The organism is Actinoplanes siamensis (assembly GCF_016862395.1).
In the GTDB taxonomy this organism is placed as follows: Bacteria; Actinomycetota; Actinomycetes; order Mycobacteriales; family Micromonosporaceae; genus Actinoplanes; species Actinoplanes siamensis.
Window position 1 is genome coordinate 1 of record NZ_BOMW01000053.1, and the last position, 57,242, is coordinate 57,242.

The window sequence follows — 57,242 nt, forward strand, 5'->3', positions numbered from 1 at the left end:
CTGTTCGGTGACGCACCCCGCTCCAGGTGCCCGCCGTTGTCGCGGCGGGGGCGGGGCGCGGGCACGGGGCCGGACCGCGCCCGTGCCACCGCGCGCCGGATAGGCTGGCAGGGAGCAGACCGGAGGGAGACGAGATGCACCCCGCGCCCCAGGTGCCCCCGCCGCCCGGTTACTACGCCGGGCTCCCGCCCCGTCCGGTCTACCGCGAGCCGCACCCGATCGGGGTCGGCCCGGTGCTCAGTGGCCTCGCCGCTGGCGCTCTCTGGCTGCTGCTGTTCGGCAGCCTCGGTCACGACCTCGCGTCGTACGCGTGGTGGACCATCCTCGCCGCGGCCGCCGCCTGGCTGGTCGCGCTGGTCCTGACCCTGGTCGGGGACCGCGGGGTGGCGCTCGGGGTGGCCTGCGCGACCGGGCTGGGCCTGTCGGTCGCGCTGGGCCTCGTGGCGTACCGCTGGGTGGAGACGTTCAACTTCCCGCTGTGGTGAAAGGTCTCGATCCCGCTCCTTCCGGCGTCGCCCCGAACGGCCTTGATCGTTCTCTGGGTGGACTCTTGACGAACGCCTCGCCGCTGGGCACGCTCGGCACCATGGCCCCCACATCGCAGCGTCTCGACGCGGACCGCTGCCGTCGCCGTCTGGAACTGCTGGCGGCTCTGGCCCACGCCAAATCGGTGCGTGAGTCGGCGCCTCCGCAGCGTGCGCGTGACCTGCGCCTGCGTGAGCTGATCGCCACCCGCCGCCGTACCACGAACTGATCTCGTTGCGAGAAAGGGCGTGGCGCGTCGCGCCCGCCGCCCCACCCGCTACCGTCAGGCGCTGAGGATAAGAACCGCGTTGGGGGAATCGTGTCGATTTTCGCTGCCGCTGTCGCCCGGGGCAAGACCGGGTGGACTGCGTCCGAGCTGGACCTCTCGGGCCTGGCCGACATCGACGAGGTGGTGGATGCGCTCCGGGATGCCGAGCCGGACGCCGGGCTGGCGCTGTTGTTCGTCGAGAGCGACGACGAGTACCTCGCGATCCTTCGCCTGGACGAGGGCGAGGATCTGCGGGTCTTCGGGTCGGACTCGGCGTTCGCCGAGGAGTCGCGGATCGGGTCGGTGCTGCTCGGTGAGGTCGAGACGCCGGCCCTCGGAGTCGACGATCTGGCCGCTCGCGACGAGGACGAGGAGGAGCGGCCGGCCGCCGATCCGGACGCCGATCCGGTCGGTGACGCGGAGCTGCTGAACGATCTGGGGGTGCCCGCGCAGCGGCTGCTGGCCCTGTGCGGCATGGAGGGCATGCTGCCGTCCGACATCACCGCCGAGATCTGCCAGAAGATCGGGTGCGGCGACGAGATGGAGGAGCTGCGCGAGGCGTGATCCGTCGCGAGCGGCACGAGGTGTGGATGCGGCGGGCGCTGTCCGTCGCGTCATCCTCGCCCCGGGACGTGCCGGTCGGCGCGGTGGTGCTGGATCCGGACGGGGGCGAGCTGTCCGCCGCGGGCAACGAGCGGGAGCTGACCGGTGATCCGACCGCGCACGCCGAGATCCTGGCGTTGCGCCGGGCGGCCGCGGTCCGCGGCGAGTGGCGGCTGGACGGCTGCACCCTGGTGGTCACCTTGGAACCGTGCACGATGTGCGCGGGCGCCCTGGTGCTGGCCCGGGTGGGCACGCTGGTGTTCGGCGCGTGGGAGCCGAAGACCGGTGCCGTGGGGTCGCTCTGGGACACCGTCCGGGATCCGCGGCTGAACCATCGGGCCGAGGTCTACGGGGGTGTTCTGGAGGCGGAGTGCGCCCGGTTGATGCGCGGCTTCTTCCGCTGACGCGATCCCGGCTCCGAGTGGGCCGCGGCCGGCGCCGGCATCAGCCGGCGCCGGCCGGGCGCGGGCGTCCGCCCGGCGCCGGTGTTGCGCGTCAGGCGTCCGCGATGATCGTGTCGAGGCCGATTTTGACCATGTTGCTGAAGCCCTGCTCGCGCTGCGCCGACTCCATCGCCTCGCCACGCTTGATGTGATCGCTCACGGTCAGGATGGTCAGGGCCTTGGCGCCGTAGCGCGCCGCGACGGTGTAGATCGCGGCGGACTCCATCTCGACCGCCAGCACCCCGTAGAGAGCCAGCGCGTCGTACAGGTCGGGCCGGTCGGTGTAGAACGCGTCCGCGGCCAGGATCGGGCCCACCCGCATCGGGACACCCTGCGCCGCGGCGGTGTCCACGGCGGTGCGGAGCAGGCCGAAGTCGGCCACCGGGGCGTAGTCGATCAGGCCGTCGAAGCGCGCCCGGTTCATGTTCGAGTCGGTCGCCGAGCCGATCGCGGCGACCACGTCACCCAGATTCAGATCCAGCGCCAGGGCGCCGCACGAGCCGATCCGGATGACCGACCTCACCCCGTACTCGTTGATCAGCTCGTGGGTGTAGATGGAGGCCGACGGCATGCCCATGCCGGAGCCCTGCACCGAGACCCGCTGCCCCCGCCAAGTGCCGGTGAATCCGAGCATTCCGCGGACCTGGGTGTAGCAGACCGCGTCCTCCAGGAACGTCTCTGCGATCCACTTGGCCCGCATCGGGTCGCCGGGCAGCAGCACCCGCTCGGCGATCTCTCCCGGCTTGGCGCCGATGTGCACGCTCATGCACTCTCTCCGTCTCGTTCGATTCCTTCCGCAGATACTGCCAGGTCAGCGGTACCGCGGGCGGTTACGGGGCACCCGGCGACAGGCGCCTGGAGGCGTCCGGTAACGTACTTCCCGGTGGTGTGTCCGAGTGGCCTAAGGAGCACGCCTCGAAAGCGTGTGAGGGTTTACGCCCTCCGCGGGTTCAAATCCCGCCGCCACCGCCAGCAGAGCCCGATCCGCGAGGATCGGGCTCTCTTGTTTTCTGCTGTCACTTGCGTCACTCTGTGTGCCCCGATTCCGGATCGCTCGGTCGTACCGGGCGCGCCTGGTACGACCGGGCGTTATGCATGATCAGCGGCGGATGTGTTGCCGGAAGATGTCGTCGCACGTCAACGCGATGAATCACGTTCAGTAGTGAATCATGGACAGCCCAGTGACATGGGGTGTCGCGCAAGTCACGCAACCCAAATACACCGGATCAGACAATGTGGTTCCGACCGGGCGGTGAGAAACATTCACAGAAACACCCCAAGGCAGGTTCGTCGATGCCTGTCGTAGATTTGACACGTGAGAGTTGAGCATCACTGGTGGAATGGCGACGTCCGGCTCCAGCGCCGCGACGTCTACGTCCGCACCGACGGCAGCACCTGGGAGGTCGAGGCCCAGTTGGGCGGACCCGAGGGTAAGTCGAAGGTGCAGCAGTGTCCCGGCCGGGCTTCAGCGATGATCCTGGCCGACGCGTGGCGCGGTCCACGCTGGCGGTGGCGCGAGCTCTGAGGAGCGCCAGGAGCCCGGGCTGCGCCGTTGTTGCTTGACTGTTCCGGCCAGCCTTCGTGAAACGGACCGGACCCCGCCGGGGGTCCGGTCCGTTCTTGTCTATGGGCAGGCCAGCCGTCAGCAGCTCACCCTGCCCGCTTCACCACCGGTGTCAAGCCGGTCTGCGACGGACCTTCAGTCCGATGTGCGCGAAAATTCGCGATCTACGCTGCAAGTCCGTCGAACCCGGTAGAAAGCGATAACCATGCGGGCCTCCATCACCGAGCACCGGCCTGACGTCGCCGTGCTGCATCTCAAGGGCGAGCTCGACGCGGACACCGCCGAGGAGCTGCGCGTCGTGTTCACCGGGCTGCTGGATCGACCGGTACCCCGGATCGTGGTGGACCTGACCGAGCTCAAATTCTGTGACTCGATCGGGCTGAGCACCTTCATCATCAGCAAGGAGGTGATCGCGGCGCGGGGCGGCTGGCTCAGCTTCGCGGCGGCGAACCCGTTCCTCACCAGACTGCTGGTGACGGTCGGGCTGAGCCGGTACTTCGCGATCTTCCCGGAAGTGGACGACGCGATCGCCGCCGGCCAGCTGTAAAGGTCGCGGCCGCCGCCGGTCGCGGTCCGCGGGAATCCCGGCGGTGCGACACGAGCCAGTCGGCGAAGACGACGAGAGCCGGCCCGATCGGGGCCGGCCCTCGCCTGCACTGTTTTCGTGCGGGAGCATACGAGACGCGACGGACGCCTCACGCAGTGGCATCCCTAGTCGCGGGGCGGGCCGCCGTCGTACCCCAGATCTGTTACGGCGCGGCGAGAACGGCGTTGCGGGCCGGCGTGATGGTCGAGGAGCGCGGCCCGGGGCGGGCCGGCGTGATGGTTGAGGAGCGCGGCCCGGGGCGGGCCGGCGTGATGGTCGAGGAGCGCGGCCCGGGGCGGGTCGGCATCTGCCGACACATCAGGGCCTCAACCGAGACGCAGGAAGCGAGAAGGCCGGACCCGCTGGGTCCGGCCTTTCCTGTTTCCGCTGGTGAAGCTGGCGGAGGATACGAGATTCGAACTCGTGAGGGTGTGAACCCAACACGCTTTCCAAGCGTGCGCCCTAGGCCTCTAGGCGAATCCTCCGTGCGCCAGGATACATACGTCCCGGCAGGGTTCCGCACGGGAGGGGTGGCCGGGCGATCCGGGCACGTGCCGGGTAGGCTGTCGGTCAGCCCCTCGTGCGGCGTCATCCTGTGAACCTCCCCAGGGCCGGAAGGCAGCAAGGATAAGCGGGCTCTGGCGGGTGCACGAGGGGTCCTTCATGTCTCCTGAAGCCGGCGCTCGTCCTGCCGATCACCCCGGTGCGAGGCGTGGCCCGACCCGCCTGGCCCGGTTGGGGCATGTCGTTTGTTCTTGTCACACCCCCGACGGAGAATGGCGCGGTCGTTCAGGAGGTGGCAGGAGTGGCTCTCGCCCTCTACCGGAAATACCGACCCCGTACGTTCGCCGAGGTCATCGGTCAGGAGCACGTGACCGAGCCGCTGTCGCAGGCACTGCGCACCGGCCGGCTCAACCACGCCTATCTGTTCTCCGGGCCCCGTGGCTGCGGCAAGACGTCCAGCGCGCGCATCCTGGCCCGCTCGCTCAACTGTGAGCAGGGCCCCACGCCGGAGCCGTGCGGCGTCTGCGCCTCCTGCAAGTCGTTGGCCAACGACGGCGCCGGCTCGATCGACGTGATCGAGATCGACGCGGCCAGCCACGGTGGCGTCGACGATGCCCGTGAGCTGCGGGAGAAGGCGTTCTTCGCGCCGGCCAACAGCCGCTACAAGATCTACGTCATCGACGAGGCGCACATGGTCTCGTCGGCCGGCTTCAACGCGCTGCTCAAGCTCGTCGAGGAGCCGCCGGAGTACGTGAAGTTCATCTTCGCCACCACCGAGCCGGACAAGGTGCTCGGCACCATCCGCTCGCGCACCCACCACTACCCGTTCCGGCTGATCCCGCCCGCGGTGCTCCGGCCCTATCTGCAGCAGCTCACCGAGGCCGAGGGCATCCCGGTCGAGCCGGCGGTGTTCCCGCTGGTGGTCCGGGCCGGCGGGGGCAGCGCCCGGGACACGCTTTCGGTGCTCGACCAGCTGATCGCCGGCGCCGGCCCGCAAGGGGTCAGCTACTCGCGCGCGGTCGCCCTGCTCGGCGTGACCGACGCGGCCCTGATCGACGAGATGTGCGACGCCCTGGCCGACGGCGACGGCGCGGCCGCCTACCAGACCATCGACCGGGTCGCCGAGGCCGGCCACGACCCCCGGCGCTATGCCTCCGACCTGCTCGAGCGCCTCCGCGACCTGATCGTTTTGCAGCAGGTGCCGGACGCGGTCGCCAAGGGTCTGATCGACGGCGCGGCCGACCAGCTCGACGCGATGCGCGAGCAGGCGGCGCGGCTGGGCGCCGCGACGCTGTCCCGTTGCGCGGACATCGTGCACAACGGGCTGGTGGAGATGCGTGGGACGACCGCGCCGCGGCTGCTGCTGGAGCTGATCACCGCGCGGATGCTGCTGCCCGGGGCGGACGATTCGGCCGGGGCGTTGTTGCAGCGCCTGGAACGGTTGGAGCGGCGCGGGCCGATTGATTCCCCGGAGGTACGCGGGGAGGCCGCTGCTCCTTCCGCCGCTGCGCCGGTCACGGTCCCGGGTGGGGTCGTCCCGGCGGTCGCCGAGGGGGCCGGTGCGGGCAAGGCGGCGGCTCGTGCGGCGGCGCTGGCCGCCAGTCGCCGGACCAACGGCGGGCCGGTACGGCCGGTGTCCCCGGCTCCGGCGGAGGCTTCCCCGGAGCCGGTGTTGTCGCCGGCTCCGGCCGCTGTGCCTGTCGTTTCCGCGGCCGCGGATGCCGCTCCCTCCGCTGCCCCCGATGCGGTCGCGGCTCCTGAACCGGTATCGATCCCTGAGCCGATCCCGCCGGTTGTCGGGGGTGCTCCGGCTTCCCCGGGTGCGGCTGTTCCGCCGGCCGTGGCTGCGGAGCCCGCTTCGGGGTCCGTGTCGCCGGCTCCGGTTACGGCTGCCGGCGGGACCGCGCCGGGCGAGTCGGACTGGAACCGGATCGCCGACGGCGCCGGGCACTACGACGACGAGCCGCCGTGGGACGGGGATCCCCCGGAGGACCGCGAGCCGCCCGCCGCGCCGCGTCCCCGCGCGGACGACCGACCGCAGCGGATCCGCGCGGTGTGGCAGGCCTTCGGCCCGAAGCATCCGAAGATCCAGGCGATGCAGGACTCCGGCATCGGGATCCGCTCCATCGACGGCGACACGGTGGTCTTCGCCGCGCCCTCCCCGCGGTATGCGGAGCGGTTCCTCACCTACACCGACGTCATCACCACGGAGTTCGGCCGGGAGGTGGGTGGCCGCTGGCAGATCCGCTGCGAGATCGGCGAGGCCGCCGCCGCTGCCCCCGACGCCGGGCCGCGGGGTTCCGCCACCCGGGAGCAGGCGCCGTCCGCGGGCCGTGACCAGCCGGCCGGTCCTCGCGGGGCGGCCCCCTCGGCTAGGGCCGCGTCGTCCTCGGCCCCGTCGTCCTCGGCCCCGGCCTCCTCGGCCCCGGCCTCCTCGGCCCCGTCGTCCTCGGCCCCGGAGCGGAACACCGGCCGCACCGAGTCCCGCCCGTCCCGCACCCAACGGCCCCCGGCGTCGGACGCCGACGACGACTGGCCGGCGCCGGCCGGTCCGCCCCCGGACGATTCGTTGCCGCCGGAGCCGGACGACGATCCGTATGTTTCGGCGCCGCCGCATCGCCCCGGCCCGCCCACCGGCGGGCGCGGTGGTGGCATTGCCCGCCCGGCGGCTTCCGAGGGCGGTGACACCGGCTGGCCCGAGCCTGTCCGTCCTGGCGCGGCGGCTCCGAGGTCGGCGCCTCCTCCGGCGGACGACGACTGGCCCGAGCCGGTCAAGCCGGGTACCCGGGCGCCTGCTCGCGCCGCCGAGCCGCGACCAATCGCCGTATCTTCCGCTGCCGGGCCGGCGTCGGCGCGGGCTTCCGAGCCGCCCGCCGACCCGGCGCCGGCGACGAACCCGGATGTCCCCGCAGGCGCCGGGACCCGGGGCGGATCGGCATCCGGCAGCGGTCCGGCGCCGTCCGGCTCGGCCGCGGCGAGCGGTTCCCTCGTCTCCGACCCGGCGCCCGCCTCGGGTGTTCCCGGCACCGGGGCCGCCGGCCTGGGCGCTCCTGCCCCGGGGGCCGCCGGCCTGGGCGCCCTCGCCACGAGTGCTCCCGCCGCGGGTGTACCAGCCTCGGGCGCTCCCGGGACGGGGACTCCAGTCAGGGGCGCCCCTTCCCCGTCCGCTGCCGCGGCGGTTCCCGCCGCGGGCGGCCCAGCCCTGGGGGCGAGGCCGGCGGCTCCGGGGGCGCCGGCGCGTTCGGCGGCGATGGAGGCTGCCCGGGCGGCTGCGGCCCGCGGTGGCAACGCGTCGCCGAGCAGCGGACTGGCCGCCGCCCGCGCCGCCGCGGCCAATGCGCGCAACGCGACCGCGAGCCGTGCCGCGAACCAGGCCGCCGCTCAGGCGCCGGGTGGGCGGGCGGATAGTGCCGCGTTCTCCGACGGCACGCCGATCGGTGAGGCGCCTTACGACCCCGACTACGACGGTCCGCCCCCGGCCGGTGGCGGCTTCGATGGCTTCGACCCCGGCGACGAACCGCTGGACGAGGTGATCGACGAGAAGACGGCGCGTCAGAGCAGCGAGGAGCAGGCCTTCCAGCTTCTCCGGGACGCCTTCGGCGCCGAGAGGATCGGCGAGATGTAGCTCCGCAGTCGACGATCGCGGCGCGCCGTTCCGGCGGCGCGCCGCTGCTCGGCCCGCGCTGCCGTGGCATCCACCCCGCGAAGTCGGCCAGACCCACGCGGCTGGTCGCAAGAAACGCCTCGGACGACTTGCGCGACCCCGGGATGCCAGCCGCGTGGTCGCGGCTGGCGGTGAGGGGGTGGCTCGGTGAGCCTTGAGGGACTTGTGGGCGCCGACCGGGTGGTTGCGGCGGGCGGTGAGGGGTGGCCCTCGGCTGGCCGGCGAGGCCGGGGTGTGGACGCCGCCGGCGGGTCGGAGCGGGTGGGGAGCGCGCCGTGACGGTGGGCTGCCCGGAAAGAACGAGCACGGCGGCTACGCTGGCGGCGGTTGAAAAGGCGGCCGCCGGGTCATTGATGGCGGTTGTCCGGTAAGAGAGCGACTAACTCATGAGGAGCAAAGCGATGCGCCCCGGTGGACAGCCGAACATGCAGCAGCTGATGAAGCAGGCGCAGAAGATGCAGCAGCAGGTCGCCCAGGCGCAGGCCGAGCTGGCCGAGGCCGAGCTGACCGGGACCGCCGGCGGCGGGCTGGTGACCGTCACGGTGACCGGGCTGGGCGAGTTCAAGAGCGTCAAGATCGACCCCAAGGCGGTCGACGCGGACGATGTCGAGACGCTCGAGGATCTCGTGCTCGCCGCGATCCACAACGCCGCCGAGGCGCAGCGGGAACTGGCCGAGCAGAAGATGGGACCGGCGACCGGCGGCCTCTCCCTGCCGGGGTTCTGATCCCGTGTACGAAGGTGCCATCCAGGACCTGATCGATGAGCTGGGCCGGCTGCCGGGCGTCGGCCCGAAGTCGGCCCAGCGCATCGCGTTCCACGTCCTGGGCGCGGACCCGGCCGACGTCAACCGGCTGGCCACCGCGCTGCGCAAGGTGAAGGAACTGGTCCGCTTCTGCACCACCTGCTTCAACGTGGCCGAGTCCGATCAGTGCCGCGTCTGCCGCGACCCGCGCCGTACCAACGAGGTGCTCTGTGTGGTCGAGGAGCCCAAGGACGTCGTCGCCATCGAGCGGACCGGCGAGTTCCGGGGGAGGTACCACGTGCTCGGCGGGGCGATCAACCCGCTGGAGGGCGTCGGGCCGGACAACCTGAAGATCCGGGAGCTGCTGATGCGCCTGGGCACCGGGGAGGTCAAGGAGCTGATCCTGGCGACCGACCCGAACACCGAGGGCGAGGCCACCGCGACCTACCTGGCCCTGCTGGTGAAGCCGATGGGGATCGCGGTGACCCGGCTGGCGAGCGGCCTGCCGGTGGGTGGCGATCTGGAGTACGCCGACGAGATCACCCTGGGACGGGCGTTCGAGGGCCGCCGAGCGGTCTAGGAATTTACACGTCGTAACGCGGGCGTAACGCCGGGCAAGCTGATTGGCCCGGATTGGCTGCTTGCGGGCCCCTTACGCGGTACCTTCCGTTTGTTCGGCGTCAAGGTCACGGAGATATCACGAGGGAGACACGGAAGCGTCCGCGTAAGGTCGTCGAGCTTGACCCGGGCACCGCACTAGGTGAATGTTCCTCTCGATGGCGGCCACACCCGCCGTCGGGTGCCTTCGTGACCTCGGCCCGAACTGGGCCGGACGACGCGAGGGTCGGCACTCGAGGCATGCGATAACCGATCGGTTTACCGCTCGCACCGTGGGCCATCGTCTCCGGGCGGCGGAATGCTCCGTTTCCATGCCCGGGGGCCGTGGACTCCCGGCTGCGCGGTGGCCGGGAGAGGACCGGCGTACAGATGTCGCTTGGCCCAGAAGCGTCGGTCACCGACGACAAGTCGGCCCCGGACGCTGACGCGGCTGAGGTGCGGGGGCCCGCCGAGAAGGCGATCGCCGGCCGCTCGCTGAAGCAGATCGCGTGGCGCCGCCTGAAGCGGGACAAGGTGGCGGTCGGTGGAGCGGTCGTCGTCCTGTTCCTGATCGTGGTGGCAATCCTTGCCCCCCTGCTGACCAAGCTCTTCGGTCATCCTATCGATGAATATCACATCGATCAGATCGACCAGACGTTCGGTACCCCGATCAAGCCCTTCGGCGGGATCAGTTCCGACTTCCTCCTCGGCGTCGAGCCGACCTCCGGCCGGGACGTGTTCAGCCGGATCCTCTACGGTGCGCAGACCTCGCTCACCGTCGCCTTCCTCTCGGCGTTCGTCTCCACCATCCTCGGCGTCGTCTTCGGCGCCTCCGCGGGTTATCTCGGCGGCTGGGTCGACTCGGTGATCAGCCGGGTGATGGACTTCCTGCTCGCCTTCCCGCAGCTGCTCTTCTCGATCGCACTGGTCTCGGTGCTGCCGTACTCGTTCCTCGGCATGGACGGCCGTTGGTCGCGCATCGTGGTGCTGGTCGGGGTGATCGGCTTCTTCGGCTGGCCGTACATCGGCCGCATCGTCCGCGGGCAGACGCTGTCGCTGCGCGAGCGGGAGTTCGTCGAGGCGGCCCGCAGCATGGGCGCCCGGTCGCCGCGGATCCTCTTCCGCGAGCTGCTGCCGAACCTGGCGGCGCCGATCCTGGTCTACACCACGCTGATCATCCCGACGAACATCCTGACCGAAGCGGCGCTGAGCTTCCTCGGCGTCGGCATCCCGCCGCCCAACCCCTCGTGGGGCGGGATGCTGTCGGACGCTGTCGGCACCTACCAGATCAACCCCACATACATGATCATTCCAGGCGCAATGATCTTCATTACGGTGCTGGCCTTCAACCTCTTCGGTGACGGCCTGCGTGATGCGCTCGATCCGAAGGCCCGCTGATCCGCCTGGCGGCTGGAACATCGCATGTTTCGCGGACCCGTTCGGTTCCGCTGTTCGAGAGGTAGGAGTACAGGTGTCCAGGAAGACTAGGGCGATAGCGGCGGCCGGCGTCGCACTCGCGCTCGGCCTTACCACCGCCGCGTGCGGCGGTTCCAAGTCCGACAACAAGAGCGGCGGCTCGAACGGTGGCAAGTCCGCCTACAACGCCGCGATCACCGACGTGGTCAACCCGTCCACCGCCAAGGGCGGCACGCTCAACCTGTGGAGCGCCCAGGACGCCGACTTCTGGGACCCGGCCCGCGCCTACTACGCGTTCGTGTGGGACCTGAACCGGCTGTACACCCGCAAGCTGGTCGACTACGCCGCGTCCCCGGGCAAGTCCGGCCTGGAGCTGCAGCCCGACCTGGCGCAGGCGCTCCCGGAGATCAGCGCGGACAAGCTGACCTACACGTTCAAGCTGCGCAGCGGCATCAAGTTCGACGACGGATCCCCGATCACGTCGAAGGACATCAAGTACGGCATCGAGCGGGTCTGGGCGTCCGACGTCATCTCCGGCGGCCCCGTCTACCTGCCCACGCTGCTCGACCCGAAGGGCGAGTACAAGGGCCCGTACAAGGACACCGACCCGAACAAGCTGGGTCTCAAGTCGGTGACCACCCCGGACGACTCGACGATCACCTTCAAGCTGGAGAAGCCGTCGTCCGACTTCCTCTACCTGCTGGCCATGCCGGGCTCCGGCCCGGTGCCGCAGAAGCGGGACACCGGCGCGCAGTACACCACCTCGCCGGCCGCCTCCGGCCCGTACATGTTCAAGCCGGGCAGCATCCAGCCGGGCAAGGGCGCGACGTTCGTCCGTAACCCCAACTGGGACCAGGCGACCGACCCGATCCGCAAGGCGCTGCCGGACCAGATCAACTTCACGGTCACGACGAACGCCGAGGACATGGACAGCCGCCTCGAGGCCGGCACCATCGACCTCGACGCCCAGCAGACCGGCGTGCAGGCCGCCGCTCGTACCAAGATCCTCCAGGACCCGAACCTGAAGGCGAACGCGGACACCCCGACCACCGGCTTCCTCCGGTACGCGGGTCTGGCCACCTCCGTCGCGCCGCTGGACAACATCGAGTGCCGCAAGGCGGTCATCTACGCCGCCGACCCGACCTCGCTGCAGGCCGCGCGTGGTGGCCCGATCGCGGGTGGCGACATCGGCACCAGCATGCTGCCGCCGAACATCGCGGGCTCGGACACCAAGTACGACCCGTTCAACCGCCTCCAGGGCAAGCCGCAGCTGGAAGAGGCCAAGAAGGCCCTCGCCGCCTGTGGCAAGCCGACCGGCTTCGACGTCACCATCGCGGTGCGCAACAACAAGCCGGCCGAGGTCAAGTCCGCCGAGGCCCTGCAGGCCGCGCTCAAGCCGGCCGGCATCAACGCCAAGATCGAGCAGTACGACGGCGCGCAGCAGGCCTCCATCACCGGCTCGCCGGACAACGTGAAGGCCAAGGGCTACGGCATCATGATCGCCGGCTGGGGCGCGGACTACCCGACCGGCGCCGGCTATATGCAGCCGCTGGCGGACAGCCGCTTCATCCCGGAGAACGGCAACTACAACCTGTCGGAGATCAAGAACCCGGCGATCGACGCCCTCTTCGACCAGGCGCAGCTGGAGACCGACCCGGCCAAGGCCGCCGAGATCTACAACCAGATCAACCACAAGATCATGGAGGGCGCGTACTACCTGCCGTTCGTGGTCGACAAGGCGCTCAACTACCGCAACCCGCGGCTCACGAACGCCTACATCCACCAGGCCTTCGGCATGATCGACTTCCAGGCCCTCGGCGTCAGCGACGGCAAGTGACAAAGGTCGTCGGTTCCTGACCGAGACGAGTAATTCGAAGGGTTGGTGAAGGCCGCCCGCGGCGGGCGGGCACCGGTTCTCGCAACCGGTGCCCGCCCGTCCTTCGGCCGAACGTCGTGCTGGCTTACCTCATTCGGCGGCTGATCAACGCCGTCATCACGCTGCTCGTGGTCACGCTCGTGACCTTCGGCATCTTCTTCATGGTTCCGAAGATCACCGGCAGCGATCCGGCGCTGCTCTACATCGGCAAGACCGCCGATGCCGCGTCGATCGAGGGCATCCGGGTCAAGATGGGTCTCAACGACCCGGTGCTGGTTCAGTACGGCAAGTTCCTCCAGGGTCTGGTGGCCGGCCGGGACTACGCCAACGGCCCGGACGTGACGCACTGCCCCGCCCCCTGCCTGGGCTACTCGTTCAAGACCGAGCAGGAGGTGACCCCGCTGCTGCTGAGCGACCTGCCGGTGACGCTGTCCCTGGCGATCGGCGCGGCGGTTCTCTGGCTCATCATGGGTGTCTCCACCGGTGTCATCTCGGCGCTGCGAAGAGGCAGCATCGTGGACCGGGCGGTGATGACCGGCGCGCTGGCCGGCGTGTCGCTGCCGGTCTACTTCACCGGTCTGCTCTCCTCGGCGATCTTCGTCTACTGGCTCGGCTGGTTGCCGCCCAGCAACTACGTGCCGTTCCTGGAGAGTCCGGCGGAGTGGTTCGTCCAGATGCTGTTGCCCTGGATCACGCTGGCCTTCCTCTTCGCGGCCACCTACGCCCGCCTCACCCGGGCCAACATGCTGGAGACGCTGGGCGAGGACTACATTCGTACGGCCCGGGCCAAGGGTCTGGGCGAGCGGACCGTCATCGGCAAGCACGCGCTGCGCTCCGGCCTGACCCCGATCGTCACGATCTTCGGTCTGGACCTGGGCGCGCTGCTCGGCGGCGCGGTCCTCACCGAGAACGTGTTCAACCTGCGCGGCCTGGGCTACCAGGCGCTCCAGGCGATCCGCGGCAACGACCTGCCGGTGATCCTGGGCGTCACCCTGATCGCCGCGTTCTTCATCGTCATCGCCAACCTGATCGTCGACCTGGTGTACGGCGTCATCGACCCGCGCGTGCGGCTGGGCTGAGGGGAGAGGGAATGTCACGCCCATTCCTCGAGGTCAAGGATCTCACCGTCCGTTTCGAGACGGACGACGGCATCGTCCAGGCGGTCACCGAGTCGAACTTCAGCCTGGAGGCCGGCAAGACGCTCGGCATCGTCGGCGAGTCCGGCTCCGGCAAGAGCGTCACCTCGCTGGCCATCCTCGGCCTGCACCGCACCCGCAGCAATGCCAAGGTCAGCGGCGAGATCTGGCTCGACGACCAGGAGCTGGTCACCGCGACCAACGACGACGTGCGGGCGCTGCGCGGCGGCAAGATGGCGATGATCTTCCAGGACCCGCTGAGCGCGATGCACCCGTACTTCACGGTCGGCGCGCAGATCGTCGAGGCGTACCGGGTGCACCACCCCGGGGTCAACAAGAAGGTCGCCCGGGAGCGGGCCATCGACATGCTGGCCCGGGTCGGCATCCCGCAGCCGGCGCGCCGGTTCAACGACTACGCGCACCAGTTCTCCGGTGGTATGCGGCAGCGCGCGATGATCGCGATGGCACTGGTCAACGACCCGAAGCTGCTGATCGCCGACGAGCCGACCACCGCCCTGGACGTGACCGTCCAGGCGCAGATCCTGGACCTGATCCGTGACCTGCAGGAGGAGTTCGGCTCCGCGGTCATCATGATTACCCACGACCTGGGTGTGGTGGCCGAGCTGGCCGACGACGTCGTGGTGATGTACGGCGGCAAGATCATTGAGCGGGGTCCGGCGGTCGACCTCTTCCAGCGGCCGCAGCACCCGTACACCTGGGGTCTGCTCGGCTCGATGCCGCGCCTGGACCGCGACGTGCGGGACCGGCTCACCCCGGTCAAGGGCTCGCCGCCGAGCCTGATCAACCTTCCGTCGGGCTGCGCCTTCCACCCGCGCTGCCCGTACGCGGGGCGCAACGGCGACCGGTCCTTCACCGAGACGCCGGTGCTCGGCGGTGGGGTGCACGCTGTCGCGTGCCACCTGCCCGCCGAGGAGCGCACCCGGTTGTTCCAGGAAGAAGTAGCACCGAACCTCTGAGCGGGGAAGTGAGAGAACCATGAGCGAGAACCTGCTCGAGGTGACCGGGCTGCAGAAGCACTTCCCGATCACGAAGGGGCTGTTCAAGCGGCAGGTCGGCGCGGTCCGCGCGGTGGACGGCATCGACCTGAACGTGCAGGCCGGCGAGACGCTGGGCCTGGTCGGCGAGTCCGGCTGCGGCAAGTCGACGGCCGGCCGGCTCTTCACCCGGATCCTGGAACCGACCGGCGGCAAGATCGTCTTCGAGGGCGAGGACATCAGCCGCAAGTCGGTGACCCAGATGCGGCCGCTGCGCCGCGACGTCCAGATGATCTTCCAGGACCCGTACTCGTCGCTGAACCCGCGGCACACGGTCGGCTCGATCATCTCGGCGCCGCTGCAGATCCAGAACATCCCGACCCCGCAGGGCCTCAAGAAGGCCGTGCAGGAACTGCTGGAACTGGTCGGTCTCAACCCGGAGCACTACAACCGGTACCCGCACGAGTTCTCCGGCGGTCAGCGGCAGCGCATCGGTATCGCCCGGGCGCTGGCTCTGCGGCCGAAACTGATCGTCGCCGACGAGCCGGTCTCGGCGCTCGACGTGTCCATTCAGGCGCAGGTGGTCAACCTGCTGGAGGATCTGCAGAGCGAGTTCGACCTGACGTACGTCTTCATCGCGCACGACCTCTCGGTGGTCCGGCACATCTCCGACCGCGTCGCCGTGATGTACCTCGGCAAGGTCATGGAGATCGCGCACCGCGACGACCTCTACAAGAACCCGCGGCACCCGTACACGGTCGCCCTGATGTCAGCGGTGCCGGTGCCCGACCCGGTCCGGCGCGACCGCGGGCAGCGCAACCGCGTGCTGCTCACCGGCGACGTGCCCAGTCCGATCAACCCGCCGTCCGGCTGCCGCTTCCGCACCCGCTGCTGGAAGGCCCAGGACATCTGCGCGACCGAGGAGCCGCCGCTGGTCACCCGGCTGGACGACCCGGATTCGCACCTGACCGCCTGCCACTTCCCGGTGGTCGACGACGAGGCCGTCGCCGGCCGCACCCCGGCCGAGACTCCCGCCTGACGTTCCAGGAGCAGAAACAGGCCGTCTCCCCGGGGAACCGGGAAGACGGCCTGTTCTCGTCGGATGCACCGTCCCCCGCCGGAGAGCGTGGCCGCGCCGTCCTCCCCGGCCAGTCAGCCTTCGCAGTCGCCGCGCAGGTCCCGCGGGTCGGTCCCGCACAGGTCGTCGCCCGGGCCACCGTCCACGAAGTCGCCGCCGGCACCCCCGTCGATGTCGTCGTTCCCGTCGTCACCGGCCATCAGGTCGGCGCCCGGGCCACCGTCCAGGGGAACTTAGGCGTCGCGATCAACCCTCCGGGCGGTGCAGCAGTCCCACCGCGATGCTGTGCACGGCGTCGAGGTCGGCCGGGTCGGCGAGAGTGACCTTGCCGCCGGTCACCGTGTACCACTCCTCGGCGTCCTTGTACTGCACCCGCAGGGTCACCTCCGTCCCGGCGAGCTCGCTGCGCAGCGTGAGGTCGCCGGTGACGACGCCTACCTCGTCGGTCATCACGCCGCCCGGGCCGGGCACGATGTCGGTGGTCTTGCCCGGCACCACCGCCTCGGCCGGCTTGCCCCGAGCGGGCGCCGCCTCGGCGGGCTTGCCGGGAGCGGGCGCCGCCTCGGCGGGCTTGCCGGGAGCGGGCGCCGCCTGAGCCGGCGCGGCCTTGGCGGGCGCGTCCTCGGCCGGCGCGGGTTCGGGTGTCTGTGCGGCTTCGGCAGCCGCCGCCGGTTCGGTCATCAGCAGGTTCCCAACATGTCCCGCAAGGCGTCCTTCTCCTTCTGGGTGACGGTGAGCTTGTAGTAGCTCTTCACGGTTACCCAGTCCTCAGCGTAGGAGCACCATTCGTCCTTGGCCGGCGGCTTCCAGGTCGACGGGTCCTGGTCGCCCTTGGACCGGTTCGATCCGGCCGACACCGCGACCAGCTGCGGTCGGTCCAGATCGTTGGCAAAAGCCTCACGCTGGTCGGTGGTCCACTTGTTGGCGCCCGAGCGCCAGGCGTTGGCGAGCGGGACCATGTGGTCGATGTCCACCTGGGTCGGTGAGGTAAGCGTTTTGTCGTCGTAGAGGCTCTTCCAGCTGCCGGCGACGACGTTGCAGCCGGACAGCTTCACCTTGCTGCCGTCGCGCTCCAGCACCGAGTCGCGGACGTCGCAGTTCTTGCCGGTGCTCTTCCAGTGTGGGAACTTCTCGCGGCTGTAGCCGGACATCGTCCCGGTCTTGGCGACCACGGTGAGGTCGTTGAGCTGTGCGGCCGCGGAGCCGGTGGACTTACCGGTCGGTGCGGTGGTGACGCCGGGGTCGCCGGGGTCGGTGACCTCGCAGCCGGCGGTCAGGGTGGCGGTGATCAGGAGCGGAATGAACCAGCGGGGGGCGTTACGTGGGGGCACTCGCTCAGCGTAAGGCCGCGCTCCGCGCGCCGCCTCACGGCGACGCGCCGCCGGGTGAAAGCTCCGCGCCCCGGCACCGGGCGGTGGGTGAAAGGGTCCGGGACCGGGCGGCGGGTGAAAGGGTCCGGGACCGGCCGGCGGGTGAAGAGCTCCGCGTGCCGCCACCGAGCGGCGGCACGCGGGCGGGCGAATCAGCGGGCGCGGTTGATCGCGCTGGTGACGGCCTTGATCGAGGCGCTGACGATGTTGGCGTCGATGCCGACCCCCCAGAAGGTGCGGTCCCCGACCTCGACCTCGACATACGCCGCGGCCTGCGCGTCCCCACCGGAGGTGAGCGCGTGCTCCTGATAGTCCAGCACCCGCGCCTTGATCCCCAGCGGCTCGACGGCCTGCGTGAACGCGTCGATCGGGCCGTTGCCGACCCCGATCAGCGGCCGGCGCACGCCGCGGTGGAACACCTCGACGTCGACCTCCACCTTGCCGTCCACGGTGGCCGTGGCGTAGCTCTCCACCTTGAAAGCGGTCGCGATCTGGTGCTCGACCAGGTATTCGCCGGCGAAGATGTCCCACATCCGCTGCGGGGAGACCTCGCCGCCCTCGTCGTCGGTGTGCTGCTGCACCACGCCGGAGAACTCGATCTGCAGCCGGCGCGGCATGTCGAGCTTGTGCTCCTCCTTCATGATGTACGCCACCCCGCCCTTGCCCGACTGCGAGTTGACCCGGATGACCGCCTCGTAGGTGCGGCCCAGGTCCTTCGGGTCGATCGGCAGGTAGGGGACGCCCCAGGTGAAGGAGTCGATGTCCACGCCCGCCGCGTCGGCGTCGGCCTGCAGGGCGGTGAAACCCTTCTTGATCGCGTCCTGGTGCGAGCCGGAGAACGCGGTGTAGACCAGGTCGCCCGCGTACGGGTGGCGCTCGTGCACCGGCAGCTGGTTGCAGTACTCCACGGTGCGCTTGATCTCGTCGATGTTCGAGAAGTCCACCTGCGGGTCGATGCCCTGGGAGAACAGGTTCAGCCCGAGCGTGACCAGGTCGACGTTGCCGGTGCGCTCGCCGTTGCCGAACAGGCAGCCCTCGATCCGGTCCGCGCCGGCCAGCAGGCCGAGCTCGGCGGCGGCCACCGCGGAGCCGCGGTCGTTGTGCGGGTGCAGGCTCAGCACCACGCTGTCCCGGCGGGGCAGGTGGCGGTGCATCCACTCGATGGAGTCGGCGTACACGTTCGGGGTGGCCATCTCGACGGTGGCCGGCAGGTTGATGATCAGCGGCCGGGCCGGGGTCGGGTCGATCACGTCGATCACCGCGGAGCAGATCTCCAGCGCGTACTCCAGCTCGGTGCCGGTGTACGACTCGGGCGAGTACTCGTAGAAGATCTCGGTGTCCGGGGTGTGGATCTCCGCGTACTTCTGGCAGAGCCGCGCGCCTGTCGTCGCGATGTCGGTGATGCCGTCCTTGTCCAGGCCGAACACCACGCGCCGCTGCAGCGTCGAGGTGGAGTTGTAGAAGTGCACGATGGCGCGCTTGGCGCCGCGGATCGACTCGAAGGTCCTGTCGATCAGGTGCTCCCGGCACTGCACCAGCACCTGGATCGTGACGTCGTCCGGGATCAGGTCCTGCTCGATGAGCTGGCGGACGAAGTCGTAGTCGGTCTGGCTGGCGGCCGGGAAGCCGACCTCGATCTCCTTGTAGCCCATCTTCACCAGCAGCATGAACATCCGCCGCTTGCGTTCCGGGGACATCGGGTCGATCAGGGCCTGGTTGCCGTCCCGCAGGTCGACAGCGCACCAGCGCGGCGCGGTCTCGACGACGCGCCCCGGCCATTGCCGGTCGGGCAGGGAGATCGAGAACTGCTTCTGGTACGCCTCGTAGCGCTGGAACGGCATGGCACTGGGACGCTGAGTCGTGAAGGGGTTGGTCTCGGACATGTGACTGCTCCAGTCAGGAAGAAGACGAGCAGGCGGCGCGCGTCACCACCGCGACGGGGTGCCGGCCTGTAACGAGGCCCCGTCGCGGCAGAGAAGGAGGAGGTTCACCTGCCACATGTCGCACACCACGTTACGTGATCCACATCGGGGCGGCTAACCCAACGACCGGATCGTGGGATCTGCCGTTCTCGACCCGCGGCCCCGGAGGGCTCTCAACCCGCGGCCCCGGACGGGGCGGTTTCCGGCTGGGACGCGATCCCCTGCTCGGGCGCGGTCGTGCCCATCGGCTCGCCGCCGACCTCCGGGCCGGGGAACTGCACCGTGGCCGGGGCCGGCACCTGACGGACCAGCTTGAGCACGCCGAAGCCGACCCGGGCCGCGGTGAGCAGCCCGTCCGTGGAGTAGCAGTAGACGCCGATGTCGACAGGCGCGTCCAGGCCCGCCGCGCTGGAGTCGACCGAGTAGCAGGTGCCGCCCTGCGCGCCGTCCAGCGGCTTGACGGCGGAGACCGAGAGCGCCGCGGCGCGGTCGGTGAAGACCGGCAGCCACTGCCGGAACAGCCGCTGCACCCGCGGGTCGTAGCGGCTCGGCACCTTCTCGCCCTTCTCCGCAACGTGCACGCAGCCGGGCGTCACCGGAGCGCCGGTCAGCGAGAGCGAGCACTGGTAGACGCCGTGCTGGTTGTGCACGATCGAGACGTCCGCGGTGCCGCCGAGCGCGCCGTTCGCGATGTCCACCCGCCAACTGCCGTCGTTCGCCACCGTGGCGACCACGTTGCGCGGGTTGCCGTCGCCGCCGGTGAAGGAGTAGAGGGCGGCGTACCGGCGGTCCAGCGCGACAGCGGCGATGCCGGCGAACTCGTTGCGGGCGTCCAGGCTGCCGCCGGTGGCCGCGGGCGCCGAACTGGGCGGGCCGGCGGCCGGCGGGCTGTCGTCGCCGCCGCAGCCGGCCAGGCCGAGGGCCAGCACGGTGGCGATCAGCGCGGGCAGGCCGCGCCCGGGTCCGGAGGGAAGGCGCACCGCGACATTCTCGCCCCATACCGCCCGCCGCGCGCGACACGCCGGTCCGCGCCGCCCCGGCGTGTCGCGCCGGAACGGCCGGATTCTGGGATCGTCTGTCGAGGTCTTGACCTCGCGCGGCTAGGGTGGTGGCGATTGCCCTGAAAGGATTGGTTGGCCGTGGCTCTTGTGGTGCAGAAGTACGGTGGGTCGTCGGTGGCGAACGCCGAGCGCATCAAGCGCGTGGCCGAGCGCATCGTGGCCGCCCGCAAGGCCGGCGACGACGTGGTCGTGGTCGTCTCGGCGATGGGCGACACCACGGACGAGCTGATGGATCTGGCCAACCAGGTCAGCCCGCTGCCGCCGGGTCGTGAACTCGACATGCTGCTGACCTCCGGCGAGCGGATCTCGATGGCGCTGCTCGCCATGGCGATCCACAACCTGGGGTACGAAGCCCGCTCCTATACCGGCTCCCAAGCGGGCGTGCTGACCACCTCGACGCACGGCAAGGCCCGGATCATCGACGTCACCCCCGGCCGCCTGCGGACCGCGCTGGACGAGGGCGCGATCGCCATCGTCGCCGGCTTCCAGGGCGTGTCGCAGGACACCAAGGACATCACCACACTGGGGCGTGGCGGCTCGGACACCACCGCGGTGGCGCTCGCCGCGGCGTTGCACGCCGACGTCTGCGAGATCTACACCGACGTGGACGGGGTGTTCACCGCCGACCCCCGGATCGTCCCGGACGCCCGTCACATCAAGAAGATCACCTACGAGGAGATGCTGGAGCTGGCGGCCGGCGGGGCGAAGGTGCTGATGTTGCGATGCGTGGAGTACGCGCGCCGCTTCAAGGTGCCGATCCACGTACGCTCTTCGTACTCGAACAAAGAAGGCACGCTCGTCACCGGCTCGATGGAGGACCCTGACGTGGAGCAAGCACTGATCACCGGGGTCGCGCACGACCGCAGCGAGGCCAAGATCACGATTGTCGGGGTGCCCGACGAGCCGGGCGCGGCCGGCCGGATCTTCGAGACCGTCGCGTCCGCCGAGATCAACATCGACATGATCGTGCAGAACGTGTCGACCGAGGGCACCGGCCGCACCGACATCTCGTTCACCCTGCCGAAGGCCGACGGCCCGACCGCGATGAACGCGCTCGACAAGATCAAGGACCAGGTCAAGTTCAAGAGCCTGCTCTTCGACGACCACGTCGGCAAGGTCTCGCTGATCGGCGCGGGCATGCGCTCGCACCCCGGTGTCGCGGCCTCCTTCTTCGCCTGCATCGGTGAGGCCGGCGTCAACATCGAGATGATCTCCACGTCGGAGATCCGGGTCTCGGTCGTCTGCCGGGACACCGACCTCGACACCGCCGTCCGTGCCGTGCACGCCCAGTTCGAGCTGGGTGGTTCCGAGGAGGCCGTCGTCTACGGCGGTACCGGCCGGTAAGCCGATCGATGGCGCGGCCCACGCTCGCCGTCGTCGGAGCCACCGGTTCCGTCGGGACCGTCATGCTCGATCTGCTCTCGTCCCGGCGGGACGTCTGGGGCGAGATCCGGCTGATCGCCTCGGCCCGCTCCGCCGGCAAGTCGTTGACCTGCCGCGGCGAGTCCCTGCCGGTGCGGCCGCTGACCGCCGAGGCGTTCGACGGCGTGGACGTGGCGATGTTCGACGTGCCCGACGACGTGGCGGCGCACTGGGCACCGATAGCGGTGTCCCGGGGCGCCGTCGTGGTGGACAACTCCACGGTTTTCCGGATGGAGCCGGACGTCCCGCTGGTGGTGCCCGAGGTCAACCGCGAGGCGATCGCGTACCGGCCGCGCGGCATCGTCTCCAGCGCGAACTGCACGGTCGCCGCCATGATCATGGCGGTCGCCCCGCTGCATTTCGAGTACGGCCTGCGTGAGCTGGTCCTGGCGTCGTACCAGGCGGCCTCCGGGGTCGGTCAGATCGGCGTGGACACCCTGCACGACCAGTTGACCAAGGTGGCCGGCGACCGGCTGCTCGGCTCACGACCAGGCAACGTGCGGCAGGCGGTCGGCGACGACCTGGGCCCGTTCCCGGCGCCGCTGGCGCTCAACGTGGTGCCCTGGGCCGGGCAGCTGGCGCCGCTCGGCTGGTCCTCGGAGGAGCTGAAACTCCGCGACGAGAGCCGGAAGATCCTCGGGCTGGCGGTGCTCAAGGTCTCCTCGACCTGCGTGCGGGTGCCGGTGGTCACCGGACATTCGGTGGCGGTGCACGCGGTGTTCGCGTCCGAGGTGACCGCGGACGGGGCCCGGGAGGCGCTGCGCAACGCCCCGGGCGTGATCCTGGTGGACGACCCGGAGGCCGGGGAATTCCCGATGCCTGTCGACGCGGTCGGCACCGACCCGTCCTGGGTGGGCCGGATCCGCCGGGCCATGGACGACCCGCGGGCGCTGGACTTCTTCGTCACCGGCGACAACATGCGCAAGGGCGCCGCGCTGAACACGGTGCAGTGCGCCGAGTTGCTCGCCGCCGAACTCGGCAGATGACCGCGCCGGCTGTGCCCGGCGAGCCGTGACGGTCGCCACCCGGCCATGATCATCCGGGTTTCTCCCGCGGTGGCAGTGCGGCGATGCGGTGCGGGTCCGGTTCTTCCTCTGGTGGCGGCGCGGCGGTGCGGTGCGGGTCCGGTTCTTCCCGCGGTGGAAGTGCGGCCGATGCGGCGCGGCTGAGCGCGCCACATCGGACCGGTTCTCGTCAGGAAGCGGCGGCGTCCAGGTCGGCGCGGGTGAGCAAGGCGCGGAGGGTGATGCCCTCGTTGGCCAGGGCCTGCGCGCCACCCTCCTGGCGGTCGATCACGCAGAGCGCGTGGTCCACGTGCGCGCCCAGCTTGCGCAGCTCGCCCGTGGAGATCACCACCTGGCCGCCGGAGGTCACCACGTCCTCGACGACCAGCACGCGCCGGCCGGCCACCTCGGCGCCCTCGGCGAGGCGGGCGGTGCCGTACTTCTTCGCCTCCTTGCGGACGAACGCGGTGGGCAGCTTGGCGTGCCGGGCCAGCGCGGTGACCACCGCGATGCCGCCCATCTCCAGGCCGGCCAGCACCTCGGTGCCCTCCGGGATCAGCACGGCGAGCCGCTCGGCCAACCGGTCGAGCAGTTCGGGGTCCGCCTCGAACTGGTACTTGTCGAAGTATTCGTTGGCGATCCGGCCGGAACGCAGCGTGAATTCGCCGGTCAGGCGGCTCACGGAACGGACCTGCCGGGCGAGGTCGATGGAGTCAGTCACAAGGACCCAGCTTGTCAGGCCCGCCTCCGGCGGCGCGCGACCACCCCGGTCGTCACCCGATGGCGTGCTTGATCTCCGCAATACGGCATTCTATGTCTGTTTGGGGTAGTTTTCGCCTAATTAGCGGCTTGTGCCCGGAAGGAACATCGCTTGTGACACCCTTCGCCATTCTCTTCCTGCTAGCCTTCGCCGGATCGTCGTGCTTCGCGCTCGGCCGGGCCTTCGGGCGGGGAGAGCGTTATGAGCGCGGCTATCGGGAAGGTTTCCGTGACGGGGAGACCGGCTCCCTGGCGCGGGCCACGCGATTGATGCAGCTCGGCGAGCGGCAGACCATAGCGCCGGTGGTGGAGACGATGCTCGGGCCCTATGCGGTTCCACAGCAGATGTCGCCCCGGCCGGTCGGACCGGCGGTGGTGGGGGTGCCGGTCCGCCCCGGTTTCGCGGTCTGAGTCCACGGCGGAACCGCTCACCGTCGTCAGATGGCGGTCCCCGTGATTTGTCGCGCCGGGTGACCCCCGCCCGCGGATCAGGTCCACGATGGCTCCCGCGGCCGTTGAGAGCGTTCAATGACCTTTTCTGATCAGCCGCGACAAGCGGCGCGTGGGAAAGAAGGTCAGATAAAGGGATCCGGCCCGGCTCGCGCTGGGACGAACAGGGCGCGGGAAAGAAGATCAGGTAGAGGGATCCGGCCCGGCTCGCGCTGCGAGGAACACGGCGCGCGGGAAAGAAAGGTCCGGTAAAGGCCTCAGGTCCGGCTCGGGTTGCGCGGAACGGCGCGCGGGAGAGAACGTCCTGGAAAGGCATCAGGCCCGGCTTCCGTTTCCGGATGCCGGGCCTGACTGCAACGTGGTCGGGGTGGCGGGATTTGAACCCACGGCCTCTTCGTCCCGAACGAAGCGCGCTACCAAGCTGCGCCACACCCCGTTGCTGCGAGATAAATACTAGCGGACACCGGCGCACCCCCGAAATCCGGGACCCCCCAACCGCATTCTCGCAGTTCAGCAGGGGTCCCGGGGTGCGGATCAGCGCGGGATCAGGGTCAGGATCGAGGCTTCCGGCCGGCACGAGAAGCGGATCGGCGCTGTGGGATGCGTCCCCAGGCCGGCGGACACGTGCAGCCAGGAGTCCGACCCGGGCCACCGGTGCAGGCCCTTGGCCATCCGGGTGGGCAGGTCGCAGTTGGTGGTCAGCGCCCCGTACCCCGGCACGCAGACCTGCCCACCGTGCGTGTGTCCGGCCAGCAGCAGCTCGAAGCCGTCCGCCGCCATCGGCTCCAGAACCCGCGAGGCCGGCGTGTGGGTCACCCCGAGATGCAGGTCGGCGCCGGGGCTGATCGGCCCGGCCACCGCCGGATAGTCGTCCCGCTCGACGTGCGGGTCGTCGACGCCGACCAGCTCGATCGACCGGCCGCCGGCCTTGAGCACGGTGCGGGCGTTGTTCAGGTCGGCCCACCCGGCGTCGGTCAGCGCCACCCGCAGATCCTCCGTGGGCAGCTCCACACCCTGCACGTACTCCCGCTCCGGCAGCAGGTAGTGCAACGGGTTCTTCCACAACGGCCCGCGGTAGTCGTTGCTGCCGAACACGAACGCCCCCGGCACGTCGAGCAGCGGTTCCAGGGCGCGCAGCACACCGGGCACCCCGTACGGCGAGGAGAGGTTGTCGCCGGTGACCACCACCAGGTCCGGGTCGGTGCCGATCAGCCCGGCCACCCACTCCTGCTTGCGCCGTTGGTCCGGCATCATGTGCAGATCGGACACGTGCAGGATGCGCAGCGGCTCCGCGTCCGGATCCAGCACCGGGACGTCGAAGCGCCGGAGCGTGAACAGGTTCCGCTCGATCAGGGAGGCATAGGCGAAGGTCGCACCGCCGAGGGCGGTCAGCGCGGCGGCGGCGGAAATAAGGGAGCGCTTACGCATGACGGCAAGGGTAGTTTCTCGTGCATGGGAACGCTGAAAGACCGCCTGAACGATGACCTGCACGCCGCCATGAAGGCCCGGGACGAGCTGACCACCTCGACGCTGCGGATGGCCCTGTCCGCGGTGCGCAACGCCGAGGTGGCCGGCGACGAGGCCCGGGAGCTGGCGGACGACGAGGTGCTGGCGGTGCTGACCAGGGAGGCGAAGAAGCGCCGGGAGGCGGCCACCGCGTTCACCGGTGCGGGCCGTGCCGACCAGGCGGCGAAGGAGACGGCCGAGGGCGAGGTCCTCGACCGCTACCTGCCCAAGCAGCTCACCGACGCGGAGATCGCGGAGATCGTCGGCCAGGCGCTGGCGGCCGGCGGCTTCTCCGGCAAGGCGCAGATGGGCCCGGCCATGAAGGCGGCCCAGGCCGCGGTGGCGGGACGTGCGGAGGGCGGCCGGGTCGCCGCCGAGGTGCGCCGCCGGCTGAGCTGAGATCAGAAGACGATTGATCCGGTACGGCGGGGGTCGCGCCGCGCCGGAGAAAAAAGAAAACGGGCGGGAGATCGTGATCTCCCGCCCGTTTCCGTGCCGCTGGTGTTACCGCCCGGCGGGGGTGTTGCCCGGCTTCGGTTCCTTGTCCTTCTTGCCCTTGCTGACCTCGATGGTCACCGCACCGCCCTTGATGGTGCGCTCCTCCGAGGTGCCGGCAGCGGTGCCGGCCGGGCAGTCCGAGTCGACGGTCGGGCCGGTCACCGGCTCGAAACCGGCGCCGCTGATCTTGTCCTCGGCGGACGCCATCGAGTCACAGGTCACATCCGGCACGCTGCGCAGGTCGCCGATCGAGATCTTGTCGTTCGTCGGCGTCTTGAACTGCGTCTTGGGCTTGCCCTTCATGTAGTCCTTGAGCGTGTACTGCACCGCCGCGTTGATGATCGGGTGCGACATCTGGTCGGTGTGGTTCTGCCAGTCCGGATTCGCCATGTAACCGGCGACCACCAGCGACGTGGTGCCGACGATCAGCGAGGCGGTCTTGCTGTTGTCGGTGGTGCCGGTCTTACCGAAGACCGGGTGGCCGACGATGCCCCGGGTGTTGCCCGCGGTGTTGGCACCCTTGCAGCTGCCCAGCTGGGACGAGTCGCCGACCGGGCACCGGGCCGCGTCCAGAGCCGCCCGGGCGACGTCCTTGGTGGTGGCCTGGATGCAGTGCGGCTTGCCGACGTCGATCTTCTCGCCGTCCTTGGTGGTGATCTGCTCGATCGGGGTCGGCTCGCAGTACTTCCCGTCACCGGCCAGCGTGGCGTACGCGTTCGCCATCTCCAGCGGGGTGGAGTCCATCACGCCGAGGGTGAAGGCGCCCCAGCTGGCCGCGTTCTTGGCGTTGTCGAGGTCGGTCTGCGTGCGGAACTGGATGCCGAACCGCTTGGCCACCGCGACCACGTTATCCGCGCCGACCTTCTGCTCCAGCGGCACGAAGAAGGTGTTCACCGACTTGCCGAAACCGGTCCACATGTTGAAGACGCCGGCCTCCTTGGCGCTCGCGTTGCGCGGGCACCAGTCGTCCGAGTTGGGGCAGGACGACGGTGTGCCGTAGCCGGCCTTGTACTTCGAGTGGAACACCGCGGGCGCGTTGATCGGGTAGCTCAGCGGGATGCCCTTCTCCAGGGCGGCCACCAGGGTGAACATCTTGAACACCGAGCCGGCCTGGTAACCGGTGATGTCCCCACCGCCGGTGATCAGCGGGTTGGTGGTCTTCGGGAAGGAGCCCCGGATCTTCTTCGCCCGCTTCTTCGGGTCCGGCGAGAGCTTGTTGGTGGGGTGGGTCGGGTCGTCCAGCGCGTACTTACGGTTCGCGGCGAGCAGCCGGACCTTGCCGCTGCCCGGCTCGATGCCGGCCAGCAGCACCGCGTTGCGGCTGTCGTCCTTCTGCCGCTCGATGATCTCGGCGCGGGCCGAGGCCTGCCCCTTCAGGTCGAGCGAGGTGACCACCTTGTAGCCGCCGCTCTTGAGCCGCCGCTCCCGGTCGTACGTCGTGGCGCCGAAGGCCTCCTGGCTCATCCACCAGCGGTAGAAGTAATCGCAGAAGAAGCCCCAGCTGTTCTTGGCGACCGAGACGCAGCCGTTGCCGATCGGCTTGACCTTGGTGGGGATCTTCTCCTTCTTCGCCTTGTCGGCGTCGGCCTGGGTGATCGCGCCCATCGCCACCATGCCCGGGATGATGTAGTTGTCGCGCCGCGCCAGGATCTGGTCGTGGCCCGACTTCACCGTCGGGTTGAAGCTGGACGGGGCCTTCACCATGCCGGCGAGCATCGCGGCCTCGGCGATGTCCAGGTCCTTCGGCTTCTTGTTGAAGTAGACCTGGCTGGCCGCGTAGATGCCGTAGGCCTGATTGCCGAAGGGCGCGATGTTCAGGTAGCGCTCCAGGATCTGGTCCTTGGTGAGCTGCTTCTCCACCTGCAGCGCGTACTTCATCTCGGTGACCTTGCGCTTCGGGGTGTCCTTCGTCGCGTCGACCACCTCCTGCGGGTTGGTGGCCGAATAGGCCAGGGACATCCGCACGTACTGCATGGTGAGCGTCGAGGCACCCTGTTGCGCGCCACCCTGGTTGTTGCTCACGAACGCACGGGCCACACCCTTGAGGTCGACGCCGTTGTGTTCGTAGAACTTGCGGTCCTCGGCCGCGATGATCGCGGCCTGCATGTTCTTGGAGATGTCCTTGAGCGGGACATCGCTGCGGAACTCGTCGTAGAACTGCGAGAGCAGGGTGCGCCCGTCGGCGGCGTAGACCCGGGTGATCTGCGGGGAACTGAAGTCCTTGAGCTCACTGGGCAGACTCGCGAAACCCTGGCCGCCCGCCTTGGCGGCGAGACCGGACATCGCTGCTGCGGGGAAGGCGGCCGCGGCCACCACCACGCCGGCCAGCAGGCCACAGACAAGCAGTGATGTCGCGTTCGTGAAGATGTTGTGATCGCGTCTGCGCATCCAGGAGGTCACCCGAGGCAGGATACGCGAACAGTGCACGCGACCGCCCGCCGAGCGGGTGCCCTTCGCCCGTTATGAGTGTGAGCTGTCACCCGGGTCGTCGGTGCGATTTCCCACATCTGCACCAAAGATACCCCCGTTCGGCCCCGGTGCCTCGGCCGCTTTGCCCGGAACTACCGGGCTATACGTATTTGAGGGACAACGTTGCGTAATCACCCAACTACAGAGCATGATGGTCCGGCGAGACATCTCGCATGACGTCTGCGCGGCCTTGGGGGACATGGGCTGCCGCGACAGGCGTTCGGGGGTGAAAGCAAGGGGGGACGTTTACCAATGGGGATGATCAGCGACTGGCCCAGCATGGCGGCGTGTCAGAGTGGCGACCCTGACGCGCTGTTCGTGCAGGGCGCCGAGCAGAACGTGGCGAAAAGAATCTGCCGCAGCTGCCCGGTGCGCTACGAATGCCTCGCCGACGCCCTGGACAACCGGATCGAGTTCGGCGTCTGGGGAGGCATGACGGAACGGGAGCGACGTGCCCTGCTGCGCCGCCACCCACACGTGGCGAGCTGGCGGAAGATGTTCGAGGCCGCACTGAAGGAGAAGGGCGCCGACAAGGTGCTGGTCTCCACCCGCTGATCAGGCGAGCAAGGCGCCGATCGTCCGCAGCCCGTCGACGTCGTGCACGTCGGCGGGCTGCGCCGCGACCGCGGTCGTCGGCACCTGGGGGAACGCCTCGGTGAAGCCGGCCGCGACGCGCAGCTCCCGCTCGGTCTGCCGGAGCAGGCCGGCGTGGATGCGCAGCACGTCCGCCACGATCGGCAGCTCGCCGGCGGCGGCCAGCCGTTCCGCGGCGGCCTGGCTCTCCGCGGCCGGCAGGCCGGCCGGCTCGGTCTGGTGCATCCGGTTCAGCACCAGACCGCTGAGCGGCATCCGCTCCGCGACCAACCGCTCGGCGAAGTAGGCGGCCTCCCGGATCGCGTCCCGCTCCGGCGCCGCGACCAGCAGGAACGCGGTCTGCGGGTCCTGCAGGATCCGATACGTCTGGTCGGCGCGCTGCCGGAAGCCGCCGAACATCGAGTCCAGCGCCGCCACGAAGCCCGACAGGTCGGTCAACAGCTGCGCGCCGAGAATCTTCTGCACCGCCCGGGAGAAGATCCCGAATGACGCGGTGACCAGGCTGAACATGCTGCGCCCGCCGCGCGCGGGAGCCAGCAGCATCCGCAGCATCCGGCCGTCGAGGAACCGGGAGAGCCGGGCCGGCGCGTCCAGGAAGTCCAGCGCGGACCGCGACGGCGGGGTGTCCACCACGATCAGGTCCCACTCGTCGCCGGCCCGCAACTGGCCCAGCTTCTCCATCGCCATGTACTCCTGGGTGCCGGCGAAGGTCGAGCTCATAGCCTGGTAGAAGGGGTTCGCGAAGATCTCCGCGGCGCGCTCCGGCCTGGTGTGCTGCTCCACCACCTCGTCGAAGGTGCGCTTCATGTCCAGCATCATGGCGTGCAGCTCGCCGCCGGACTCGCCGGCCTCGATGCCCTTGACCTGCCGGGGAGTGTTGTCCAGCTCGGTCAGGCCCATTGACTGGGCCAGCCGGCGGGCCGGGTCGATGGTGAGCACCACCGTGCGGCGGCCGTGCACCTCGGCGGCGCGCAGCCCGAGGGCCGCGGCTGTGGTGGTCTTGCCGACGCCGCCGGAACCGCAGCACACCACGATCCGGATGGCGGGGTCCGCGAGCAGACCGTCGACGTCGAGCCGTGCAGCGGTCACATCAACCACTACTCCAGGGTAATGCGTCTTGATCGGACGCGCGGTGGTCAAACACTCTGAGCTGTCCTGCCGGGAGCATCCGGGTCAAACCGCCAGCAGGCGGTCGGCGAGGACATCCAGCCCGGCACGGTCGACACCGTCCGGCAGCAGCGGCAGCTCGATCATCGGCCGGCCACGCTCGGCCAGCTCGTGCCGGAGCGACTCCTCCAGCTCCCGGCGGGTCAGGTGGGCCTGCGCCTCGGCGGCCAGCCGGCTGACCGTGGCCGGGGCGGCCGGCAGACCCGCGGCGACCAGGCCGCGCTTGATCTCCGCCTTGGTCACCTTCCCGCCGGCCAGCAGCGGTGGCCGGGCGCCGTTCACGACGATCCGCCCGATCCGGATGCCCAGGCCGGTCAGCTCGTCGACGGCGTCCAGGGTCTCCTGCACCGGCATCTCCTCCAGCAGCGTAACCACGTGCACCGCGGTGATCGGCGAGCGCAGCAGCGAGGACACCCCGTCGCTCTGGGTCTTGATCGGGCCCATCTTGGCGAGCCGGGCGGTCTCCGCCGTGACGTTCAGGAAGCGGCCGATCCGGCCGGTGGGCGGGGCGTCCAGCACCACCGCGTCGTACACCCGGCGGCCGTCCGCGGAGCGCGTGGTGGCCTCCTTGACCTTGCCGGTGAGCAGCACGTCGCGCAGGCCGGGGGCGATCGTGGTGGCGAAGTCGATGGCGCCCACCTTGCGTAGCGCCCGGCCAGCCGCGCCGAGCTTGTAGAACATGTCCAGGTACTCCAGGAGGGCCTCCTCGGGATCGACCGGGAGGGCGCGCACCTCACCGCCACCGGTGGTGGTGGTGATCCGGCGCTCCGTGTAGGGCAGCGGGTCCACCCCGAACAGCTGGGCGATGCCCTGCCGGCCCTCCACCTCGACCAGCAGCGTGCGCCGGCCGCCGGCGGCCAGGCCCAGGGCCAGCGCGGCGGCGACGCTGGTCTTCCCGGTGCCGCCCTTGCCGGTCACGATGTGCAGTCGCTCCGGCCAGTTCCCGTGATGCTCGCCCATGTCGTCCACGTTACGGCGTCCGGGAAAACCGGCTCAGCCGGAGACTTCGCAGACCAGCCAGCCGCTCTTGCGCACGACGATGAACCGGAGGTCCTGGGCGGCGCTCTTCTCGTCCTCGGTGGACATCACCACCCGTACCCCGACCTCGGCCTGGCCGTCGTCGCTGCTGGTCACCGCCGGATCGTCCCAGCGGAACACGGCGCCGGGGTACCCGTCGGCGTAGTCGCGGATCTGCCGCACCCGGTCGGTGAGCTTGGTCTCGTCCCGGGACTTGCTGCACACCAGGTCCTCGGCGGCGGCGGCGTCCTGCTGGGTGTAGACCGCGATGAGGAAGCGGTTCACCGCGGTGGCCGGGTCCGGCGAACCAGGGTTGTCGGAGTCGCGGAGGAGCAGGTACGCCGAGACCGCCCCACCGCCGCAGAGCGCGACCGTGGCGACCAGCGCGAGCGAGACGAAGAGCGAGGAGCGGCGGCTGGCCGGGCCGTGCGAGCGGGGCGAAGCGTGGCCACCGGGCTGGCCGACCCAGATCGGCTCCGGCGCCTGCGCCTCGGCGGGCGGCGAGTGCTCCCAGGCCAGGTGCTCGGGCGGCGGGTACTGCCACTCGCCGGGTTTCTCGTGCCGGGCGTGCCACGGGCCCCGCGGCGGCGGCTGGTGCCAGCCCTCGACCGCCGGATGCTCCATGGTCGCCGCCAGAGCGGGCTCCCCCGGCGTCATCGGAGCGGTCTGCGCGTGCGCCGGCGCCGCCGGGGCGGGTTCCGCGTGCGCCGGCGCCGGCGCGGGCACCTCGGGGATCAGCGCCGTCGGCGCCGGGTCCTCCCCCGTCTCGGCGGGCTCGGGGAGGGCGTGCCGGCCCCGATGTGGCGGCTCCGGGAGCGGGATCGGGTCGGGCGGCGGGATCGGCGCCGGCGGCTCGGGCTCGGGCGGCGGCGGATCGGGATGGCCGGGCTGCGTCACGTCACCCTCCGCGTTGGCGTGTGTACTTTCCGTGCTCTTTCCGCCTCAGCCTAACCAACCAGCCGGAACAACGAGTCCTAAGCTGTGCCGGTACCCGACGAAGGAGTGTCCGAGCCATGCAGAAGTGGGAGTACGTGACCGTGCCCCTGCTGGTACACGCGACCAAGCAGATCCTCGACAACTGGGGCGAGGACGGCTGGGAGCTGGTCCAGGTCGTGCCGGGGCCCAACCCGGACAATTTGATCGCCTACATGAAGCGGGCGAAGTCGTGACCACGCCGATCGCCGGCGAGGGCGGCGTCGACGCCTACGCGAAGCTGGCCGAGCTGGGGCTGACCCTGCCGAGCGTGGTGCCGCCGCTGGCGTCCTACGTGCCGGCCGTCCAGTCCGGCAACTACGTCTACGTCTCCGGCCAGCTCCCGATGGTCGACGGCAAGCTGCCGCAGACCGGCAAGGTGGGCGCCGAGGTGACCGCCGAGGAGGCGACCGGACTCGCTCAGATCTGCGCGCTGAACGCGCTGGCCGCGATCGAGTCGCTGGTCGGCCTGGGCCGGCTCGTGAAGATCGTCAAGGTGACCGGTTTCGTGGCGTCGGCACCGGGCTTCACCGGCCAGCCGGCCGTGGTCAACGGCGCGTCGAACCTGTTCGGCGAGGTGCTGGGGGAGCAGGGGCGGCACGCCCGCAGCGCGGTCGGCGTGTCCGAGCTGCCGCTGGGCGCGCCGGTCGAGGTGGAGGTCATCGCCGAAGTGGCGTGATCTTGGGAGGGTTCGGTCGGGTTTGCTCACCCAAGGTGACCGGGACGGACATCGTGTCTCGGCTCACTCCGGGATCGCGACGTACGATTCTGGGCATGGGGGGTGCTGAGCCCGCGTCGGTCAGGGCCAATGGTCCGTCCGACCGGCTGCCGGGTTGGGTGTCGCTGCTGCGCGCTCCCAACCCGGGCCCGATGACTCTCGACGGCACGAACACTTGGATCCTGCGGGCGCCCGGCGCCGGGTTCGCGACTGTCGTCGACCCCGGTCCGCTGGACGAGGAACACCTGCGCCGGATCGCGGAGCAGGGTCCGTTCCAGTTCATCCTGATCACGCACGGTCATCACGACCACGTCGAGGGCGCCGGGCGGCTCTCCGAGCTGCTCGGCGGCGTCGCGGTGCTGGCCGCCGACCCGGCGCACTGCCGGCACGCCGAGCCGTTGGACCCACAGGAGCACCTCGGCGGGAACGGGCTGGAAATACAGGTCCTGGACACTCCCGGGCACACTGGCGATTCGGTGTGTTTTCTCGTCGAGCACGAGGGCGAGCGCGTGATGTTCACCGGCGACACGATCCTGGGCCGAGGCACCACGGTGGTGGCCGCGCCCGACGGCGACCTCAGTTCGTACCTGGCGAGTCTCGAGCTGCTCCGGTCGTACCGGGAAGTCCTGATGCTGCCCGGCCACGGGCCGGCCCGCAGCGACACAGCGGCCCTGGCCGAGGAATACCTCAATCATCGCCGGGAGCGCCTCGCGCAGGTCAGAGCCGCGATGGCGGCCGGCGCGCGGACCCCGGAGGCGGTGGTCGACGTGGTCTACCCGGACATCGATCCGGGGGTGCGGTTCGCGGCCGAGTGGTCGGCGGCCGCCCAGATCGAACACCTGTTGCGGGAATCAGCGGCGAGGGCCGACGGTTTGGACCGGCTGTGACCTGCCCTGTGTGTGGCACCGTCGCCGTGCCGGGTGCCCGCTTCTGCCACCACTGCGGCTCGGCGCTGCCGGCCGCCGCGACCCTGCCGGCCGCCGAGCGCCGGATCGTCACGGTGCTCTTCGGCGACCTCTCCGACTTCACCTCCTGGTCCGAGGACCTCGACCCGGAGCGGGTCGGCGCGGTCACCGACCGGGTGCTGGCCGCGCTGGCCGGCGCGGTGAAGACGTTCGGCGGGCACGTGGACAAGCTGACCGGCGACGGGATCATGGCCGTCTTCGGCGCCCCGGTGGCCCACGAGGACGACGCCGAGCGGGCCGTCCGCGCCGCGCTGAGCATGCAGCGTGCGGTGCGCCGGGTGCTCGACGACGAGCGCGGCGGCGGCGCCCCGCTCGGCCTGCGCGTCGGGCTGAACACCGGCGAGGTGGTCGCCGGCATGCAGGCCGGCATCGAGTACACGGTCATCGGCGACACCGTGAACACCGCGGCCCGGCTGGCCGACGCCGCGGCTGTCGGCGCGGTCTACGCCGGCGAGCGCACCAGCAACGGCACCCGGCACGTCGCCTCCTGGCGGCAGCTGCGGCCGCTGCGGCTCAAGGGCAAGCGCGAGCCGGTCCCCACCTACGAGCTGCTCGGCCTGCACGACGCCCCGGGCACCCGGTCCGGGCTGGGCGACGAGGCGCCGTTCGTGGGCCGCGAGGCCGAGCTGGGCCGGGTCTCCGGGCGGCTGGCCGAGGCGATCGACTCGGGCACGCCCCGGGTGCTGGTGATGACCGCGGAGGCCGGGATCGGCAAGTCCCGTTTCGCCGGCGAGGTGAAACGGCTGGCCGCCGGCTACGAGGTCGGGAGCGGGCCGTACGCCGGGCACGGCGCCCGGGTGCTGCGGGTGCGCTGCCGCGCGTTCGGCGAGCGCCGCCGCTACGCGCCCCTGGCCGACCTGGTCCGCAAGTCCGCAGGCCTGCCCAAGGACGTGGTCAGCACGGTCGGGCGCACGGTCGTCGAGGAGCGGCTGCGCAAGGTCGCCCAGCGGCTCGGGGTGACCCTGGACACCGACCGGCTGCTGGTCCTGCTGGGTTACGGCGAGGCCCCGGTCAGCCCGGCGGGCCCGGGCGCGCCCGCCGACTGGCCGCCGAGCGCCAAGCGGGTGGACGCCGAGGCCATCTCGATCGCGGTCGCCGACCTGCTGAACGCGATGGCCGCGACCACCCCGCTGATGGTGATCGTGGACGACCTGCACGACGCCACCGCCACCACGATCGACGCGCTGGGCAGCACGCTGTCCCGGCTGGAGGGCCCGGTCGTGGTGCTGCTGCTCGGCCGGCCGGAACTGGTCCGCACCGCGGGCGCGCTCACCGGGATCGCCGACGCCGAGGTGCACACCCTGCCGCCGTTGCGTGGCGCCGACGCGTCGCGGCTGCTCACGTCGTACCTCAACGGTGGGAAGCTGCCCCAGCCGGACATCGACCGGATGCTCGCCACCGCCCAGGGCAACCCGTTCTATTTGGCCGAGATGGTCACCCTGCTGATGGAGCGCGGCGCGCTGACCCCGGCGGTGGGCGCGAACGCCGCAGGCAAGTGGCAGCTCGCGGCCGGCTCGCTGGGCAGCCAGCTGCTCTCCCGCGACCTCGCGGCGGTGCTCGCGGCCCGCATCGACGCGCTGGCCGCCGAGCCGCGGGCGGTGCTGCGGGACGCGTCGGTGGCCGGGACGACGGTGCCGGCCGGGGTGCTCGAGGCCCTGCAGGAGCGGCGCGCGCCCGGCGATCATCTCGAGCTGGCCCTCGACGAGCTGTTGCAACGGCGCATGCTGCACCGCACCCGGGGCGGTTTCCAGTTCACCACGCCGCTGATGCGCGAGGCGGCGTACGCCGGCATCGGCAAGGCAGACCTCGCCGAGCGGCACGCCTATCTGGCTACCTGGGCCGCACCGGAGACGGTCGGCCGGCACGCGGACGGGGCGACCCGGCTGAACCTGACCGACAACGAGCGGGACGCCTTCGTGGCCACCCACGCCGAGGCCGCGATCGACCTGGCCGACGCGGTCCGGCTGCGGCCGGACGCCGCGGCCCGGGAGGTGGCCGGCCTGGCCGTCGCCGCGCTCGGCCGGATGGCCCGGCGCGCGCTGGCCAACATCGAGCCGGCCGCCGCCGTGGAGTACGCCGAGCGTGCCACCGTGCTGGCCGGCCGTGAGCTGCCGGTTCCCGACCAGCTGGTGCTGGCCCGGGCCCTGCTGCGGCTGGGCAAGGCCGAGGAGGCGCTGGCCAACGGCGAGAAGATCACCAAGAGCGCCGCCGACGATCCGGTCTGCCGGGCCGAGGCGCTGATCGTGGTGGGCCGCGCGCACGAGGCGCTCGGCGACAACGGTCGCGCGGTGGCCGCCTGGCAGGAGGCGCTGGAGGTGGCGACCGAGGCGCAGCTGCTGCCGGAGCGGGCCAACGCGATGCGCCGGCTCGGCATGGCCGACTTCCTGAACGGGCGGCTGAGCCAGGCGAGCAGCCGGTTCGCCGCGGCCTACCAGGTCACGCTGGCCGCCGGTGACCGGCACGGGCAGGCCTGGGCGCTGCAGAACCTGGCCTGGGTGACCACCACCCGCGGGGACTTCTCCGGCACCGACGCGGTGCTGGGCCGGGCCGCGCGGCTGTTCGCCGAGCTCGGCGACCCGGTCGGCCGGTCCTGGCTTCGCGGCACCACGGCGTTCGCCCGGCTGCTGGCCGGTCGGCTGCAGGAGGCGCGCCGGCTGGCCCGGATCTTCCTGCCCTTCGGCGACCGGGTCGGCGAGGGCTGGGCGGTCGGCACGCTGCGCGTGGTCGAGGCGTACGCGGCCGCCGAGCTGGGCGATCTGGGCGCGGCCGACAGCCAGGCCCGCCGGGCCTACCGGGAGTTCCAGGAGGTCAACGACGACTGGGGCTGCGGGCTGGCGATGGTGGTGCGGGGCGCGATCGCCCGAGGGCTGGGCGAGTTCGACCACGCGGCGGACCTGCTCGGCGACGCGCTCTGGTTCGCCGACCGGACCGGGCACCCGCTGCTGCTCGGGATGGCCGGCACGCTGCACGGGTTCGTCGCGCTGCAACTGGGCGACCTGGCCACCGCCGAGGCGGACGCGCGCCGCGTGATGACAGCGGTGGAGCCGCACAACGCTCTGGCGCCGGCCCAGGTCGGTCCGCGGGTGCTGCTCGCCGAGGCACGGATCCGGGCCGGCGACGCGGCGACCGGGATCGGGCTGCTGGCGCCCATCGCGAGCGACACGTCGTCGCAGTCGCTGCTGTTCTCGCGGCGGCACGCGCTCGCGTCGTACTCCTCGGCGCTGCTCGCCGAGGGCCGGATCAGCGAGGCGCTGACCTGGATCGATCGGGCCCGTGAGGTGCGCGCCGAGGACGTGCGCAGCGGGGTGGTGGCGGCCATGGTCCGGGCCCGGGTGCTGGCCGCGGCGGACCGGTGCGTGGAGGCGCGCGCGGCGGCCGAGGAAGCGGTCCGGCTGGCGTACTCGACCGAGCAGGCGAGCGAGCGGATCGCCGCCGAGGAACTGCGCGACACCCTCGCGGTGGCCGGGGTGGAACCCGCTCCCGCGGAAACTGTCGCCTACGCGTCGGACATGCCTGGATGATCGTCCCGTCGGCTGGCGTATTTTCTAAGCCGTGACGGAGACACCGCCTGGCGCCCTGCCCGTGCCCTATGTCCCGGGCATGTCCGGCTTGTCGGTCATGGCCCGAGGTGGTTATGCCACCGTTTACCGGGCGACCCAGGATTCCGTCGGGCGTGAAGTCGCCATCAAGATGGAAAACCGCACTCTGGACAACGCGCGGGACCAGGCGCGGTTCCTGCGCGAGGCGCGGGCCGCCGGGCGGATGTCGTCGCACCCGCACGTGGTGGACCTGTTCGACGTGGGGGTCACCGTCGATCAGCACCCGTACTTGATCATGGAGCTCTGCGACGGGTCGTACCTGGACCGGATGCGGGTCAAGCCGCTCAGCCCGGCCGAGGCGCGGGACGTCGGCGTGAAGATCGCCGACGCGCTGGTGCACACCCACGCCAACGGCGTGCTGCACCGCGACGTGAAGCCGGCCAACATCCTGTACTCGCAGTTCAACGCGGCGGTCCTGGCCGATTTCGGACTGGCCGTGCTGGGCGAGATGCGTGACTCGTCGGTGACCCTGGAGGTGCTGACCCCGGCCTACGCGCCGCCCGAGATGTTCCGCCACGAGCAGCCGTCCGGCGCGGCCGACGTGTACTCGCTCTGCGCCACGCTCTACGCGGTGATGAGCGGGCGCCCGCCGCGTTGGGAGTCCGATCGCAGTCCGAGTCTGATCACCCTGATGGACCTGTTCCTGCGGCCCATCCCGGAGCTGCCCGGCGTGCCCCGCGCCCTCACCGACATCCTGCGGCGCGGCATGCACAACGATCCGCGCGGCCGGCCGTCGGCGCAGGAGCTGCTCCAGGAGCTGAATAGCCTGCAGCTGGACCCGGGCGGGCCGCCGCCGGCGGTCTACCGCTCGACGGCGAACTACCTGCCGCCGCCGCGTCCCCGGCCGCCGTCGACGCCGACTCTCGACGAGACGCCGACGGTCAACACCGACCGCAAGGGTTTCTTCGCCAAGTGGTTCAGCCGGTGAGTCGGTCCGTCCCCCTCTCAACTGCTCCTCAGGGGTGTGTCAAGCGGAGCGAGACAGCCTGAGGAGCAACCGGCGCCGGAGGCGCGTCAGGGCCGGGAGCACCGGCCCCGCCGCGCCGCCGACTGCCCGGGACCGTGCTCACGACGTACCGGACAATCGCCTCTTCATTCCGGGTCCAGCACCGCGAGCAACTCGCCGGTGTCGACCTCGGCTCCGGGATGGACCGGAAGCGACGCGACGACCCCGGCCGACGGCGCGTGCACCGGGTGTTCCAGCTTCATCGCCTCCAGCGTGAGCAGCAGCTCCCCGGCCCGGACCCGCTGGCCCGGCACCACCAGGACCCGCCGGACGGCGCCCGGCAGCGGAGCGATCAGCGAACTCTCCGCGGCCTCCGGAGCCGGCAGCGGGAAGCGGGAGATCTCCCGCAGCGTGACCGAGCCCTCCGGACTGTCCACGTACGAGACGTCGCCGACCCGGTGCACCAGCACCGCCAGCCGGATGCCCTGGACGTCGAGCACCACCCGGTCGCGGCTCGCCGAGACCACCATGATCGGTGGGTGTTCGTCCACCGGGGCCTGCCCGAGGCCGGCCAGGTCCAGCTCCTCCGGGTCGACCGAGCGGACCCACCAGCCGGCGAGCTCGCCGTGCCGGTTCATCCGGTAGCCCACCTCGACCGGGCCGGTCGGGCCGTCGTAGACCGCTGTCTGCGAGCCGGAGGGCACGTTGCGCCAGCCGGACGGCAGCGTGCTCAGCACCGGCGCGCTCGCCCGGCGGTCGGCGGCCCCGGCCAGCGCGGACGCCAGGCAGGAGAGCCGGACCGCGTCCACCGAGGAGAGCAGGGGCGCGAACACCTCGGGATGCCGGTCCAGGAAACCGGTGTCGATGTCGCCGGCCCGGAACGAGTGGTGCCGCAGCGTGCGGACCAGCAGGTCGCGGTTGGTGACCACGCCGTGCAGCTGCGCCCGGGCCAGCGCGGACGCCAGCATCCGGGCGGCCTCCTGCCGGGACGGCGCCCAGGCGACCAGCTTGGCCAGCATCGGGTCGTGGTGCGGGCCGGTCACCGAGCCGTCCGCGACGCCGGAGTCGAGGCGCAGGCCGGGCTGGGGCAGCGGGCGGAACGAGCCCGCCACGTCGGGCACCGCGAACCGGTGCAGGGTGCCGGCGCTGGGCAGCCAGGCGTACGCCGGATCCTCCGCGCAGATACGCACCTCGATGGCGTGCCCGCGGATCGGCGGCGGGCCCGGCATCGGCAGGCTGCCCCCCTCGGCCACCAGCAGTTGCAGCCGGACCAGGTCGTACCCGGAGGTGCACTCGGTGACCGCGTGGTCGGTCTGCAGCGTCGGCGTGAGCTCCAGGAACCAGAAGTCGCCGTCGGAGTCGAGCAGGAACTCGACAGCGCCGGCGCCGACGAAGCCGAGCGCCCGGACCGCGACGATGGCCGCCCGGCACAGGTCCTCGCGCAGGGCCACGTCGACGGCCGGCGACGGGGTCTCCTCGACGATCTTCTGGTAGCGCCGCTGCACCGAGCACTCACGCTCGCCGAACGGCACCACCGCGCCCATCGCGTCGGCCAGGATCGGCACCTCGATGTGCCGGACGTTCGGCACGTACGGCTCGCAGAAGACGTCGCCGTCCACCTCGCGCCGGGCCGACGCCACCGCCTCGGCCAGCGTCGCGGCGTCCCGGACCACCCGCATGCCGGTGCCGCCGACGCCGGCGTCCGGTTTGATCAGCACCGGGAATCCGGGCACCGTGGCCGGGTCGGTGAAGGTCGGCAGCACCGGCACCTTCGCCTCGGCCACCAGCTTCTTCGTCTCGGTCTTGCGGTGCAGGGTGCGCAGCGTCGCGGCGGGCGGCCCGACCCAGATCATCCCGGCGTCGGTGACCGCGGCGGCGAAGTCCGGGTCCTCGGCGAGCACCCCGTTGCCCGGGTGCACCGCGTTGGCGCCGGACCGCTTGGCGGCCGCGATCAGCGCGTGCTGCTCCAGATACGTCGTGGCCGGGGTGCTGCCCTCCAGGTGGACGGCGTAGTCCGCCTCGTTGACGTGCGGGGCGTCGGTGTCGACGTCCGAGTAGACGGCGACGGTCTCGATGCCGACCAGACGGCAGGTGGCGAACACCCGGCGGGCGATCTCACCACGGTCGGCCACCAAGAGTCGTCGGATCACGGGTCTACCTTTCAAGGTCGGAACACGCCGACGTGCTCGGCACCAGCCACGGCGGCGCTGTGCACTGCGGAGAGGCAGAGGCCGAGCACCGTACGGGTGTCGCGGGGGTCGATGACGCCGTCGTCGGCCGCGGCGGGCTCCGCCGGGGGACGCGGCCAGCTGAACTGGAAGCGGGGCTGGTCGGCGTGGGCCGGTGTGCCACCGGACTCCGGGCCGATGGTGAGGACCAGGTGCGGGACGGTGGACTTGGCCACCGCGTGGACCAGGGGGGCGTCGTGCCGTACGTCGTCGTCGCTCTTCGTCTCGTTCCGGGGTCGGGTCTCGGTGTGGTGTCTGGTCTCGCTGTGGTGCTTCAGGAAGATCACCGGGGTGGTTGTCGCGTTGGCCAGCTGCAGGAAGTGCACGGCCTTGCGGGACTCGGCCGGGGACAGCCAGATGCCCGGACTGGCCAGCACCCCGACCGGATAGCCGTGCAGCTCGCCCCAGCCGGCCACCAGCACGCTGCCCTGGCCCGGCTTGAACTCGTCGAAGTCGGAGTCGTCCAGGATCCGAGCCAGCACCTCGCGCGGGTCGAAGCGGGCCGGCTCCATGGCGGCCAGGGTGAGCAGCGCCTCGGTGTCGTAACGCGGCTCCCGCGGGCTGGTGGTGCGCGGCGGCGGGCCCTGTTTGCGCCAGTTGAGGCGGCGCACGCACTGGCGGGCCAGGCGCAGGCCGTCCCGTTCGTCCTCGGCCAGCTGGTCGGCGGGGCCGGGCGGCCCGGCCGGCACCACCGGGGTGGCGCGCACCTCGACGCCGGTGCGCTGCGGGTGGATGGTGAGCACTTTGGCATGACCGCGTACCACGATCGTGTAGTCCGAGAGCGCCGGCAGGTAGGCCGCGTCCCCGCTGGTGGCGCCGAAGACCACGCAGACGGTCGGCACCCGGTGCGAGGTGAGCCGGCTCAGCTCGCGGGCGATGCTCCCGGCCGGGGCGGCCTCACCGGCCGATTCGACCAGGTTGACCAGCGGCAACCGGTTCTCCGAGGCGATCCGGGCGGCCCGGCGGATCTTCTCGGCGGTGTACGGGTTGACCGCGCCCCCGTTCACTGTCGGGTCGTTGGCGATCACCACACACTCGACGCCCTCGACCGCGCCGATGCCGGTGACCACGCTGGCGCCGACCGGGAACTCGGAGCGCCAGGCGGCCACCGCGGACAGCTCCAGGAACGGGCTGTCCTGGTCGAGCAGCATCTCGATGCGCTCCCGGGGCAGCAGCTTGCCGCGCGCGTGATGCCGGGTCACCCACTTCTCGCCGCCGCCGGCGCGGGCCTCGTCGAGGGCGCTCTCCAGGGCGGCCAGCCACTGCAGGGTGATACCGCGACCCTCCAGGTATGCGGGGTCGCGCGGGTCCAGCGAGGTGCCGAGCAGGGTCACGACGACACCCCGTCACCCGCTACGCGCCTACCTGCGTCCAATGCCGCGCCCTTCCCTGTCACACCGGTGCCTCTCGGCCACCTCCGTAACGAGTGGCCGTGCGGGCGCGACACGGATCAGGGCTTCGGGGCCCGGTCACCGGGAAGAGTGGATCAAGCACGTTTGAGGGGCTGCCCTGCTGGACAGCCCCTATGACGTGATGCCGTGGAAGATCAGACGCGAGCGCGCCGGGCGAGCCGCTCGGGATCGAGGATGATGACGCTCTTGCCGTCCAGCCGCAGCCATGCGCGGGAGGCGAAGTCGGCGAGCGCCTTGTTCACCGTCTCGCGGGACGCGCCGACCAGCTGAGCCAGCTCCTCCTGGGTGAGGTCGTGCGTGACGCGCAGCACACCACCGTCCCGGGTGCCGAAGCGGCCGGCCATCTGCAGCAGGTTCTTCGCGACCCGGCCGGGCACGTCCGTGAAGATCAGGTCGGCCAGCGCGTCGTTCGTCCGGCGCAGCCTGCGGGCCAGCACCCGGAGCAGCTGCTCGGCGATCTCCGGCCGGTTGTTCAGCCACGGGCGCAACGACGACTTCTTCAGCCGGGCCAGCCGGGTGTCGGTCACCGCGGTCGCGGTCGCCGTCCGCGGGCCGGGGTCGAAGAGGGAGAGCTCGCCCAGCATGTCGGACGGACCCATGATGGAGACGAGGTTCTGCCGTCCGTCCGCCGCGCGGCGGCCGAGCTTGATCTTCCCGGAGAGAACGATATACAGGCTGTCGCCGGCCTCGCCCTCGTTGAAGACCACGTCGCCCTTACGGACTTCGATCGTGTCCATCTCCTTGGCGAGCGCCTCGGCGGCTTCCGGGTCAACGCCCTGGAAGATTCCGCTGCGCGCCAGTACCTCATCCATCGCCGCACCTCCGAAACGCGCAACGTCTGCGCTCGATCAGTCTAGGCGCACGCGGGCGGGAAACGGGCGGCCACCCCTTGATCCAGATACTGGACGGTAACCACATCTGCCGGGACCGGCGGTGACAATTCGACGGTACGGGCATATCGGGACGGCACTTTCGTCTGTCGCTCCCGCATGCCAGCCGAAGGTATCGTCCCGGTCGATGAATTCGCACCCCCGGTCCCATCGCAAAAGTAGTTTTGGGCGTTCTGCCTTGATTGTCATGCTTGTCCTTGCCGCGGTAACCGGCGCGGCAGTCGGTGGGATCGCCGTGGTCGAACGCGGCGGCGGTGCGAGCTGGCATTCGTCGTCGTCCACGCCGACGCCCGGAAGGTCTGCGGCGGTCCGCGAGGAGTCCACGGCTGCCGAGTCGCTCACCCTCTCCGCCACCGGCGACATCATGATGTCCAGCGCGCCGAACGGGCTGCCCCCGAAGAACGGCGCCGGATTCTTCGACTCGGTCCGCGAGGGCCTCGCGTCCGATCTGGTGATGGGCAATCTGGAACAGCCGCTCACCGACGACACCGGCGCCTCCAAGTGCGGTTCGCCGGCTCGGCCGAACTGCTTCGCGTTCCGTTCCCCGCCGTCCTACGCCGGGCACCTCAAGGACGGCGGATTCCAGCTCCTGAACACGGCGAACAATCACGCCAACGACTTCGGCGCGGCCGGCTACCGCAACACCGTCGAGGCCCTGGAGGGCGCCGGGTTGCAATACACCGGCGCGCGGGACCAGATCACCACGATGGAGATCAAGGGCGTCAAGGTCGCGGTGATCGGATTCTCGCCGTACGCCGGGGCCAACAACCTCAACGACCTCGCGCAGGCCCGCGACATCGTGCAACGGGCCAAGTCCGAGGCCGACCTGGTGGTGGTGCAGGCGCACATGGGCGCCGAGGGTGTCGAGAAGAACCACGTGCGGCCGGGCAGCGAGAACTTCTTCGGGGAGAACCGCGGCGACCCCGTCAAGTTCAGCCACACGGTCATCGACGCGGGCGCCGACCTGGTCATCGGGCACGGGCCGCACGTGCTGCGCGGGATGGAGTTCTACCAGGGCAAGCTGATCGCCTACAGCCTCGGCAACTTCGCCGGCGGCGGGCGCACGCTCTCCAAGACCGGGATCCTGAAGTACGCCGGGATCCTGCGCGTGACCCTGCGCAAGGACGGGTCGTACGCGGGTGGTCAGTTCCTCTCCACCTACCTCGACGGCGACGGTCTGCCCACCCGGGACACCGCCGACGAGCGTGGCCGGGATCTGGTCAACACCCTGACCGAGGCGGACTTCGGAAGCACCGGGGCGTCGATCGGGGCGGACGGGGCGATCAAGCCGTCGGCGTGACCGGCGGTGCGGCGTACTCTTTACCGGTGACTCGTCCCCGCACCGCGCCCACCGACCCCGGGCCAGCCGTGCTGGAGCGGTCGATGAAGCGCTTCGCGGGGGAGACGCCGATCGGGCGCAAGCGCCGGGCCCGCAAGATGGCCCGGCTGCTCGCCGACACGCATCCGGACGCGCACTGCGAGCTCGACTTCACCACGCCGCTGGAGCTGGCCGTGGCGACCATCCTCTCGGCACAGACCACAGACGTCCGGGTGAACCAGGTGACTCCGGTGCTCTTCCGGAAATACCGGTCCGCCGCCGACTACGCCTCCGCCGACCGGGCCGAGATGGAGGCGGTCCTGCGCCCGACCGGGTTCTTCCGGGCCAAGACGAACTCGCTGATCAGCCTCGGACAGGAGCTTCTCGCGTCGCACGGTGGTGAGCTGCCCGGCAAACTGGACGAGCTGGTCAAGCTGCCGGGCATCGGGCGCAAGACCGCCAACGTGATCCTCGGCAACGCGTTCGGCGTTCCCGGGATCACCGTGGACACCCACTTCCGGCGCCTCACCAACCGGTTCGGGTGGGTCCGGGAGGACGACCCCGTCAAGATCGAGTCCCTGGTCGCCGACCTGATCGAGAAGCGCGACTGGACCATGCTGTCGCACCGGGTGATCTTCCACGGCCGGCGGGTCTGCCACGCCCGGAAGCCGGCCTGCGGCGCCTGCACGCTGGCGGCGGCCTGCCCGTCCTTCGGGACCGGCCCCACCGAGGCGGCGCCCGCGGCCAAACTCCTGAAAGGGCCACGCGCCCGGGAACTGGCCGTCGCCGCCGGGGTCGATCCGGAGCTGGTGCCGGCCGCCGCCGTGCTCGCGTCGCCCGATGCGGACGAGTCGTGAGGGCGTTCCCGCCGGTCCTGGCGGCCGTGCTGCTGCTCGCCGGGTGCACCTCCACGGAGTCGCCCGCCGAGCAGGTGTCCTCGCCGTTCGTGGCCTGTGCCGCGGCCGCGGGCGCCGCCTCCCCGCCCGCCGCCGGCCTCCCGGACATCTCGGTGGACTGCTTCGCCGGTGGCGATGCGGTGAGCCTGCGTGGCCTGCACGGCCCAGCCGTGATCAATATCTGGGCGACGTTCTGCGGACCCTGCCGGGAGGAGCTCCCGCTCATCCAGCGACTCGCGGACGCCACCGCCGGCAAGCTCACCGTGCTCGGGCTGAACACCGGCGACACGCGGTCGGCGGCGGCCTCCTTCGGGACCGACCACGGTGTCAGCATGCCGACTCTGTTCGACCCGGACCGGAAGGCGATCACGGCGCTCGGCGTGGTCAACCTGCCCAGCACGATCTTCGTCGACGCGCGGGGACAGGTCTACACCCACCGCGACACGATGGACGCGGCCGAGCTGACCGAGCTGGTACGCCAGCACGCCGGGCTGTCGGTGACGCTGTGACAGGGCCGAGAGCCGCCGGCACCGGCCGCGCGGGGTCGTGCACGCCGCAGGCGCCTCCTGGACGCGCCCGGCGGCGTACCCCCGGATCGGTTCCCCGGGTCTGCCGGCGGCCCGCATGAGCCGGGGTGTGCCGCTGGACCGGCCCGGCGATCTGCCGTCCTGGTTCGAGCCGCTGCTGAACCGGGTCGCCGAGTCCCGCGCCGAGGACTTCAGCATGCTGCGCCGGCCGGTCGGCGCCGGTGGCCGCGCCAGCGCGGTGCTGGTGCTGCTCGGCGAGAGCCCACCCGCCGTGGACACTCCCGGTGGCCCGGACCTGCTGATCCTGCAGCGGGCCGCGACCATGCGCAACCACGCCGGCCAGCCCGCCTTCCCGGGCGGCGCCACCGACCCGGAGGACGCCGACGCCGTGGCGACAGCGCTGCGCGAGGCCGACGAGGAGGTCGGGCTCGACCCGTCCAGCGCCGTGCCCCTGGCCCTGCTGCCGGAGCTGTGGATCCCGGTCAGCCGATTCTCGGTCACCCCGGTGCTGGCCTGGTGGCGGCGCCCGCACCCGGTCCACCCACGGCAGGCCACCGAGGTCGCGCACGTGGCCCGACTGCCGATCAGTGAACTCGCCGACCCCGCGAACCGTATCCGGGTGCGACACCCGAGCGGCTGGATCGGACCGGCCTTCCAGGTCCGCGGACTGCTCGTCTGGGGTTTCACGGCGGGAGTGATCTCGGTGCTGCTCGACATGGCAGGCTGGGCACGCTCGTGGGAGCGGGGTCGTGTGGTGGATCTGCCGGACGCCGCGGCCCCGGTGCCGGCGGCGCGCGGCGGCGCACCCGACGAGGTGGTGCCGTGACGTGCGCCTGACTTCTATGTTGAGTGAGTGCCCGTGGTCGATGTCATCCTGATCGTGCTCATGCTGCTGTTCGCGATCAGCGGCTACCGCCAGGGATTTGTGATCGGTGCGCTCTCCCTCGGCGGCTTCTTCAGCGGTGTCCTGATCGGCCTGCAGCTCGGCCCGTTGCTGGCCAGGCAGTTCGGCGACGGCACGGTCCGCATGGTGGTCGCGCTCGCCGTGATCCTCGCCCTGGCCGTGCTCGGGCAGACGCTGGCCGGCTGGCTCGGCACCAGCCTGCGCAAGGCGATCTTCAACCGGCCGCTGCAGCATCTCGACGACGCCGGCGGCGCGGTCGTCTCGGTGGTCGCGGTCCTGCTGGCCGCGTGGCTGGTCGCGGTGCCGATGGGCTCCACCCCCTTCCCCGGGATCAACAAGGCGGTCCGCAGCAGCGCGATCCTCGGCGGCATCAACGGGCTGATGCCGGAGCAGGCGCAGGCCCTCTCCTCGGCGCTGCGGGAGACGCTGGACACCAACGGCTTCCCGGACGTCTTCGGCGGCCTGGCCCGCACCCAGGCCAAAGAGGTCGCCGAGCCGGACCCGGCACTGAGGAACTCGAAGATCGTGCAGACCTCCAAGCAGTCCGTGCTCAAGGTCCTCGGGGCGGCGCCGAGCTGCTCCCGGCGGATCGAGGGGACCGGCTTCGTGTACGCGGACGAGCGGGTGATGACCAACGCGCACGTGGTGGCCGGAACCCGGGACGTCGTCGTGGAGACGAACCGGGGGCAGCTGGAGGGCACGGTGGTGGTCTACGACCCGAAACGCGACCTCGCGGTGATCCGGGTGCCCGGTCTCGAGGCGCCGGCCATGCCGTTCGTGACGAAGAAGGCGGCTTCCGGGGCGAGCGCGATCGTGCTGGGCTATCCGCAGGACGGACCGTACAACGCCCAGTCCGCCCGGGTCCGGGACGTCGGCGACATCACCGGCCCGGACATCTACGAGTCGGGCGACGTGACCCGGGAGATCTACACGATCAAGTCGCTGGTCCGCAGCGGCAACTCCGGCGGCCCGCTGATCGCCCCGTCCGGCGAGGTGATCGGCGTGATCTTCGCGGCCGCGGCCGACGACAAGAACGTGGGCTTCGCGCTCACGGCCGCCGAGGCGGCTCCGATCGCCAAGCTGGGGCGGGAGAGCACCCGGAGCGTCAAGACCGGGGAGTGTGCCTGAGCGGCCTGCTCGTTCCGGTCCGGCCTGCCCCGTCTACGCGGCCTCAGCCGGCTACCTCAGCCTGCGGCGCCGGCGAAGCGGCTGATGGTGACCGCCCCGGCCAGGGCGGAGATCACCAGCAGGGCGATCGCCAGGAAGCGGCCCCGCTGCGATCCTTCCGGCCGCGCCGTCGCGGGCGCGGCCCAGCCGCCGGCGTTCGCCTCCGAGGTGGCCGCGGCCTGCTGTGGGGAGTCCCCGCTCGGCGCCGACTGCGCCTGCCCCGAGGCCGGCGCACTGCCGAAACGGGCCACCCCGGCCGGCGGAGTGTTGTCCAGCGGATTGCCGGCCGCCTCCGGCACGCTGGCGGTGAGCGCGCCGGTCGGGTCGATCAGGCCGAAGCCGAAGACGTCGTCACGGCCCGGAGCGCCACGGTCCTTCGCGGTCCGGATGATCCGGTTGATCACGTCCGCGGCCGGCATGCCCGGCCAGCGTGAACGGATCAGCGCCGCGGTCCCGGCCACCATCGGTGCGGCGAAGCTGGTGCCCTGCACCTTCCAGTAACCCCCGGGCTTGGCGCCGACCAGCTCGGTCGCGGGCGCGGTCACCACGGTCTCCCTGCCGGTGATCGAACCGGACCACAGGTCGGTGCCGTTGCGCTCCACACCGGCGACCGCTATCACGCCTGGCTCACGAGCCGGGTACCACACCCCGCGCGCGGCCGACGACGACGCGTTCACGTTGCCGGTGCAGGCGATCACCACGACATCCTTGGCGAACGCGTAGTCCAGCGCGGCGGCCAGGGCCGGGCTGTTCGCGCTGCCGCCGAGCGACAGGTTCACCACCCGGGCGCCGTGGTCGACCGCCCAGCGCAGGCCTTTCGCCACGACCAGCGCGTCGTCGTACCGGTTCTGCTCATCCAGTACCCGGACCGGGAGGATCTTGGCCTTCGGGGCGATGCCCACCACGCCGGTGTTGTCGTCGGCGCGGCCGGCGATGATGCCGGAGACCGTGGTGCCGTGACCGACCGCGTCGGTGTCACCGTCACCCTTGCTGTTCACCAGGTCCAGCCCGGGCAGCACCTGACCCTCCAGATCGGGGTGGTGCGCGTCGACTCCGGAGTCGATCACCGCGACCGTGATGCCGGCGCCGTCCGCATAGGTCCACGCGTCGGTGAGGTCGAGGGTCTGCAGCTGCCACTCCTGCGCCCGGACGGTGTCCACCGCCGCTCCGGGCTCGGCCAGCGGCTTGCCCACCGTGGTGCCGTCGACCACCTCGCCGTAGCCGGGCTCGGCCAGCACCGTCCCCTGCCGGAGGTTCGGCCTCGCGGCGAAGGCGGGCACCGCCCTCTGCCGGGACGTCGGCGTCGCGGTGAAGGCGGATGCCGACTCGGCCGGTGGCGTCCCCTGCCGGGACGTCGGCGTCGCGGTGAAGGCGGATGCCGGCTCCGCCAGTGGCGGCCCCGACACGGCGGAGGCGGGCGCCGCGGCCGGCAGCACCGCGACGAGACCGGCCAGCGCCGCCACCCCGAAACGCCGCGCGCTCAGCAACGGAAACCGCGGCTGCCGCGGCGGGGAGGTCGCGCTCACTCTGGTCACGGGTCGGCGTCGCCATTCTGATGATGGTCAGTCGATGGGGGGAGATTACTCCGAAAACGTTGCGCGTCGCTGCGGTCCCGGGTGCCTAATCGCACCGCGAGTCTGTCACCGGCCCGCTTTCCTGATGGGCCAGCTGGATCAGGCGGACGCCCTCCCGTCTGGTGACCAGCCGGCCACGCCCCGGCGGCAGCCGTTCCGGCCGGACGGTGCCGATCAGCGCGCCCTCCTCCGGTGGCCCGGACATCACCAGGCCGGGCGCGGACAGCTCGCGCAGCCGCTGGATCACCGGCTCGTAGAGCGCCCGCGCCGCGCCGCCGGCCCGCCGGGTGAGGATCAGGTGCAGGCCGATGTCCCGGGCCTGCGGCAGGTGCTCCAGGAGCGGCGTCAGCGGGTTGACCGGCCCCGCCACCACCAGGTCGTAGTCGTCGACCAGCACGAACAGTTCCGGCCCGGTCCACCAGGACCGGTCCCGCAGCTGTCTCGTGGTGACCTCCGGGCCGGGCAGGCGCTTGTCCATGTACCCGGCGACCGAGCGCATCAGGTCCAGGGTGGGCTGGGCCTGCATGCCGTACCCGATCCGGTGTTCGGTCTCCGGCAGGTCCATCAGGCTGCGGCGGTAGTCGACCAGGATGACCCGCGCCTGAGCCGGCGCGAATCGGCTGGTCACCGAGGTGGCCAGGGCGCGCAGGAAGGAGGACTTTCCGCACTCCGCGTCACCGAACAGCAGGAAGTGCGGGTCGGTGGCGAAGTCGACGGTCACCGGTTCCAGATCGGCCTCGGCCAGGCCGATCGGCAGCCGCAGGCCCTCGCCGGCGTCCGAGATCTCGGTGTACGCCACCGTCGCCGGCAACAGCCGCACCCGCGGAGCGGCCGCCCCGGGCCAGGCCGACGACACCGCCTTCACCAGCTCGGCGGTGTCGCCCAGCGAACTCACCTCGGGCCGCACCGTGAGCAGGTGCAGCCACTGCCCGGGGAGCGCCGGGTGCTCGGCCACGCCGCGCCCGGGCTGCTGCTCCGGCACCGCCGCCGCGGCGCGCCGCCCGACGTGCGAGTCCGATGTGTCCCCGAGACGCAGCTCCACCCGGGAGCCGAAGAGGTCCCGCACGGCCGGCCGGAAGTCCATCCACCGGGAGGCGGCGGCCACCAGATGGATCCCGTACGACAGGCCGCGCGTCGCCAGATCGGTCAGCACCGGCTCCAGCTCCTCGAAGTCGGTGCGCACCGTGGCCCAGCCGTCCACCACCAGGAACACGTCGGCACCGCCCCGCGACCGCCGGAACTCCGCCATCGAACCGACCCCGAGCTCGGCGAACGACCGCTCGCGCCCGGCCAGCAGGGTGACCATCTCGCCCACGGTGCGGCGTACGCCCTCGGCCTCCAGCCTCCCGAACACCCCGCCCACGTGCGGCAGCCCACGCAGCCCGCCCAGCGACCCGCCGCCGAAGTCCAGGCAGTACACCTGCGCCTCGGCCGGCGTGTGGGTCAGCGCCAGCCCGCAGACCAGCGAGCGCAGCGCGGTGGACTTGCCGCTGAGCGTGCCGCCGACCACCGCCACGTGCCCGGCCGCCCCGCCGAGCTGCAGCCAGAGCACGTCCCGCAGCTGTTCCCGGGGCTTGTCCACCAGCGCGACAGGCACCTGCAGCGCGCCGTGCAGCGCCGGGTTGGCGCAGGACAGCCCGCGCTCGGTGGACACGACCGGCGGCCCGAGCAGGTCGTCCAGGGCGGCCGATCCGTCCAGCGGCGGGAGCCAGACCTGGTGGGCCGGCGGTCCCTGCCCGGCCATCCGGTCCACCAGCACGCCGAGCAGCGTCGGCTGCTCCCGGGGCTCCTCGGCGACCATCGGCAGCGCCGCGGGCGCCGGCGCCACCGCCCGCGTGGTGTAGGGCATCACCCGGGTCTCGACCGGCCGGTCCGGGGAGTTGATCCGGCGCAGCGGCCCGGACACGAACGCCCCGCGGAACCGGATCGGCGGCCCGGTGCCGGCCTTCAGGTAGGCGTGCCCGGGCGCGCCCGGGAGTTCCGCGGCGTCCGGCACGCCGAGCACCACCCGCGATTCCATGCCGTTGAAGGTCTTCAACCCGATCCGGTACGACAGATGCGTGTCCAGCCCCCGCAGCCGCCCCTCCTCCAACCGCTGGCTGGCCAGCAGCAGATGCACTCCGAGCGACCGCCCCACCCGCCCGATCTGCAGGAACATGTCGATGAAGTCGGGCTTGTGCAGGAGCAGCTCGGCGAACTCGTCCACGATCACGACGAGCGACGGCAACGGTGGCAGAGCCGCGCCCGCCACCCGGGCCCGCTCGTAGTCCGGCAGCCCGGCGAAGTTCCCCGCCCGGCGCAGCAGCTCCTGGCGGCGGATCAGCTCGCCGTCGATCGCCTCCGCCATCCGGTCGACCAGCGGCAGCTCGTCGCGCAGATTGGTGATCAGCGCGGCGGTGTGCGGCAGCCGGTCCAGGGAGGCGAACGTCGCCCCGCCCTTGAAGTCGATCAGCACGAAGTTCAGCGACTCCGAGGAATGCGTGCCGGCCAGCGCCAGCACCAGCGTGCGCAGCAGCTCGGACTTGCCCGACCCGGTGGCGCCGATCAGCAGGCCGTGCGGACCCATCCCGCCCTGTGCGGACTCCTTCAGGTCCAGCTCGACCGGCAGCCCCTCGGCGGTCACCCCGATCGGCACCCGCAGCCGGTTCCGGGCCGGCCGCGGCTGCCAGCCCCGCGCCGGGCGGAAGCCCTCCGGGTCGCCGATGCCGAGCAGGTCGGTGAACGCGGCCTCGGCCGCGGCCGGCGTCCCGTCCGGATCGGCGGTGCCGGCCAGGCGCAGCGGCGTGAGCCGGCGGGCGATCGCCTCGGCGGCGGCCGCCGGCAGCGCGTCGGCCCGCCCGGCCTCGGTCTCGGTGTCCATCGTGGTGGTGCGCAGGGCACCGGACCGGTCCACGTCCAGCACCAGAGCGGCCCGGTCGAGCAGCCTCGGCGGCGGTGTGTCCAGATCCAGCACGGTCACTCCGTCCGGGCCGTCGCCGCCCGGGAGCGGGCCGGCGCCGTCCCGGACGATCACCACGTGCGGGCCGGTCGGACCGGGGAAACCCGGTTGGAACCGGGCCCGGCCGCCGATCACGTCGTCGAGCAGCCGGTCCAGCTCGGGGCCGGAGCCGGCCACCAGGCGCAGCGGGCCGAGGGTGTCGTCGCGTTGCGGATGCAGGGCGTGCGGCAGCCATTTCACCCATTCCCACTCGGCCCGCCGCCGAGGGCCGGCGCAGACCGCGACCAGCAGGTCGTCCGGCGCGTGGAAGGTCGCGAGCTGGACGATCACGGCCCGGACCAGCGCCCGGGCCGGCTCGCCGCCGCTCAGGTGGACCCGGGCGAACCCGCGCAGCGACATGGCCACCGGCAGGTCCGGCACCACGGACCAGGCGTCCAGGAAGCGCCGCAGCGCGCCAGCGGTTGCCGGCTCCAGCTCGCGCAGCGGCCGGGTGGCCGGCGGTAGCAGCGGGGTGGCCAGGGACTGGGGCCCGAGCCCGATCCGGACCACGCCGAAGTCCGGATCGTCCGGCCGGCGCTCCCAGACCCGGTGGCTGGACACCGTGGACCAGAGCCGGGACGGATCCGGATGGCGGTAGAGCAGGCCGGCGCGCTGCCGGCGGGCGGTGTCCCGGACCCGGCGGCGCAGCTCGGCCAGATGCCGCAGGTACTCCCGGCGGGCGACGGCCAGCTCGGCCCGGCGCGGGCTGCCGGCCATGCCGAACGAGGTGGCCAACATGGCCAGTGCGGAGATTCCGAAGAGACCACCGATGACGTACGAATACGGCCCGCCCCGCCCCTGGCCCATCAGCATCGCCATGGCCACCGTGCCGCCCAGCATCGGCAGCACCAGCAACGCCTGCTGCCAGCGCCCGGCGCCCGGGGCCGGCGCCTCGGGTGGCGGCTCGACCGGCAGACTCCCGTCCGGGATCTCCGGCGCCGGCCGCCGCTCGGCCCGCCGGAACAGCACTGTCCCCATCGCCTCACCTGCCCTCGTGCCGCGACGCGCCCATGCTAGACAAGGTTTGACGTATCGTGCAGCATCAATGGATTTCCTGTGGACAAACCGTGAGGTGTCCTGGTGAGCACCGGTCTGGCGCGTGTGACGATCAGCGCCCCGCAACGTCGGGTGGACGTCGCGCTGCCCGAGCACGTGCCGCTCGCCGAGCTGCTGCCGGACGTTCTCCGGCATGCCGGCGAAGACCTCGCCGACCTCGGCGAACGGCACGGCGGATGGGTGCTGCGACGCTCCGACGGCGTCCCGCTCGAAGTCGGCCGAGGGCTGCACCAGCAGGGGGTACGCGACGGCGAGGTGCTCCACCTGCGTCCGGCCGGCGACGACTGGCCGGAGCTGGAGTACGACGACGTGGTGGAGGCGGTCGCGGAGGGCGCCCGGCGGCGGGGTGGCGTCTGGACCCCGGCGGCCACCCGCGTCACCGCCCTGACGGCCGCCGGCATCGTGTTCACCCTCGGCCTGTTCGCGCTGCTCACCGCGGACCCGCGGGGTGGCGGGGCGGGCTGGTCCGGGCTCGGCGCGGCCGCGCTGCTCACTCTCGCCGCGACGATCGCCTCCCGGGCGTACGGCGCGGCGGCCACCGGCGTGTTCCTGGGAACCTTCGCGCTGCTCTACGCGTTCACCGGCGCGGCCGCCCTCACCGCGGCGGCCGGAGCCGGTGGGACACGCTTGACCGGCGGCCCGGAACTGCTCGCCGGCTCGGCCGCGGCGCTGCTGACCGCGGTGCTCTGCGGGGCCGGCGTGGCGGCCGGGACCAGGGTCTTCACGGCCGGTGTGACGGCCGGCGGGCTGGGTGTCCTGACCGCGCCGGCCGGCCTGGCCGGCGGTCCGGCGGCCGGCGCCGCGACCCTGCTCGCGGTGCTGGCCTGCGGTATCTCGGTGCTGCCGGTGCTGGCCATCGTCCTGGGTCGTACCCCGGCGCCGCCGGCCGCGCCGCCCGAGCCGTCCGGCGCCGCGCTGGACGCCGTCCGGCGCCGGCCCGACCCGGAGACGGTCTTCGACGCGGTACGCCGCACCGACGAGCTGCTGGCCGGCCTGCTGCTCGGGCACGCCGTGCTGATGGCCGGCGCGTCGGCGGCGCTGGCCGGGACGCGGTCCCCGGCGGCTCGCGTCCTGCTGATGGCCGGAGGCCTCGCGGTGCTGCTGCGGTCCCGGCTGTTCCGGGCTCGGCGCCAGCGGCTGCCGTTGCTCGCCGGTGGGCTGGCCGCGTTCACCGCGCTCGCCGCCGACCTGCTCGGCACGGCCCCGGCGGCGGCGCGGCCCGTGGTGACCGTGGGTTGCGTGGCGCTCGGCCTGCTCGTCGCGGCCGCCGGGGTGGCCTGGGCGCGCCGGCCGCCGCCGGCTTGGCCGGGCCGCCCCGCCGACGTGCTCGACGTGGTGGCCACGGTGTCGGTGATCCCGGCCGCCTGCTGGGCCGCCGGCCTCTACGCCGCGGTCGGCGGGATCACTCTCTAGCCGGCCATACGACCGCACCTGCGGGGCGCGGGCCCCGCAGGTGCGGTCGTCGGCGGTGTCAGGGGAGACGAGCGGTCAGTGCGACTCTTCTTCGCCCTCGGCGTCCTTGGCGCGCTGGAAGGAGGCCCGGATCTCGGCCTCGGCCTCGACGCGGCCCACCCAGGTCGCGCCCTCGACGGACTTGCCCGGCTCCAGGTCCTTGTAGACCGTGAAGAAGTGCTGGATCTCCATCCGGTCGAACTCGCCCAGGTGGTGGATGTCGCGCAGGTGCTCCTGGCGCGGGTCCTCGTAGGGCACGCAGAGGACCTTGTCGTCGCGGCCCTTCTCGTCGGTCATCCGGTACATGCCGATCGCGCGGGCGCGGACCAGGCAGCCGGGGAAGGTCGGCTCCTGGATCAGCACCAGGGCGTCCAGCGGGTCACCGTCCTGCCCCAGGGTGCCCTCGATGAAGCCGTAGTCGGCGGGATACTGTGTCGCCGTGAAGAGGGTCCGGTCCAGCCGGATGCGGCCGGTCTTGTGGTCCACCTCGTACTTGTTGCGCTGCCCCTTGGGGATCTCAACCAGAACGTCGAAATCCATTGTTTGCTCCCCTTTTGCTTGCCCGCCTGATGAGACCGGTCCGCCGGGCGGGACGCGGGGGGATGGAAGCAGGGCCCGCAGGATCCGCGCGCAACGGTGTGCCGGATGTCGCTAGTCTCCCCTAAGTCTGACGCCACGGGCGAGGAGGGGCGTATGACGAGGCCAGATTCACAGAACGGTCCGGAGTCCAACGGCGTGTCGGACGGGACGGACCGCCCGGATGCCGGTAAGGGGCGCCCCGGCGGGTTCGGCGTTTCCGGCCCGTCACCGGCGGCGCCGGGCTGGGCGGGCTTCCCTCCGCCGGCGCGGGACTCGCAGCCGACGGTGCAGATCCCGCCGGCCGGCGACTACCCGCCCAGCGGCCCGCAGCCGCCCCAGCCGGCGTCCCCGGCCGCGCCCGCGCCGGTCAAGAGCGGGGACATCCCGTACGGCAAGGCCTCGGTTCCGTTGAACACCGCGCGCCCGCCGGCGTCGAACAGCGGAGTCCGGCCACCCGCGGCCCCCGGAGCCGGTGTCGGCGAACCCGCCGGGACCGGCGGCGACGCCGGGGCCGCGCCGGGATTCTTCTCCAGTACGAAGGTCGCCTCGATCGTCCTGGCCGTGGTCGTCCTGCTCGCGGTGGTGGTCGTCGGCGTGATCGAGCGGCCCGGCCCGATCGCCGGCTGGTTCGGCGACCCGGCCGGCCCCTCCCCGGCGGCGACCACGCCCGACCCCAAGCCGACCCCGGTGCTCGCCGCGGCGGCCGCCCAGGGCGCCGCGCCGAACGCCGAGGCGGTCAAGGCGGCGCTGGACCCGCTGGTGAGGTCGCCGGCACTGGGCTCGACGGTGCACGTCTCGGTGCTCGACGTGCCCACCACGCAGGTGCTGTACGCGCAGAACGCCGACATCCCGACCACACCGGCCTCGACCACCAAGCTGCTCACCGCGGTGACCGCGCTGGCCGCCCGGGGCCCGGCCTACCGGCTGACCACCCGGGCCGTGGCGGGCGCGAGACCGGGCGAGGTGGTGATCGTCGGGGGCGGCGATCCGACCCTGGCCGTCGGCGCGTCGGGGCAGTTCCCCGGCGCGGCCCGGTTGGATCAGCTGTCCGCGCAGGTGAAGAAGGCGATGGGCGACACCCCGATCACCCGGGTGACGGTGGACATCTCGCTGTTCAGCGGCCCGGAGAAGGCCACCGGCTGGTCCGCGGGCGACATCTCCCCGGGCGGGCAGGTCGCCAGGATCCAGGCGCTGATGACGAATGCCGGCCGGATCACGCCGGTACACCACGAGGTCGGCGGCGACCCGCGCTATTCCGACCCGGCGCTGGCCGCGGGGCGGGCGTTCGCGAGCCAGCTCGGCGTCCCGGCGGAGCAGGTGAGCAAGGGCAAGGCGCCGGCCGCGGACACCGCGGGCGGCTCGTCGGGCCCCGCCTCCGCGCCGGCCTCCGCCGCGGCCGTCACCCCCGGCCGGGAACTGGGCAAGGTCGAGTCGCCGCCGCTGGTGCAGATCCTCGACTGGATGCTGCAGCAGAGCGACAACACGCTGGCCGAGGCGATGGCCCGCCAGGTGGCGTTGGCGGCCGGGGCCGAGGCCAGCTTCGACGGAGCCTCCGAGGCGATGATCGGCAAGCTGCGCGAGTTGGGCCTGCCCGGCGACGAGGCGACTCTGTACGACGGCAGCGGCCTGTCCCGGCACAACGGCATCAGCCCCACCCTGCTGGTGCAGACCCTGGCCCTGGCGGCCGGCGGCACCAGGCCGGAGCTTTCCGCGATGTTCAACGGCCTGCCGGTGGCCGGCTGGTCCGGCACCCTGCGCACCCGGTTCGTCACGCCCAGCCCGAACCAGGCCGCGCAGGGCGTCGTGCGGGCCAAGACCGGCACAC

At 71.6% G+C, this 57,242-nt stretch carries 49 protein-coding genes, 3 tRNA genes and 1 other RNA gene (1 of these 53 running past the window's edge); 33 read left to right on the plus strand and 20 right to left on the minus strand.

Annotated features, from left to right (window positions below):
- The first annotated feature begins 134 nt into the window (after window positions 1-134).
- From Asi03nite_RS26040 to Asi03nite_RS26055, 4 genes are all read left to right on the plus strand, one after another.
- A complete protein-coding gene (locus tag Asi03nite_RS26040; RefSeq protein ID WP_203683097.1) occupies window positions 135-485 on the plus strand; it encodes a hypothetical protein in 351 nt (116 codons plus the stop codon).
- Window positions 486-550: 65 nt separating this feature from the next.
- Window positions 551-754 carry a hypothetical protein gene (locus Asi03nite_RS26045; protein ID WP_203683181.1) on the plus strand — a complete coding sequence of 68 codons (204 nt, stop codon included), beginning with the start codon at window positions 551-553 and terminating at the stop codon, window positions 752-754.
- 90 nt (window positions 755-844) lie between these two features.
- Complete coding sequence (locus Asi03nite_RS26050) at window positions 845-1,357, plus strand: tRNA adenosine deaminase-associated protein (RefSeq protein WP_203683098.1); 513 nt, start codon at window positions 845-847, stop codon at window positions 1,355-1,357.
- The gene (locus tag Asi03nite_RS26055) at window positions 1,354-1,800 is read left to right on the plus strand and encodes a nucleoside deaminase (protein WP_203683099.1); all 447 of its coding nucleotides are present in this window, start codon (window positions 1,354-1,356) and stop codon (window positions 1,798-1,800) included. Before Asi03nite_RS26050 ends, Asi03nite_RS26055 begins: the two co-directional genes overlap by 4 nt.
- A 91-nt stretch (window positions 1,801-1,891) precedes the next feature.
- Here the strand turns inward: Asi03nite_RS26055 and deoD are convergent, their stop codons facing one another.
- Complete coding sequence (gene deoD / locus Asi03nite_RS26060; protein ID WP_203683100.1) at window positions 1,892-2,605, minus strand: purine-nucleoside phosphorylase; 714 nt, start codon at window positions 2,603-2,605, stop codon at window positions 1,892-1,894.
- Between the two features lie 116 nt (window positions 2,606-2,721).
- Here deoD and Asi03nite_RS26065 point away from each other — a divergent pair.
- The 3 genes from Asi03nite_RS26065 to Asi03nite_RS26075 all read left to right on the plus strand — a co-directional run bounded on the left by Asi03nite_RS26065 (window position 2,722) and on the right by Asi03nite_RS26075 (window position 3,950).
- A tRNA-Ser gene (locus Asi03nite_RS26065) sits at window positions 2,722-2,811 on the plus strand.
- 343 nt (window positions 2,812-3,154) lie between these two features.
- On the plus strand, window positions 3,155-3,364 hold the full coding sequence (locus Asi03nite_RS26070; RefSeq protein WP_203683101.1) for a hypothetical protein: 210 nt from the start codon (window positions 3,155-3,157) through the stop codon (window positions 3,362-3,364).
- Between the two features lie 244 nt (window positions 3,365-3,608).
- Window positions 3,609-3,950: an STAS domain-containing protein gene (locus Asi03nite_RS26075; protein ID WP_203683102.1), complete on the plus strand. Its 342-nt coding sequence runs from the start codon at window positions 3,609-3,611 to the stop codon at window positions 3,948-3,950.
- A gap of 436 nt (window positions 3,951-4,386) precedes the next feature.
- On the opposite strand, the gene Asi03nite_RS26080 is transcribed toward Asi03nite_RS26075, so the two are convergent.
- Window positions 4,387-4,474, minus strand: a tRNA-Ser gene (locus tag Asi03nite_RS26080).
- Between the two features lie 84 nt (window positions 4,475-4,558).
- Here Asi03nite_RS26080 and ffs point away from each other — a divergent pair.
- The 9 genes from ffs (at window position 4,559) to Asi03nite_RS26125 (ending at window position 15,959) form a co-directional block, all read left to right on the plus strand.
- Window positions 4,559-4,654, plus strand: an RNA gene (gene ffs / locus Asi03nite_RS26085) — signal recognition particle sRNA small type.
- A gap of 140 nt (window positions 4,655-4,794) precedes the next feature.
- On the plus strand, window positions 4,795-8,118 hold the full coding sequence (locus tag Asi03nite_RS26090; protein WP_203683103.1) for a DNA polymerase III subunit gamma and tau: 3,324 nt from the start codon (window positions 4,795-4,797) through the stop codon (window positions 8,116-8,118).
- 425 nt (window positions 8,119-8,543) lie between these two features.
- Window positions 8,544-8,882, plus strand: coding sequence for a YbaB/EbfC family nucleoid-associated protein (locus Asi03nite_RS26095; RefSeq protein ID WP_203683104.1), 339 nt, complete (start codon window positions 8,544-8,546; stop codon window positions 8,880-8,882).
- Between the two features lie 4 nt (window positions 8,883-8,886).
- A complete protein-coding gene (gene recR / locus Asi03nite_RS26100; protein WP_203683105.1) occupies window positions 8,887-9,480 on the plus strand; it encodes a recombination mediator RecR in 594 nt (197 codons plus the stop codon).
- A gap of 407 nt (window positions 9,481-9,887) precedes the next feature.
- Window positions 9,888-10,895, plus strand: a complete 1,008-nt coding sequence (locus Asi03nite_RS26105) for an ABC transporter permease (protein ID WP_203683106.1) — start codon at window positions 9,888-9,890, stop codon at window positions 10,893-10,895.
- Window positions 10,896-10,968: 73 nt separating this feature from the next.
- Window positions 10,969-12,750: an ABC transporter substrate-binding protein gene (locus Asi03nite_RS26110; protein WP_239102926.1), complete on the plus strand. Its 1,782-nt coding sequence runs from the start codon at window positions 10,969-10,971 to the stop codon at window positions 12,748-12,750.
- Window positions 12,751-12,866: 116 nt separating this feature from the next.
- Entirely contained in the window at window positions 12,867-13,868 is a 1,002-nt protein-coding gene (locus Asi03nite_RS26115) for an ABC transporter permease (protein WP_203683107.1), read from the plus strand.
- An 11-nt stretch (window positions 13,869-13,879) separates the two neighbouring features.
- A complete protein-coding gene (locus tag Asi03nite_RS26120) occupies window positions 13,880-14,902 on the plus strand; it encodes an ABC transporter ATP-binding protein (RefSeq protein ID WP_203683108.1) in 1,023 nt (340 codons plus the stop codon).
- 19 nt (window positions 14,903-14,921) lie between these two features.
- Entirely contained in the window at window positions 14,922-15,959 is a 1,038-nt protein-coding gene (locus Asi03nite_RS26125; RefSeq protein ID WP_203683109.1) for an ABC transporter ATP-binding protein, read from the plus strand.
- Between the two features lie 113 nt (window positions 15,960-16,072).
- On the opposite strand, the gene Asi03nite_RS38600 is transcribed toward Asi03nite_RS26125, so the two are convergent.
- The 5 genes from Asi03nite_RS38600 to Asi03nite_RS26150 all read right to left on the minus strand — a co-directional run bounded on the left by Asi03nite_RS38600 (window position 16,073) and on the right by Asi03nite_RS26150 (window position 20,270).
- Complete coding sequence (locus Asi03nite_RS38600) at window positions 16,073-16,225, minus strand: hypothetical protein (protein WP_275409498.1); 153 nt, start codon at window positions 16,223-16,225, stop codon at window positions 16,073-16,075.
- A gap of 19 nt (window positions 16,226-16,244) precedes the next feature.
- A complete protein-coding gene (locus Asi03nite_RS38800; RefSeq protein WP_307834029.1) occupies window positions 16,245-16,679 on the minus strand; it encodes a hypothetical protein in 435 nt (144 codons plus the stop codon).
- Window positions 16,679-17,329: an HNH endonuclease family protein gene (locus Asi03nite_RS26140; RefSeq protein WP_239102927.1), complete on the minus strand. Its 651-nt coding sequence runs from the start codon at window positions 17,327-17,329 to the stop codon at window positions 16,679-16,681. Before Asi03nite_RS26140 ends, Asi03nite_RS38800 begins: the two co-directional genes overlap by 1 nt.
- 191 nt (window positions 17,330-17,520) lie before the next feature.
- Window positions 17,521-19,251, minus strand: a complete 1,731-nt coding sequence (gene leuA / locus Asi03nite_RS26145) for a 2-isopropylmalate synthase (RefSeq protein WP_203683111.1) — start codon at window positions 19,249-19,251, stop codon at window positions 17,521-17,523.
- Between the two features lie 212 nt (window positions 19,252-19,463).
- Window positions 19,464-20,270 (minus strand): hypothetical protein, encoded by an 807-nt coding sequence (locus Asi03nite_RS26150; protein ID WP_203683112.1) that lies wholly within the window; start codon window positions 20,268-20,270, stop codon window positions 19,464-19,466.
- A gap of 159 nt (window positions 20,271-20,429) precedes the next feature.
- On the opposite strand from Asi03nite_RS26150, the gene Asi03nite_RS26155 reads away from it, so the two are divergent.
- Entirely contained in the window at window positions 20,430-21,695 is a 1,266-nt protein-coding gene (locus tag Asi03nite_RS26155; protein WP_203683113.1) for an aspartate kinase, read from the plus strand.
- A gap of 8 nt (window positions 21,696-21,703) precedes the next feature.
- A complete protein-coding gene (locus Asi03nite_RS26160; RefSeq protein ID WP_203683114.1) occupies window positions 21,704-22,759 on the plus strand; it encodes an aspartate-semialdehyde dehydrogenase in 1,056 nt (351 codons plus the stop codon).
- A gap of 208 nt (window positions 22,760-22,967) precedes the next feature.
- On the opposite strand, the gene pyrE is transcribed toward Asi03nite_RS26160, so the two are convergent.
- Window positions 22,968-23,498 (minus strand): orotate phosphoribosyltransferase, encoded by a 531-nt coding sequence (gene pyrE, locus Asi03nite_RS26165; RefSeq protein WP_203683115.1) that lies wholly within the window; start codon window positions 23,496-23,498, stop codon window positions 22,968-22,970.
- A 152-nt stretch (window positions 23,499-23,650) separates the two neighbouring features.
- Here pyrE and Asi03nite_RS26170 point away from each other — a divergent pair, with 152 nt between their 5' ends.
- Window positions 23,651-23,947, plus strand: a complete 297-nt coding sequence (locus Asi03nite_RS26170) for a hypothetical protein (RefSeq protein ID WP_203683116.1) — start codon at window positions 23,651-23,653, stop codon at window positions 23,945-23,947.
- Window positions 23,948-24,345: 398 nt separating this feature from the next.
- Here the strand turns inward: Asi03nite_RS26170 and Asi03nite_RS26175 are convergent.
- Window positions 24,346-24,422 (minus strand) — tRNA-Pro (locus Asi03nite_RS26175).
- Between the two features lie 98 nt (window positions 24,423-24,520).
- Window positions 24,521-25,414, minus strand: coding sequence for a metallophosphoesterase (locus Asi03nite_RS26180; protein ID WP_203683117.1), 894 nt, complete (start codon window positions 25,412-25,414; stop codon window positions 24,521-24,523).
- Window positions 25,415-25,438: 24 nt separating this feature from the next.
- On the opposite strand from Asi03nite_RS26180, the gene Asi03nite_RS26185 reads away from it, so the two are divergent.
- Complete coding sequence (locus tag Asi03nite_RS26185) at window positions 25,439-25,891, plus strand: GatB/YqeY domain-containing protein (protein WP_203683118.1); 453 nt, start codon at window positions 25,439-25,441, stop codon at window positions 25,889-25,891.
- A gap of 105 nt (window positions 25,892-25,996) precedes the next feature.
- Here the strand turns inward: Asi03nite_RS26185 and Asi03nite_RS26190 are convergent, their stop codons facing one another.
- Window positions 25,997-28,378: a transglycosylase domain-containing protein gene (locus Asi03nite_RS26190; RefSeq protein WP_203683173.1), complete on the minus strand. Its 2,382-nt coding sequence runs from the start codon at window positions 28,376-28,378 to the stop codon at window positions 25,997-25,999.
- A 333-nt stretch (window positions 28,379-28,711) separates the two neighbouring features.
- Here Asi03nite_RS26190 and Asi03nite_RS26195 point away from each other — a divergent pair, with 333 nt between their 5' ends.
- Window positions 28,712-29,014, plus strand: a complete 303-nt coding sequence (locus Asi03nite_RS26195; RefSeq protein WP_014695048.1) for a WhiB family transcriptional regulator — start codon at window positions 28,712-28,714, stop codon at window positions 29,012-29,014.
- Here Asi03nite_RS26195 and bagB read toward each other — a convergent pair whose 3' ends face one another.
- From bagB to Asi03nite_RS26210, 3 genes are all read right to left on the minus strand, one after another.
- Window positions 29,015-30,151: an ArsA family ATPase gene (gene bagB, locus Asi03nite_RS26200; protein ID WP_373872166.1), complete on the minus strand. Its 1,137-nt coding sequence runs from the start codon at window positions 30,149-30,151 to the stop codon at window positions 29,015-29,017.
- A gap of 75 nt (window positions 30,152-30,226) precedes the next feature.
- On the minus strand, window positions 30,227-31,180 hold the full coding sequence (gene bagA, locus Asi03nite_RS26205; protein ID WP_203683119.1) for an ATPase BagA: 954 nt from the start codon (window positions 31,178-31,180) through the stop codon (window positions 30,227-30,229).
- A 33-nt stretch (window positions 31,181-31,213) separates the two neighbouring features.
- Complete coding sequence (locus tag Asi03nite_RS26210) at window positions 31,214-32,134, minus strand: Rv0361 family membrane protein (RefSeq protein ID WP_203683120.1); 921 nt, start codon at window positions 32,132-32,134, stop codon at window positions 31,214-31,216.
- Window positions 32,135-32,250: 116 nt separating this feature from the next.
- Between Asi03nite_RS26210 and sp36 the strand changes: the two genes are divergently transcribed.
- From sp36 to Asi03nite_RS26235, 5 genes are all read left to right on the plus strand, one after another.
- Entirely contained in the window at window positions 32,251-32,406 is a 156-nt protein-coding gene (gene sp36, locus Asi03nite_RS26215) for a Sp36 family protein (protein WP_203683121.1), read from the plus strand.
- A complete protein-coding gene (locus Asi03nite_RS26220; RefSeq protein ID WP_203683122.1) occupies window positions 32,403-32,888 on the plus strand; it encodes a RidA family protein in 486 nt (161 codons plus the stop codon). The genes sp36 and Asi03nite_RS26220 overlap by 4 nt, the downstream gene beginning before the upstream one ends.
- Before the next feature lie 95 nt (window positions 32,889-32,983).
- The gene (locus Asi03nite_RS26225) at window positions 32,984-33,814 is read left to right on the plus strand and encodes an MBL fold metallo-hydrolase (protein ID WP_203683123.1); all 831 of its coding nucleotides are present in this window, start codon (window positions 32,984-32,986) and stop codon (window positions 33,812-33,814) included.
- The gene (locus Asi03nite_RS26230) at window positions 33,811-37,413 is read left to right on the plus strand and encodes an adenylate/guanylate cyclase domain-containing protein (RefSeq protein ID WP_203683124.1); all 3,603 of its coding nucleotides are present in this window, start codon (window positions 33,811-33,813) and stop codon (window positions 37,411-37,413) included. The genes Asi03nite_RS26225 and Asi03nite_RS26230 overlap by 4 nt, the downstream gene beginning before the upstream one ends.
- 31 nt (window positions 37,414-37,444) lie before the next feature.
- Window positions 37,445-38,419, plus strand: coding sequence for a serine/threonine-protein kinase (locus tag Asi03nite_RS26235; RefSeq protein ID WP_203683125.1), 975 nt, complete (start codon window positions 37,445-37,447; stop codon window positions 38,417-38,419).
- Window positions 38,420-38,583: 164 nt separating this feature from the next.
- On the opposite strand, the gene Asi03nite_RS26240 is transcribed toward Asi03nite_RS26235, so the two are convergent.
- The 3 genes from Asi03nite_RS26240 to Asi03nite_RS26250 form a co-directional block, all read right to left on the minus strand.
- Window positions 38,584-40,587 carry an ATP-binding protein gene (locus Asi03nite_RS26240; protein WP_203683126.1) on the minus strand — a complete coding sequence of 668 codons (2,004 nt, stop codon included), beginning with the start codon at window positions 40,585-40,587 and terminating at the stop codon, window positions 38,584-38,586.
- A gap of 11 nt (window positions 40,588-40,598) precedes the next feature.
- Window positions 40,599-41,999, minus strand: a complete 1,401-nt coding sequence (locus Asi03nite_RS26245) for a carboxyl transferase domain-containing protein (RefSeq protein ID WP_203683127.1) — start codon at window positions 41,997-41,999, stop codon at window positions 40,599-40,601.
- Window positions 42,000-42,211: 212 nt separating this feature from the next.
- Window positions 42,212-42,889: a Crp/Fnr family transcriptional regulator gene (locus tag Asi03nite_RS26250; protein ID WP_045744094.1), complete on the minus strand. Its 678-nt coding sequence runs from the start codon at window positions 42,887-42,889 to the stop codon at window positions 42,212-42,214.
- Window positions 42,890-43,094: 205 nt separating this feature from the next.
- Here Asi03nite_RS26250 and Asi03nite_RS26255 point away from each other — a divergent pair, with 205 nt between their 5' ends.
- From Asi03nite_RS26255 to Asi03nite_RS26275, 5 genes are all read left to right on the plus strand, one after another.
- The gene (locus tag Asi03nite_RS26255; RefSeq protein ID WP_203683128.1) at window positions 43,095-44,267 is read left to right on the plus strand and encodes a CapA family protein; all 1,173 of its coding nucleotides are present in this window, start codon (window positions 43,095-43,097) and stop codon (window positions 44,265-44,267) included.
- Between the two features lie 83 nt (window positions 44,268-44,350).
- A complete protein-coding gene (gene nth / locus Asi03nite_RS26260) occupies window positions 44,351-45,142 on the plus strand; it encodes an endonuclease III (RefSeq protein ID WP_203683175.1) in 792 nt (263 codons plus the stop codon).
- Window positions 45,139-45,690 carry a TlpA family protein disulfide reductase gene (locus Asi03nite_RS26265; RefSeq protein WP_203683129.1) on the plus strand — a complete coding sequence of 184 codons (552 nt, stop codon included), beginning with the start codon at window positions 45,139-45,141 and terminating at the stop codon, window positions 45,688-45,690. The genes nth and Asi03nite_RS26265 overlap by 4 nt, the downstream gene beginning before the upstream one ends.
- A 115-nt stretch (window positions 45,691-45,805) precedes the next feature.
- The gene (locus tag Asi03nite_RS26270; protein WP_203683130.1) at window positions 45,806-46,534 is read left to right on the plus strand and encodes an NUDIX hydrolase; all 729 of its coding nucleotides are present in this window, start codon (window positions 45,806-45,808) and stop codon (window positions 46,532-46,534) included.
- A 27-nt stretch (window positions 46,535-46,561) separates the two neighbouring features.
- A complete protein-coding gene (locus Asi03nite_RS26275; protein WP_203683131.1) occupies window positions 46,562-47,740 on the plus strand; it encodes a MarP family serine protease in 1,179 nt (392 codons plus the stop codon).
- 56 nt (window positions 47,741-47,796) lie between these two features.
- Here the strand turns inward: Asi03nite_RS26275 and mycP are convergent, their stop codons facing one another.
- Both mycP and eccCa read right to left on the minus strand, forming a co-directional pair.
- A complete protein-coding gene (mycP, locus tag Asi03nite_RS26280) occupies window positions 47,797-49,185 on the minus strand; it encodes a type VII secretion-associated serine protease mycosin (protein WP_373872167.1) in 1,389 nt (462 codons plus the stop codon).
- A 214-nt stretch (window positions 49,186-49,399) separates the two neighbouring features.
- On the minus strand, window positions 49,400-53,308 hold the full coding sequence (gene eccCa, locus Asi03nite_RS26285; RefSeq protein ID WP_203683132.1) for a type VII secretion protein EccCa: 3,909 nt from the start codon (window positions 53,306-53,308) through the stop codon (window positions 49,400-49,402).
- 102 nt (window positions 53,309-53,410) lie between these two features.
- Here eccCa and eccD point away from each other — a divergent pair, with 102 nt between their 5' ends.
- Window positions 53,411-54,799: a type VII secretion integral membrane protein EccD gene (gene eccD, locus Asi03nite_RS26290; RefSeq protein ID WP_203683133.1), complete on the plus strand. Its 1,389-nt coding sequence runs from the start codon at window positions 53,411-53,413 to the stop codon at window positions 54,797-54,799.
- A 75-nt stretch (window positions 54,800-54,874) separates the two neighbouring features.
- Here eccD and Asi03nite_RS26295 read toward each other — a convergent pair whose 3' ends face one another.
- The gene (locus Asi03nite_RS26295) at window positions 54,875-55,378 is read right to left on the minus strand and encodes an inorganic diphosphatase (protein WP_203683134.1); all 504 of its coding nucleotides are present in this window, start codon (window positions 55,376-55,378) and stop codon (window positions 54,875-54,877) included.
- A gap of 153 nt (window positions 55,379-55,531) precedes the next feature.
- On the opposite strand from Asi03nite_RS26295, the gene dacB reads away from it, so the two are divergent.
- Window positions 55,532-57,242 carry the 5' portion of a D-alanyl-D-alanine carboxypeptidase/D-alanyl-D-alanine endopeptidase gene (gene dacB, locus Asi03nite_RS26300; protein ID WP_203683135.1) on the plus strand. Its footprint extends 155 nt past the window's final position, so only the first 1,711 of its 1,866 coding nucleotides appear in the window; the start codon lies at window positions 55,532-55,534; its stop codon lies off the right edge, out of view.

Bases quoted from the DNA above. Each gene is read 5' to 3' on its own strand.
- Asi03nite_RS26040 (WP_203683097.1), top strand. From the start codon at position 135: ATGCACCCCGCGCCCCAGGTGCCCCCGCCGCCCGGTTACTACGCCGGG.
- deoD (WP_203683100.1), bottom strand. From the start codon at position 2,605: ATGAGCGTGCACATCGGCGCCAAGCCGGGAGAGATCGCCGAGCGGGTG.
- Asi03nite_RS26075 (WP_203683102.1), top strand. From the start codon at position 3,609: ATGCGGGCCTCCATCACCGAGCACCGGCCTGACGTCGCCGTGCTGCAT.
- Asi03nite_RS26095 (WP_203683104.1), top strand. From the start codon at position 8,544: ATGAGGAGCAAAGCGATGCGCCCCGGTGGACAGCCGAACATGCAGCAG.
- Asi03nite_RS26105 (WP_203683106.1), top strand. From the start codon at position 9,888: ATGTCGCTTGGCCCAGAAGCGTCGGTCACCGACGACAAGTCGGCCCCG.
- Asi03nite_RS26120 (WP_203683108.1), top strand. From the start codon at position 13,880: ATGTCACGCCCATTCCTCGAGGTCAAGGATCTCACCGTCCGTTTCGAG.
- Asi03nite_RS26125 (WP_203683109.1), top strand. From the start codon at position 14,922: ATGAGCGAGAACCTGCTCGAGGTGACCGGGCTGCAGAAGCACTTCCCG.
- Asi03nite_RS38800 (WP_307834029.1), bottom strand. From the start codon at position 16,679: ATGACCGAACCGGCGGCGGCTGCCGAAGCCGCACAGACACCCGAACCC.
- leuA (WP_203683111.1), bottom strand. From the start codon at position 19,251: ATGTCCGAGACCAACCCCTTCACGACTCAGCGTCCCAGTGCCATGCCG.
- Asi03nite_RS26160 (WP_203683114.1), top strand. From the start codon at position 21,704: ATGGCGCGGCCCACGCTCGCCGTCGTCGGAGCCACCGGTTCCGTCGGG.
- Asi03nite_RS26180 (WP_203683117.1), bottom strand. From the start codon at position 25,414: ATGCGTAAGCGCTCCCTTATTTCCGCCGCCGCCGCGCTGACCGCCCTC.
- Asi03nite_RS26185 (WP_203683118.1), top strand. From the start codon at position 25,439: ATGGGAACGCTGAAAGACCGCCTGAACGATGACCTGCACGCCGCCATG.
- Asi03nite_RS26190 (WP_203683173.1), bottom strand. From the start codon at position 28,378: ATGCGCAGACGCGATCACAACATCTTCACGAACGCGACATCACTGCTT.
- Asi03nite_RS26195 (WP_014695048.1), top strand. From the start codon at position 28,712: ATGGGGATGATCAGCGACTGGCCCAGCATGGCGGCGTGTCAGAGTGGC.
- bagA (WP_203683119.1), bottom strand. From the start codon at position 31,180: ATGGGCGAGCATCACGGGAACTGGCCGGAGCGACTGCACATCGTGACC.
- sp36 (WP_203683121.1), top strand. From the start codon at position 32,251: ATGCAGAAGTGGGAGTACGTGACCGTGCCCCTGCTGGTACACGCGACC.
- Asi03nite_RS26225 (WP_203683123.1), top strand. From the start codon at position 32,984: ATGGGGGGTGCTGAGCCCGCGTCGGTCAGGGCCAATGGTCCGTCCGAC.
- Asi03nite_RS26250 (WP_045744094.1), bottom strand. From the start codon at position 42,889: ATGGATGAGGTACTGGCGCGCAGCGGAATCTTCCAGGGCGTTGACCCG.
- Asi03nite_RS26255 (WP_203683128.1), top strand. From the start codon at position 43,095: ATGAATTCGCACCCCCGGTCCCATCGCAAAAGTAGTTTTGGGCGTTCT.
- nth (WP_203683175.1), top strand. From the start codon at position 44,351: ATGAAGCGCTTCGCGGGGGAGACGCCGATCGGGCGCAAGCGCCGGGCC.
- Asi03nite_RS26270 (WP_203683130.1), top strand. From the start codon at position 45,806: ATGAGCCGGGGTGTGCCGCTGGACCGGCCCGGCGATCTGCCGTCCTGG.
- eccCa (WP_203683132.1), bottom strand. From the start codon at position 53,308: ATGGGGACAGTGCTGTTCCGGCGGGCCGAGCGGCGGCCGGCGCCGGAG.
- Asi03nite_RS26295 (WP_203683134.1), bottom strand. From the start codon at position 55,378: ATGGATTTCGACGTTCTGGTTGAGATCCCCAAGGGGCAGCGCAACAAG.